Consider the following 57331-nt stretch of genomic DNA (forward strand, 5'->3'; position numbering starts at 1 on the left):
TTTAATATTGAGCGCAAATTTTATATGATGGTCTATAGGGTTCACGGTTTTCTCATATCCTTTTAAATGATACTGTTGTGGGTGGATTTTTTGGATGGGGGCTGTGGGCTCTTTTTTGCACAAAAAATCCTGTTAATAGCTTACCACTTTGTAAACGATCAACAGGAAAAAGTATAGAGCCTTTTTTTGTCGTGTGAGTACACGCAATTAGATTTAGAATATCGGGGCCGAAGCTAACAAACTAAAATATGGAAACCGGAAAATAACCAAATGGTGACTAAACAGCTTAGCCCACATTAAATGGTTATGTAAATATCGTATTGGTTTCACACCTGAGTATTAATCAAGTTTGTTACGGCAATACAAAGGTGTAGGAAAAAGTGTTTTGAAATATTGGCTGAACATAGCACTTTACAGCCGCAGAGCAAACCATCTGTTAAACGGATGGTTCTGATTTATACTGGTTAAGTAGCGTAAAGTTTCTGGGTGGTAATTGATTGGTCATAACAACAGATCATAATATGTAACTATTTTTTAGTGGGAAAGCTTCTGTATAAATGGTGAATTAGTTGTGTTATTTATCGTGAAAAAAACCAAATAAAAATTATTTTTAGCAGTTTTTTTTTTGCCCTATTGCTGGCGCTTACATTTTGTGATACTCTGAAATAGGAAAGTGTTTAGTGAAATTATATAGTGTAAAACTGAGCAATCTTTTCTGCTTTGTACAGCCACAAAATGGCGTCAAAACAGGCTTCTTGTTTTATGATTGTGAAAAAATAAGCTAACAAGCTTTAGAAAAAAGCTTGATGCATTACTTTTAAATAATCTTTAGCATAAGCCTAAGCTTACATCATAAGGAGGAATCTTCAATGAGTCAAATCGACTTTGAGGCAATTCTAGCTGCTGAGAATTCATTCTCAGAATTGCAAGTGTTAGATGAAAATGGTCAAGTTGTAAATAAAGATTTATTACCTGATCTGAGTGACGACCAATTAACTGAGTTAATGTCACAAATGGTTTGGTCACGGACACTGGATACCCAAGCAACTAAACTTAATCGGCAAGGGCGTTTAGGTTTCTATGCGCCGACTGCTGGTGAAGAGGCCAGTCAGTTAGCTAGTAATTACGCGATGAAGGCTGATGATTTTCTACTCCCAGGTTATCGGGATGTTCCGCAATTATTGCGCCATGGTTTAACTTTGACCCAATCATTTTTGTGGTCACGCGGGCATGCTGCTGGTAATCATTATCCGGCAGAATTGCAAGCGCTGCCACCACAGATCATCATTGGTGCGCAATATGTTCAAGCGGCTGGGATTGCATTAGGGATCAAGAAAAATAAAAGTGGACAAGTTGCTTACGTTTACACTGGTGATGGCGGTACATCACAAGGGGACTTTTATGAAGGTGTTAACTTTGCTGGTGCGTTTAAGGCGCCTGCAATCTTCGTTGTTCAAAATAACGGTTTTGCCATTTCTGTTCCACGTAAAAAACAAACAGCGGCGCCAACGTTGGCACAAAAAGCTGCTGCAGCCGGAATTCCAGGTGTTCAGGTCGACGGGATGGATGCCTTAGCTGTGTACAGTGTTATGAAAGCGGCACGTGAATATACGGCTGCTGGTAATGGTCCAGTCCTTATTGAAACTTTGACTTATCGTTATGGACCGCATACATTATCAGGTGATGATCCTAAACGTTATCGGACTAAGGAATTAGATGATCTGTGGAAGAAACGTGATCCGTTGACACGGATGCGGGCTTATTTAACTGCTAAAGACTTGTGGTCAGAAGATAAAGAAAATGCGGTCGTTGAGCAAGCTAAGGAAGAAATCAAGCAAGCAATTGCTGAAGCTGATGCAACACCAAAACAGAAGGTCTCTTCGTTCTTGGAAAACACCTTCGAAGTTCAACCACAAAACATTCAACAGCAAGTAGCAGATTTTAAGACGAAGGAGGCCGCAAACAATGGCTAAAAAAACAATGATCAAAGCCATCACAGATGCGTTAGATCAAGAATTGGCAAATGACGATAAAATGTTGATTTTTGGTGAAGACGTTGGTAAAAACGGTGGTGTTTTCCGGGCAACAGATGGGTTACAGGCTAAATATGGTGAAGATCGTGTATTCGATACACCTTTAGCTGAATCTGGTATCGGTGGTTTATCCATTGGCTTGGCTTTACAAGGCTGGCGGCCAGTTCCGGAAATTCAATTTTTCGGTTTTGTTTTTGAAGTTATGGATTCAATTGGTGGCCAAATGTCACGGACACGTTACCGGATGGACGGTAGCCGGAATTTGCCGATCACGATCCGGGCACCATTTGGCGGTGGCGTGCATACTCCTGAACTACATTCTGATAGTTTGGAAGGCTTAGTCGCTCAGTTTCCTGGTATCCGGGTGGTTGTGCCAAGCAACCCCTACGATGCTAAAGGTTTATTGATCTCTGCCATTCGTTCTAATGATCCAGTATTGTATCTGGAACACATGAAGCTTTACCGTTCTTTCCGTGAGGAAGTTCCGGATGAAAGCTATACGGTTCCATTAGATCAAGCTGCCGTTGCTCGCGAAGGTAATGATGTGACCATCGTTACTTATGGCGCAATGGTTCGCGAAAGCTTAACGGCTGCTGACGCTTTAGCTAAAGACAATATTTCCGCTGAAGTGATTGATCTACGGACAATTGCACCGTTAGATACTAAAACAATTTTGGCTTCGCTCAAGAAGACCGGCCGGGTTGTTTTAGTTCAAGAAGCCCAAAAACAGGCTGGCGTTGGTGGCCAGATTGCTGCTGAAATCGCTGAAAATGGTATTCTGTACTTGAAAGCACCAATCGCACGGGTAGCTGCACCTGATACACCATATCCATTTGGGGAAGCCGAACAGGACTGGTTACCTAATAGTGACGATATTGTTGCTGCAGTTAAGCAAGTCAGTGAATTTAATTAAGAGGGGATGACAATTAATGGCATATCAATTTAAATTGCCGGATATTGGTGAAGGAATCACTGAAGGCCAAATTACCCAATGGTACGTTAAGGCCGGTGACGACATCAAAGAAGACGATAATTTATTACAAGTTGAAAACGATAAGTCAGTCGAAGATATTACCTCACCAGTAACTGGTAAAGTAGGTAAGATCTTGGTTGAAGCTGATACCACTGCTACAGTTGGCCAGGTATTGGTCGAAATTGCAACTGCAGATGATCCAGCAACGCCACCAGAGGCACCTGAACATATTCAAACAACAACACCGCAACGGCCACCGGCAGCTGCACCAGTTGCCCCAACCCAAAATGTGCCCGTTTTGGCAATGCCTTCTGTTCGTAAATACGCGCGGGATAATGGCGTTGATTTAGCTGGTATTGGTGGAACCGGGAATCATGGTCAGATCACTAAGGTTGACGTTGATAGCTACTTGAATAATGATCAAGCTACTGCAGCACAGCCTGCTGCGGCCACTGCAACTGCGGCGGCACCTACTGCCCCAGCAGCAGCTGCAGAAGCGGCACCATTAGAAACTCGGGAAAAGATGTCACCTGTCCGTAAGGCAATTGCTAAAGCAATGGTCAACAGCAAGCATACGATTCCGCACGTTACCTTATTTGATCAAGCGGAAGTTTCCAAACTTTGGGATCACCGTAAGAAATTTAAGACCGTAGCTGCTGCACAAGACATTAAATTAACGTTCTTGCCTTATATTGCGAAGGCCTTAGTGGTTGTTTTACGTGAATTCCCAACTTTTAACGCAAAAGTTGACGATGAAGCTAAAGAAATCGTTTATCGCCATTATTACAATATTGGCATCGCGACGGATACTGATCACGGGTTATACGTGCCAGTGTTGAAGGACTCGGATACTAAGAGTGTCTTCAAGTTAGCCCAAGATATCAGTGAAAACACGCAAAAGGCCATTGATAATAAGTTAAAGGCTAATGAAATGAAAGATGCTTCAATTTCGATCACTAACATTGGTTCGATCGGTGGTGGGTGGTTTACACCAGTGATCAACTTCCCTGAAGTTGCTATTTTAGGGGTCGGTGTGATCAAGAAAGAACCTTATGTTGATGCTGACGATAACATTGTAGTTGGCCGGATGTTGAAATTATCCTTATCCTTCGATCATCGTTTGATCGATGGCGCTACTGCCCAAAAGGCAATGAACCGCTTGAAGGAATTATTAGAGGATCCAGAATTATTACTGATGGAGGGATAGAATATGGTTGTAGGAGATTTTGCAATTGATTTAGATACCATTGTGATCGGTGCTGGCCCTGGTGGGTACGTTGCGGCGATCCGTGCGGCTGAATTAGGTCAAAAAGTGACTGTAGTCGAACAAGAATATATTGGTGGTGTCTGCTTAAACGTCGGCTGTATTCCTTCTAAAGCCCTGATCTCCATTGGTCATCGTTACCAGGAAGCTTTAAGCTCACCAACTTTTGGGATTTCCAGTGAAAACACGAAATTAGACTTTGGTGTTGCCCAAGATTGGAAGCAGCATCAGGTTGTTGACAAATTAACTGGCGGTGTTTCCGGATTATTCCGTAAACATAAAATCGACGTCGTCATGGGACAAGCCTTTCTAAAGGATGACCACAGTTTGCGGGTCATTGGTAAGGAAAATGCCCAAACTTATACGTTTAAGAATTTGATTATTGCGACTGGTAGTCGGCCAATCGAAATTCCTGGTTTCAAATTTGAAGGCCGGGTATTGGATTCCACTGGTTGCTTGGCCTTAAAAGAGGTGCCTAAAGACTTTGTCATCATTGGTGGGGGCTACATTGGTTGTGAATTAGCCAGTGCTTACGCTAACCTTGGGTCGCATGTAACGATCATTGAAGGAACCGACACGATCTTACCAAACTATGAAAAAGACATGGTGGCCGTTGTTTTGAAGCGTTTCAAACAATTGCACATCGACGTCATTACTAATGGTTTGGCCAAAAAAGCGACCGAAGTCGATAATGGTGTTAAAGTTGAATTTGAATTGGGTAAAGAAACTAAATCCTTAGTTGCTGATTACGTGATGGTCACGGTTGGTCGGCGGCCAAACACTAACGATATGGGCTTAGAACAGGCCGGTATCGAAATGGCCCAAAAAGGGTTGATCAAAGTCGATCAACAAGGACGGACTAACAAACCCAATATTTATGCCATTGGTGATGTCGTTGCTGGGGCTGCTTTGGCTCATAAAGCTAGTTATGAAGGTAAAGTTGCGGCCGCTGCGATTTCTGGTAAAGCGGACACAGTTGATTATCACGCAATGCCAGCAGTTTGCTACACTGACGTTGAATTAGCGACTACGGGGATGACTTTGGCTGATGCTAAAGAAGCTGGTATCGACGCTAAAGCGGTTAAATTCCCGTTCATGGCTAATGGTCGTGCGTTATCCTTAGCCGCAACGGATGGTTTTGTTCGGTTGGTTGTGCGCAAAGAAGATCAAATGTTGCTCGGTGCGCAAATTGCCGGAACTGGGGCTAGCGATCTAGTTTCTGAATTGACCTTGGCCATTGAAAGTGGTGCTAATGCTGAAGATTTGGCATTGACGATTCATCCACATCCAACGTTAAGTGAAATGATCAGCGACGCAGCTGAATTAGCGCTTGATTTACCAATTAATATTTAGACAATAGGCTTGAAACGAGGCAGCTTGTTTCAAGCTTTATTGTTTTTATGCTGAAATTTATTATTGAAAAGGACGAGGTCTATGTATTATATTGCGATGAAATCACACGATATTCGGCAAAATTTAGCAACAGAACAGTATTTAATGAACGAAAAGGATTTTGACGCGCCGTTGTTGTTGTTTTACATTGAGGAACCTTCAATTATCGTGGGTCGGAATCAAAACACACTGGAAGAAATTGATCAGAAATATGTTCGTGAACATAACATCACAGTTACGCGGCGTTTATCTGGAGGCGGGGCGGTTTATCACGATCTCGGTAACTTGTGCTTCAGCTTTGTAGTTGATGCCAAAGACCAAGCATTCGGTAACTTTAAAGTCTTCACACAACCAATCGTTGATGCCTTACATGAACTTGGTGCAACGGCCGCCGAGGTTTCTGGCCGGAACGATATGTTGATCGATGGCAAGAAGTTCTCTGGTAGTGCCATGTACACTAAAAAAGGGAAAACATTCTCCCACGGGACTTTAATGTTGGACGTTGATCTTGATGTGGTTACCCATGCGCTTAATGTACCTGCAGATAAAATTAAATCTAAAGGTATCAAGTCGGTTCGCAGTCGGGTCACTAATTTACGTCCATATTTGTTGCCACAATATGCTGATTTAAATGCGGAGTCATTCCGTGATTTATTGATCCAGCGGTTACTTGGGGTTGATAGTATGGCTGCTGCACAACCGCATGAATATCAATTAACGGCGGCAGATGAAGCGGAAATTACTAAGATTCGTAAACAATATTACGATAACTGGGACTGGGTCTACGGCCATTCACCAGAATTTACGATCCAAAAACGGCACCATTTTGACATGGGAACTATTGACGCACGCTTCCTGATCAAGGCAGGTAAAGTAGCTAACGTAAAATTCTATGGTGATTTCTTTGGCGCCGGGGATGTGACCGAATTGGCCACCGCCTTACACGGTGTGATCTATGACCGGCAACACATTGCGGCAGTACTTGAACAAACAGATACCCAGCAGTATTTTAATGGTATTCCGGCAGCTGAGTTGCTGGATCTATTAGTTGACTAATGATTGAACAAACAAAAAGACGAGGTTATACCCAACTACTTTAGTGGGTTAGCTTCGTCTTTTTGTTTAGCTGATTTGTTGATCGGTGGTGATCCGCAAAGTTTTAGGGGCATACTTCCAGTATTCGCTACGGAGCGGATGGGGACGCACACCAAATTCCAGCCATGGCTTACTCCGACCAGAATAATGAATCAAAATCGGGTTCTGGCGTGCTTCTTCCGCCAAAATTTCTGCTGGTGGTAAAGGATGTTCCTGTTCGCGGCGAATCAAGCGGGACTGCATATTATATTTGGGATGCAAGTAATACCATTTATCGGCTAGAATGGCGTTAAGCGCATCTTGATCGTGATATTTTAATTTTTCTGGATGCTGATTGATAAAATTCATGACTTGGGCAGTGATTTTTTCTTCACGCCAGCGTTTTAAATCGATCAACATCACACCAGAATTGAAATAAAAAGGCTGTTGGGCTTTGATCTGCATTTCAGCTAGGCGAGGAACATAACCAGCGTCTTCCACTGCTGCGATCACTTTACCGTTTAGATCTGTCTGCCACAATGGTTCGATATTACCGGTGCAGATCAGATCACAGTCCAGGTAGAGTACCCGGTTAAGTTCAGGCAATAAATCGGCGGTATAGATCCGATAATAGGCTGACTTGACGATGCGTTCATCCGTGACGGCCTTTTGAAAAAGGGCTTCATCGACGCTCAGAAAATTAATTTGTTGGCAATTGGCGTGATCTACAGTAAGCCGTTTTAATCGAAATTGATCTTCTGCAATTAAATGATCGGCAAAAATATAAAAGGTAAATTTACTCGTCGGATTATTGAGCAGGATCGAACGGTAAAGGGCAATCAATGGTGTTACAAAGTTTGAATTAGTGGTTGAGACGATTGCAATGGTCGACATGCTACTTCCTCCATTCGTATTATGCTAAGGTTATAGATTGGATTAGCTAAAGCATACAAGAAGTTACATGTGATTGGCAAGTTATATGCAGACAGCGGCGTTATTAGCATGCATTTAAATTGAATCTACTGGGAATTTAATGCTACTGTGAAATTGTACCCAAATATGCAGAACAAGAAAGGACTGATCAACATGTTGCATCTACTTTGGGTTTTGATCATTGGCGCGGTGATCGGTGCTATTGCCGGTGTTATAACCAGTCGTGATCTACCGCTAGGCTGGATCGGTAATATTGTTGCTGGTTTAGTCGGCTCTTGGCTAGGTGAAATGGTTTTAGGTAGCTGGGGACCACTGGTTGCAGGGATGGCTATTGTGCCTTCGATCATTGGGGCGGTTGTATTGGTTTTGATCATGTCATTTGTTATCGGCGGCACACGCAAGAAAAAAAGCTAGTCGTTTGCTAGTGTTGTTGCAATTTTTAAAATTGAGCTGGATGATGAGCAAAATCAAGTTTTCTAAGAAATGGTGGCCGACTAAGACGGTCATACTATTAAAAAAAGGTGGGGCTATAACATAATTAATGTTATAGCCCCACCTTTTTTAAACGTAAGCACCATTTTCTATGAAATAACTGCTAAATGTTTTATGGCGCATCCGTCCTTGTGAATTTCTATAAGCCGCTTGCCGGATTTGAACCGGCGACCTCATCCTTACCATGGATGCGCTCTACCTGCTGAGCTAAAGCGGCATAAATATACAATTTAGTGGTCCATGAGAAGACCGCCTAAATAGTATATTATATATTTAAAATGATTGCAAGACCTTTACGGTAATTCATTGATCGGCAGTGCAGTCGCTGTTTCCAGCATGGCGGTAGGAATCTGCTTAATAAATGTGCAGGGCATTCCGGTGCTGACTAACACGAGTTCATGCATGGCGCGTGAAGCAATGGTATAAAGAATATCACGATCGCCGGTTGCATTAAAATTCGTTGCGGCAACATCATATGCAATAACTGCGTCAAACTCAAGTCCTTTGGCCAAATAGATCGGCAAGATCAGCACTCCTTTTGGTAGCGCTCGATCTGCATCGGAAAGTAGCGTGGTCGTCACATCCAGCTTTAAACGGGTAAAGAGTTGGGCGCTGGTGGCACGATCCTTGGTTAAAATCGCCACCGTTTCGTGGCGTAACAATAATTGCCGGCATTGGCGGGTGATCTGTTGTAAGCTGGCAGTTGCTGAATCAGTTGTGATCAACACTGGTTTACGGCCGTCCCGGGTAAACGGTTGAATGTCGTTGCCAGTTGGTAATAAAGCTGCTGCAAAAGCTGTGATCGGGTAGGTCGAGCGATAGCTTTTGTTAAGTGTGATCAGATTGATGCTGTGCGTGTGGAAAATAGTCGTTAATTCGTCAATGAAGTCGCGTTGGCGATAATGGGCCGTGAATAGATCCTGCGCGCGATCGCCTAGCAAAGTTAATTTAGCATTGGGAAAGGCATGCTTGATGTAGGCTAGCTGCGCCATGGTGTAGTCTTGCATTTCATCAATGAAGAGGTGTTGCATCGCGTGATTTTGCCCACTACCGGTTAAACGATCTCGCAAATATAATAGTGGGGCTGCGTCTTCTAACCGTAGATAGTGGCGTTCCAGTTGCTCACGAAAGCTGGCGATCATCGTTTGCCAAACAGCAGGGGCGACCTCTGGCGGTGCAGCTTGGCTCATGAAATCGGCGTACTGTTCATACAAATCAATAAAATAATCATTATACAAGGCATCATAGACAATGGTTAAACGTTCCCGAACAATTTTTTCAGCAATATAACGAAATTCATCGTCGCCGCTGGTAAACCGATGTGTTCCCACAATGCTGCGGTAGCGATCTTCGCTGAGCATATCGACCTCAGTGGCCACCCAATCGGCCTTTGCTTCTTTGCGAATTCGGTGTTTTAATCGTTTGATCAAGGTATTCTTAGTGGCTAAAAATTTATCTGCGGCCAGCATTTTAACTGGTTGCTGTGCGTAGATCGCCGCAATCTCCGCTTTAGTGAAAAAAGCGCGCCCTTCAAAATAGACGGCTGTAAAAGCTAATTGTTGCGGCTGTGTTTGTTTCAAATAGCGCTCGATTGCTTGAATATATTGGTGGCTTTCCTTATACCGCCGAATTTTCTGAGCGGGCACAGGAAAGCTGGCCTGATCTTGCTCGTACCGCTGAAATAAGGTTTCTACTTGCAAGCCAGCAAAACGTTGACCTAAGAATTCGGCCAATGTGACTTGGCGCATGTTCTTTTCACCTAAACTAGGTAAAACTTCAGAGATATAGTGACTGAATAGTCGGTTAGGCGAGAAAAGAATCATTTGCTCTGAATTTAAGGACTCGCGGCTATGATAAAGTAAAAAGGCGATTCGCTGTAAAATAGCTGAGGTTTTGCCGGAGCCGGCGACACCTTGAACGATCAAAATATCATGTTTAGTGTCGCGAATAATATCATTTTGTTCCTGTTGGATCGTTGCCACAATATTACGCATGTATTCATCGCTGTCAGCGCCGAGGACATGCTGCAGCATACTGTCGCCAACAGTTTCATTGGTATCAAACAGATTTTCGATGTGGCCGTGTTCAATCAAAAATTGCCGTTTCTTCAATAATTCGGCTTGCACTGGGCCATTTGGTGTTTCGTAACTGACGTTGCCTAAAGTGCCGTTGTAATAAATTCCGGAGATCGGTGCTCGCCAGTCATAAATAAGAAAATCCTGCTGCTGATCATCAATAAATGAAGCTGTACCGATATATAAAGTTTCGTGTTCGCCGTCTTCGGCAATATCGATCCGGCCAAAATATGGTGATTGCTGAAGATCCTTTAGCTGTTCAATTTGTTGTTTTAAGATGGCTTCGTTTTCGACTGTTCGTGCGACTAATTGTTTTTGTTGTTGCACGGCAGCGTTGGTTTCGATGCGGTCATCAACTTCGGTGATATTGACCCGCGTATTATCGCCATAGTTTTGCTCGATCGAAGTGGTCTCGTGCTGGGCTTGTTCCAACTGAGCATCTTTAACGGTTAACCGGTGTTGGATTTTACCGATCACCGCAGTGACCCGTGCCTGTTCTTGTTGTTTGGTTTTTTCGTCCAAAAAGTTGACCTCCTTAGCGATTACATTTAATGAATACCAGGCAATAATAAATCTAGTTGCGGTGAATTATTTTATCACATTTTACCATGAAGGTGAATGGAGAAGACTTTTTGTCTTTGACACAGCACAGTGAAATCGTTACAATAAAACTAATACGTTGAAGAGGAAGAGTAACCGTAAGCGGATCAACAGCGAGTCATTGGTTGGTGTAAAATGACGATCACTGGCGGTGAATGGCCCTTAGAGTGCTGGCGTGAATCTTTTAGTAGCGTTGGCGGTGTTTGCGCCTTAAGCAAGAGTGGTGTCGTATTTGCGGCACAATTTAGGTGGTACCACGACTTTGAGCGTCCTATTGATAATCATATCAATGGGACTTTTTTTATGGAAGAAGGAAAATAATATGACAAAAAAAGTAATTCTAACGGGTGATCGGCCAACAGGCAAGCTTCACATCGGGCATTATATTGGTTCATTGCGGACGCGAGTAGCTATGCAGAATTCTGGTGACTACGATCCTTACATTATGATCGCTGATATGCAGGCATTGACCGACAATGCGCGTGATCCGGAAAAGATTCGCCACAGCTTGTTACAAGTTGCCTTGGATTATTTGGCGGTTGGCATTGATCCCACTAAATCAACAATCTTAGTGCAGTCACAAATTCCGGCTTTAAATGAATTGACCATGCATTATTTAAATATTGTCAATGTTTCGCGATTGAATCGTAACCCAACTGTCAAAAGTGAAATTCAGCAAAAGGGCTTCGGCCAAAGTATCCCCGCCGGCTTTTTGATCTATCCGGTTAGTCAAGCTGCTGATATCACTGCCTTTAAGGCCGGCGTTGTTCCAGTTGGTGATGACCAAGAACCAATGTTGGAACAAACACGGGAAATCGTGCGTAGTTTTAACAGTATTTATAAGCGTGATGTTTTAGTGGAACCAGAGGGGGTTTTCCCGCCTAAAGGTGAGGGCCGTTTACCTGGCTTAGATGGCAACGCTAAAATGAGTAAATCATTGAATAATGCCATTTATTTAGCTGATTCCGCCGATGAGATCCAAAAAAAGGTAATGTCGATGTACACTGACCCTAAGCATATTCACGTGGCGGATCCAGGTCAAGTTGCCGGCAACGTTGTCTTCACTTACTTAGATGTTTTTGCTGAAGATCAAGCTCACGTTGCGGAATTAAAGGCGCAGTATCAAGCTGGCGGTTTAGGGGATGTTAAGCTGAAGCGCTATCTAAACGAGGTGTTACAAGCCGTTTTAACCCCAATTCGGCAGCGACGTGAAGAATACGCTAAGGATCCTGCTGCCGTGTATGATATCCTGGCTAAAGGCAGTGCTAAAGCTAACGAGGTTGCCAATCAGACGTTAGCCGAAGTTCGTGCAGCCATTGGCATTAATTATTTCGACTAGCGCTTTCAATTGTTTACGGCTAGGTCTGAGCTTAAAAGCCCATTAATCATGTAGCAAATTGCCAAGTTCAAAGTGCGGGTGGCTAGCTGCATAGCAACGAAATAGCGCAAAGCTGGCGGTGCTCACATGTAATTTTGCATTTGGTAGTCGGGATCTAGATTATTGTAAATGCGCACGCGCTAGTGACACTAGGTTGCTTTTAGATTAAATTTCTCGTAATCTAATACTGTTCAATGAATTTTAGAGCGAATTTGAGTGAATTTAGGTGATGAAATGGAATTAGAACAATTTATACAAGAGATAGCTTCTGCGGCGCCGTCTCCAGGTGGTGGCGGCGCCAGTGCCTTAAGTGGCGCAACAGCGGCGGCCTTGGCCAGCATGGTCGTTAACTTGACCCAAGGCAAGCAAAAGTACGCCGGGTATGCTGATGAATTGGCACAGATCTTGGTGGCGACACAACAATTGATCACCGATCTATTAGCGCAGATCCCTGCTGACGCCGCTGGTTTTGTTCCCCTGGCTAAAGCCTATCGTATCCCTAAAGACGATCCGCAGCGGGCAGAAATATTGGAGTCAGCGTTAGTTCAAGCAACAACGGTGCCATTAGCCATTTTAAAGCAATTAGACACGTTGGTACCATTGCTCGAAGGCTTACTGACTAAGGGGAGTAAATTACTTCAAAGCGATGTTGGGGTTGCTGCTGCTACTTGTCGTAGTGCTCTAGAAGGTACAGTGCTCAACGTTTACGTTAATACACGCTTAATGCAAGACCGGCAAGAAGCAGCAACGTTGAATGCAACTGCCGCAGCGTTAGTCAATGACAATGTGATCCGTTGTCAGCGAGTTTATCAACAAGTTGTGGCAAAGTTACAATAACTGCTGGCCATTAATATCGTACAAATTGGTTGATCCGACGCGCAGGCGCCGGATTTTTTGTTAGAATAAAGTAAACGCTTAAGCCGTTAAATTGAAAAGTTTGGTCATGGTATTTTGCGGAGGTGGGGCAATGGTGAAGACAAAATTTTTTGGCGGGATCGTGATCAGTGCACAAAGCTTGGATCTCAGTATTTTTAATTTGCGGACCTTAGAAGTTATTGAACGAGTCAGCGCACCGGTTGCATTAGGTGAGCGCTTATTTTCGGATGGTGGAATCGATGTGGATGCAGTTAACGCTGCGATCGACGCGCTACGTGGTTTTCAGCAGCTGATGCAAGACTATGGTGTGACCGAGCAGCGAGTTGTCGCAAGTCATACGATCACTTCAGCCGAAAATATTAATTTCGTGCGCGATCAGATCTATACTAAAACGGGGTTGACGGTTCATTTTATGACCGTCAGTGAAGAATTATTATTTCGCTATGAAGCAACGGCCATTTACTTACCGAATTTTCACACGCTGAGTCAGCAGAATACCGTGCTTTTGCAACTCGGAGCCAGCTCGATCACCTTAATGGTTTTCCAACGGGGTGAGTTAACGTTGACGCGCGAGCTACAACTAGGCCCTTTACAAGTGGCGCAGCGGATGGCGGAGTTAAAACGGCGTGCAACCGCATATGAGGTTATTTTAGCCGATTATATTCATTCTAAATTGTTGGATATTTTACGCTTTTTACCGCAAGAGGCGTTTGGCCAGGTGATTTTAATGGGATCCAAACTAACGCTATTGGAAAAAATGATCCCAATGGGTCAGCGTAGTTTAACGATCAGTCACCAGCAGTTTAATCAACGCTATCACCAAGTGATGACTTTATCACCGCAAGAATTACAAAATGACGAACAGTTACCAGAACTTGAAGCCACTGAAGTTGCCCCAACGTTTTTGTTATTAGACGAAATTTTAGATGCGTTGCAGACGAAAACAATTTGGTTGACCAATATTAAGTTGCTGGATGGCTTTATGGTGCATTTAGGTAGTCATAATGGAAAATATAAGCACTGGGATTTTGATGCTGCGGTGATCACCGCAACCCAGCACGTGGCAGCACGTTATAATATTGACACTGGTCACCAGAAACAAGTATTGAAATTTGCGGTGCAGTTGTTTGATCGGTTGCGTAAAATTCATGGGCTAGGTCGCCGTGAACGCTTGTTGCTGCAGCTGGCCGCTATTTTACAAGATACCGGTTTATATTTAGATGCCAATCAACACGCCTTTCATTCTGAATATATTATTCGTGCAAGCGAGATCTTAGGTTTGGATCATACCGAGCAATTAATTGTGGCGGCAGTTGCCCGTTACCATAGTTCAGCGGCACCTTCGGCAGATTTAAGTCACTTCAATCAACTTCCTTTAGTACAGCGTTTAGTGATCGCCAAATTAGCCGCCATTTTACGTTTAGCTGACGCTTTGGACGATAGTCATCAAGCCAAGATCAGTGCGATCAGCGTCAGTATCCGCCGGACAACGATTACCGTGACGGCTACTGCCAACGCCGATATTGAGTTAGAGAAATGGACTTTTGCGCAAAAGGCGGACTTTTTCACTAATGTTTACGGCTTACAGCCAATTTTACAGCGAAAGGGGAGTTTGCGATGAATTTTGCTAAATCAGAGTACTTTGTTAATCGGGAACTAAGCTGGGTCGATTTTGACGATCGGGTGTTAGAAGAAGCGCGGGACAAAACTAATCCTTTATTGGAGCGAGTGCGTTTTCTAGGTATTACCCAAAGTAATCTCGATGAATTTTTCATGGTTCGAGTAGCCTCGCTGCGGAAAATGCAGGCTGTGGCCTACGCAACACCAGATGTGGCGGGGCTGACGCCCACTGAACAATTAGCTGCCTTAAGCGCCAAGATTCATCCACTAGTTGAAAAACAATATTCGACTTGGACCCGCTCACTATTACCACAACTGGAAAAAGTGGGGATCAGCTTGTTGACCTATGATCGCTTATCGAAAAAGCAGCTTAGCTTTTGTAGCCAATATTTCCACCAAGTGTTGTATCCAGTGCTGACACCGTTAGCGGTTGATGCTTCACGGCCGTTTCCGTTTATTGGTAACAATACACTGAATTTAGCGCTCCGTTTATTGAAAAATGATGCTCATGGGGATGAAAAAAAAGCCCGCCGCTTTGCGATGGTACAAGTCCCTAATGTTTTTCCACGAGTGGTGACCTTACCAGGTGATAATCAATTTATTTTATTGGAAGATGTGATCAAACCGTTTATCGGTGAGTTGTTTACCGGGTTTAAGGTTAAAGAGGTTCAAACTTTTCGGGTGATCCGCGATATGGATTTTGACGTTGCCGAAGAGGATGCTTCGGATCTAATGAAAGAAATCGTGCATCAGCTGGCAATGCGTGAACATACCAAAGTGATGCGGTTGGAATTAGCGGCGGAAACTAGTAAAACGTTACGCAAACGGCTGATCAAAGCCTTAGCAGTTCACGAAGCCGATGTTTATGACATCAAAGGTCCGATTGATTTAACCGTGCTCAGTAAATTAGTTAAAGCAGTTAAAAATCACCCTGAATTATTGTATAAGCCGTTTAAAGCTTACACACCACCGGTTTTGCGGCAAGCCGATTTATTTGCTGCGATTCGCCAACGGGATCTGTTCCTCCACCATCCTTATGACAGTTTTGACCCGGTGATTCAGCTGATCAAACAGGCAGCCAATGATCGGAATACCTTAGCCATTAAAATGACACTTTACCGGGTGTCCAGTGATTCACCGATCATTCAGTATTTAAGTGCTGCTGCCCAAAATGGCAAGCAAGTGACGGTTCTAGTTGAACTAAAGGCGCGGTTTGATGAAAAAAATAATGTTCATTGGGCAACACAATTAGAGAAAAAAGGTTGCCACGTGATATATGGTTTGGTCGGTCTAAAGACACACTGTAAGTTACTATTGATCGTACGTCGTGAAGGTGATGGTATTCGCCGTTACATGCACATGGCGACTGGTAATTACAATGATGTTACGGCGCGTTTATATACAGATATGGGCCTGTTTACAGCCGATCCGAAAATGGGTGTGGATGCATCAAATATTTTCAATATGTTGTCGGGCTTTTCTGAACCGGAACATTTTGCGGAGCTGAATATTGCCCCGTTAACGTTGCGCCCGTTTTTAAATGCGCGGTTCGACGATGAGATTGCCAATGCTAAAGCGGGTAAAAAGGCATTGATCCGGATGAAAATGAATTCCCTATCCGATAAAAAAATGATCGAAAAAATTTATGCAGCGGCAGCGGCTGGTGTGAAAGTTGATTTGATCATCCGGGGAATCTGCTGTTTGAAGGTCGGTTTGCCTGGTATCAGCGAAAATATCACCGTTCATTCAATTGTTGGGCGCTTTTTAGAGCATAGCCGTATTTATTATTTCTATGCTGGCGGTGAAGAGAAATTGTACTTATCATCTGCTGACTTGATGAATCGCAATTTAAGTCGGCGGGTGGAATTACTTTTTCCTATTTTACAACCCGATATTAAGGCGCAGATCGTTCATATTTACCAGTTGATGTGGCAAGATAACCTGAAAACACGTGTGTTACAAGCCGATGGTAGCTACCAAAAAGTCGATCGGCGCGGGTTGACCCCACTAGATGTTCAGGCCAGTTTGTTGAAAGAAGCGGTTGCGGCGCAGCGGCGAACGGTTGAGCCAAAAACTGCACCGCCAACGCATTTTGTACCAATGCAAAAACCATGGTCGCCATTGGATGAAGATTAGGACTGTTTTAATCAGTTTATAAAGGGAGCACGTGAAATGGAAAACTTTGTGGTCATCGATCTGGGTTCTAACTCAGTTCGAATGTCGGTAACAGAAATTGATGAAGACGGTAGCTTTCGGGCTGCCCAGCAGCATAAGGAAATGGTGCGCTTATCAGAAGATATGGGAAAAGAGCAGCTATTACGAACCGCAGCAATTGACCGTACAATTGCCGCTTTGAAAAAATTTGCGGCTATTTATCAGCAATTACCGAACGTTACCTTGCGGGCAGTCGCTACAGCGGCAGTGCGCAGTGCTAAAAATCAGAAAAAGTTTATTAAACGGGTGGCAGATGAGGTGGCTGGTTTAAAAATTGAGGTTATTCCAGGTACGATGGAGGCTTATTATGATTACTTAGGGGTGATCAACACGTTACCAGTGACCAATTGTGTGATTATGGATACCGGTGGTGCCAGCTGTGAACTTGTTTTAGTGCAAAATGGTAAGGCGCAAAATTTGATCAGCTTGCCGATCGGCGCCGTTAATTTAACCGAAACTTTTTACAAGGACGGAGTTGATCACGTTAAGGCCGCTGATTTATTTTGGGAAACGACCTTTGTTAATCGGTTGTTTAATGGTGTTTGGTGGCTACACCGGGGCCAAAACTTACCGATTGTTGCTTTAGGTGGTAGTAACCGCACCTTAGCCAAAATTCGCCGTAAAGAAAAACACGTCCTGAATTTTGAAGATATTCATGGTTTTCGGATGACAGTTGGCGAGGTCAACGATGTCTACGCTAAAGTGATCAGTGAAGATCTGGCCGGTCGTAAAAAAATTCCTGGTCTGGCCAAGGACCGTGCAGATATTATTGCTGGAGGTATGACGCCGATCGTCACGATCCTTCGTTTCTTGGATTCTGATCGGGTAGTTTTCTCCCAAAATGGCGTTCGCGAAGGGATCTTATACGAACATCTTAACCAATTACAGGAACAGGGCGAAGTTCAAATAAGTTACTGATGATCAAAAAGCGCCAGCTGGCAAAATTTTACCAGCTGACGCTTTTACAATATTATGCTTTAACCATGAAATTCATTGCGGATAAGAATTCGTGGATCCGTTCCGTCGGTTCAGTGAAGAAGGTTTTAGGATCGCCACTATAGAGGATCTCGCCTTCTTCTAGGAAAATAATCTGATCAGCGACTCCCCGCGCAAACTCCATATTATGGGTCACAACGATCATTGAGTTGTGCTCTTGAGCTAATTTTAAAAGCACCCGGAGCACACCTGCTTCTAGCTCTGGATCCAAGGCTGAAGTAGGTTCATCGAAAAATAAGTATTTTGGTTTCATTGCTAAAGCACGAGCAATAGCGACGCGCTGTTGTTGACCACCGGATAGGGCGGTTGGAAATTGATCGGCCTTATCCGCTAAACCGACTTGAGCTAATAAATCTTTGGCCGTCGAAGTAGCCGCTGCAGTTGATTGTTTTAAAACGTGGATCGGTGCTTCCGTTACGTTTTTTAAGACGGATAGATGAGGAAACAAGTTAAAACTCTGGAAAACCATTCCAGTTTGCCGACGAATGCTCAGAATATTCTTTTCTGGAATTGATTTACTAAAGTCTAAGGTCAGATCATCAAAATGATAAAGACCATTTTCCGGCCGTTCCAATAGGTTTAACGAGCGCAATAAGGTTGATTTACCAGAACCAGATGGCCCAACGATAACCGTTGTTTTATGCTCAGGAAAGGCAATGTTAACGTCGTTTAATGCGTGGCGTTCGCCGTAAATTTTATTAACGTGTTCAAGTTTTAGCAAGATAAAGGCTCCTTCCTTATTTGATCAATGTTGTGTTGGCACGTAGCGTGAAGTCCATTTTTCGAGATAGCCTTGTAGAACTGTCAACACGGTACAGATCACTAAATAGACTAAGGCGACCAGCGAATACAGCAATAAGGGCTCATAAGTCTTAGCAGAGATCTGTTGGCCAACCGTAAACATTTCTACGATCGTGATGCTGGATGCCAAGGAAGTATCTTTGACCAAGCCGATAAATGAATTTGAAAGTGGCGGCAAAGAAACACGAACTGCCTGCGGTAAAATGATTCGGAATAAAACTTGGCGGCGGGTCATGCCTAACGTTAACGCAGCCTCCCATTGACCATTCGGAATGGAAAGAATAGCGGCCCGAATCGTTTCTGAGCTGTAAGCACCGACATTTAAAGTAAAAGTAATGATTGCTGCCGTCCAAGGACTAAACTGAACGCCAAGATTAGGTAGACCAAAGAAAACGATGAATAATTGTACTAGTAACGGTGTACTACGAAAAATCCAAACATAACCCCAGAAGATACCGCGGACTATTTGGAAGGGACCCCGCAATAAAGATAAACGAACCATGGCCGTAAGTAGTGCTAGCAAAAGGCCTAACACGAATGAGATCAAGGTCAAAGGGATCGTATATTTAGCTGCTGCCGTAAGAATTTGCGGCAAGGAAGAAGTAATAATTTCCCAAGTACTACTCGACATATAGAACATCCTTTCACGTGCTTATGTAAAAAAAGTGGGGTAGCTGGTACTCATCCGCGTCACTTAGATGATGCTTGAACCCGCTGCTCCACTCAAAAATTAACGTTATTTTTTGGTTACATCAGTACCAAAGTATTTCTGTGAGATTTTCTTTAACGTACCATCTTTACGCAAACTCTTCAAGGCCTTGTTGACTGATTTGGTTAAATGCTTGTCTTTTTTATTCAGCATACCGGCAATTTCTTGGGTTTCTAGCTTAGAACCGCCACTGATCAATTTAATTTTAGCATTAGGTTTCTGTTTCATATAAGCACCAAAGGCTTCAACGGAATTGATCGTTCCATCGGCGCGGCCTTGTTCGACGAGTTCGATCGACTGTTCAAAACCAGTGCTGGAGGTGATCGTTGCGCCTAGGCGGCGAGCATCGGTTGCATTGTTGCTTGATGTCGTCTGCGCCATTTTTTTACCTTTGATGTCCGTGATTTTTTTGATCGCTGTATTACCTTTTTTAACCGCTAATTCAGATTTGCTATAAATATAGGGTGTGGTGAACCGATACTTGGCCTTGCGCTGCTTGGTGATCGCCATGTCATTTAATACTAAATCGTACTTGTTAACGTTTAAGCCGGCAATCAATGAATCAAATTGGGTCTCCACGAAAACAGGTTTTAATTTCAATTTTTTGGCAACAGCACGGCCAACTTCAACTTCATAGCCGGTTAATTTACCATTTTCATGATAACCATAAGGCTGATACGTACCTTCTAACCCAATTTGCAAGGTGCCTTTTTTATTTAATTCAGCTGTAACGGCCTTACTAGCAGCATGTGTTGGTGTTGTTGCTGGTGCAACGGCCAATAAGAGTGCTGCCGCTGCAGCCCCGAAAATGCCCAAAAGTTTTTTCATTATTTGAATTCCACCTTATCAAGTATTGTATTAACTTACAAATCGTCAACAAGCATAAGTATATAACATTTTCAGTTATTTTTTAACTAAGTTGACAAATTTTCTTAATGCGCGACGTGCTAAAATAAATAATAAACCAGGCACTGCTATTAAGTCATTGCCTGATCTGTCGAAAAATATTTCCTTACCATAGAGGGAGCGTTTAAATTTGTCTAAAAAATTTTACCAGCTTAAACGGCTGCAGCGAATTGCTGCGTTGGTCAGTCACAAACTTTTAACACCGCGGGATGCCGCTTTTTTTGCCAATCACACCGGCTTGACCCAAGAACGTGCTGATCAACTAGTGGAAAATCAACTGACGACTTTTGCCTTACCTGAAGGCCTGGCACGTCATTTAATAGTCAACGGCAAAACCTATCAAGTTCCGATGGTCACCGAAGAACCTTCCGTGATCGCTGCCGCCAGTAATGGTGCGCGCTTGGCTGCATTAGGTGGCGGCTTTACGGCTAGTCAACCTCAACGCATATTGACAGGTCAGATTATTTTGGCGCAGGTAACCGATGTAGCGGCTTTAACGGCTAAAATTACTGCCCAAGAGAATGATTTATTGCAAATTGCCAATGCGGCACACCCATCATTACAACAACGAGGTGGCGGTGCACGCTGGCTACGATTGCGCCAATTAAGTGAGCATGATCTGTCAGTCGATCTCGGTGTGGATGTTCAACAAGCAATGGGAGCGAACATGCTGAACACCATGTTGGAGGCCGTGGCACAACAGCTACAAGATCGACTGGCAGCGCCGGTATTGATGAGTATTTTATCCAACTACGCTACCGCAAGCTTGGTTACGGTCACGGGTGCAATTCCAGTGGCCGGATTGGCTAGTGGTCAGTTTACTGGCGCCGAGGTGGCTCAAAGGATTGCTGCTGCTAGTCGGATCGCACAATTAGATCCATACCGGGCAGTAACTCACAATAAAGGAATCATGAATGGTGTGGATGCTGCCGTTTTAGCCTTTGGCAATGATTTTCGGGCTATTGAAAGTGGGGCCCATGCTTATGCAGCGCGTGATGGTCAATACCGGGGACTCAGTCAATGGCAAGTGGATGCTGCAACTTTACGGGGACAGTTAACGTTGCCGTTGCCAGTCGGCTTTGTCGGTGGGGCAACAAAGTTACTGCCAGCGGTTTTGCCGAATCAGCGCTTAGCGGCGATCTCGTCGGCCGAAGAATTGATGCAAGTGATCGCTGCCTTAGGATTGGCCCAAAATTTGGCGGCCTTGAAAGCGCTAGTGACAACCGGCATTCAGCAGGGGCATATGGCGCTGCAGGCAAAAAGCTTAGCGGTAACTGCTGGTGCCCAACCTGATGAGGTTGGACCACTGGTGGCGGCTTTAAAGCACGCGTCAACGTTAGATCTCGAAACTACTAAAAAATTATTAGCGGCTTTACGTCAAACCCGCTAGCATATTATTTGGCCCGGCAGGGAAGTTCCGGTATAGTTAAGTTACACTCCTGATAGGTTTATTATTAAGTGAAGGGATCGTGGTATAGATAATATACGTCACGATCCTTTCTTTATATTAGCGTGGCGAATTCATTTTAAAGTGTAGCCAGGCAGAGTTGCTGGCAACGCACGTTTATTGTGCAGGCGTCGATAGTGAGTTTTACTTTTTTGATTATTTTAAGAAAAAATTAGTTTTTATGATACCGGCTATTGATTTAAGCGCTTACTTTTTGCTATAATGATTATGAAGTTAATAAGAGGAGTGGTCAATCATGGGCTATCGAAATGGTGAACGTGATGAACTAACTTTAACCGTTGTTGAACCATGGCAACGCCAGTCAGGGCAGTATTACTTATTGTTTCAAGATCGAAAAGGTCAACAATATGAATGGTGGCAGGCTTACCCACACCGACTATTTGAGCATACAGGGTCAACGTTCCGGTTATACGCCGGCGATCAATTAGTGGTTAAATTTACGGTACGCGCGCTACTACAGAATCAGCACTTTAGCATTCAACATGTTTTTATCAAACAAATTCAGCAATTGGCACCGCGCGTTGACTTAACTCCGACTGAACAGCATGAATTCCAACGTTTACAAACGGAACTAGCCGATGGGAAATCTTTATACGAAACCTTTTAGCAAAAATAGATTGTGGCAAGTTAACCAGCTTTAAAAAAATAATTCTAGTACTTAATTTGATTAAATTTTTAATCTTGTGAACTGAGACCAGTTACCAACTAGTTTTAAGGGTGGTATCAATGCTGCCACTGATCAACTAGCTGCAGTGACTGGCTTTTTAGATATAATTTTTTAGTTAGGGTTTAATTTATTTACTTCATGCAAACATGGATGATAGAGTAAAAGGACTGGAGGTGAGCTGATGGAACATCGTTATCAATTTGGGGCAACCGTCGGTGTTGGCGTTGTTGCGCTAGGATTACAATTCATTTTTGATCAAGCTTTGGCAGCACAAAGCTTGGTCACTTTGTTGGGTATCGTGATGACGATCATTATGTTGATCGATATGTTGAAAACGTTACGTTCCGGTCAGTATGGGGTGGACTTGTTGGCTATTTTAGCCGTTGGGGCTACCTTAGCAGTGGGTGAGTACTGGGCTAGCCTATTGGTACTGGTCATGTTGACCGGTGGTGACTCCTTAGAAGATTATGCAGCGCAACGTGCTGGTATTGAGTTAAAAGCCTTGCTGGATCATTCACCGCAAGTGGCTCACCGGCTAGTTAATGGCCAATTAAACGATATTCCAGTCTCCGTGGTGGCTGTCGGCGATCATCTGATCGTTAAGCCAGGAGAAATGGTGCCGGTAGATGGTCGTGTACTCAGTGGAGTATCCAGTTTTAACGAAGCCTCCTTAACCGGTGAATCCCGGCCAGTTGAAAAATTAGTGGGTGCGGAATTACTATCTGGTGCAGTCAATGGTGATATTGCGGTAACAATGGTGGTTGATCAGGTTGCGGCTAACAGTCAATATCAAGCCATCGTTAAATTAGTGCAAACGTCTAAGGAGCAACCGGCCCATTTTGTTAGAATGGCCGATCGCTATGCCGTACCCTTTACATTAATTGCGTTACTGATCGCTGGCGTGGCCTGGGCACTTTCTGGCGACCCTGTTCGCTTTGCTGAAGTTTTGGTGGTAGCGTCACCTTGTCCGCTGATTCTTGCAGCACCGATCGCACTGGTAGCGGGCATGAGTCGTGCCAGTCGTAATGGTATTATTGTCAAAACAGGTACTACGATTGAAAAATTAGCTCAGGCGCGTACGATCGCTTTTGATAAAACGGGGACGATCACGCAAGGCCAGTTGACGGTGACGCAAGTTGTTACAGTGGCCCAATTAAGTGCTACAGAATTATGTCAATTGGCCGCTAGTGCTGAGCAACAATCAGGCCATATTTTAGCCCGTTCGTTGGTGAATTATGTTGGTCCGACCAAGTTATTGCCAATCAGTCATTTAAATGAGGTGACAGGCGCTGGAGTTGCGGCAATGGTAGGCACCCGGCAGGTTAAGGTCGGCAAACTAAATTACGTGGCGCCGGCAATTACGCGCTCACCAACGCAGCAAACAGCAATCCACGTGGCCGTGGCCGGTGAATACGTTGGGTATATTGAATTTAGCGACCAAGTACGGCCGGAAGCGGCAGCGACTATTCAAACTTTGCGGCAAGCCGGGCTGCAACAGGTGTTGATGTTAACCGGTGATCAAGCGGCTATTGCCACTAAGATCGCGCAACAAGTTGGTGTTGATGAAGTTCACGCCGGTTGCCTACCACAAGATAAAATTGATTTATTACAGGCGGTACCACCAACGCAACAACCCGTTATTATGGTAGGCGATGGCGTTAACGATGCGCCTTCACTGACCACCGCTGATGTGGGGATCGCGATGGGGGCTCATGGCGCAACTGCTGCCAGTGAATCCGCTGATGTGGTAATTTTAAAAGATGATCTTAACCGTGTGGCGCGGGCAGTGGCGATTGCTCAAGATACCATGCGAATCGCCAAAGGGGATGTTTTGATCGGTATTGGTATTTTAGTCATTTTAATGTTAGTTGCGGCAACCGGCGTGATCCCAGCACTAGTAGGCGCGTTATTTCAAGAGGCAGTGGATACGATCACAATTTTATTAGCCTTACAGGCACGACGTGATCCTAAAAAAACAAAAGGGCCGCTTCGTCAGGTCAAGCAACCGTGATTGATGGTATTTGCTGATAGTTGTTATTTAGCAAAAGCGCAGGTCAGCGCTTGATCGATCCACCAATATTTTATTGACCAGGTACTAATTGATCGTATGAAATAAGGTCGCGCCATCTATTATTGATGGCGCGACCTTTTAGTTATTTTTCCCAATGTATGATCAGTTAATCATAGCCGCCTTTTTGTACGCTGGTGACCATAATAAAGCGGTAAGCCGATTGCCGTCAAACCAATACCAGTTAGTGCCAGAACAGGTTGCGTGAATAGAGTTTCTAGCAAGATAAAGGCACCACCGGCTAAAGCGAATAGTGGCACTAGAGGATAACCCGGCACTTTATACGGTCGCGGCATGTCCGGTTCACGGCGACGTAAAATAAATACCGCCATAAAAATCAATAAGCTGAATAGCCAGATCACGAAAACTAACATATCAGTTAAAAGGTCAAAACTACCTAATAACATCATTATGATGGCAACACCTAGTTCAAATAACCCGGCTAGATAAGGGACCTTGGTATGTGGCGTTAACCGGCAAAAATACTGGCTAAATGGTAATTGATCTTCGTAGGCCAAAGCGAAAGGAACACGCATCCCCGTTAAGGTATAGCCGTTGATCGCACCATAAACAGAAATTAGAATGCCGATGGTGACTAGCTTACCGCCAAAAGCACCAAAAATTTGGCGGGCCGCGTCGGCTGCTGCATTAAGGTTGCCTTGTAAAGCAGTTAGAGGTAACGTGCGCAAAAAAACGAAATTAATAACAAAATAGATCAAAGTAATCAGTGCTAAACCTAATATAATGGCTAATGGTAGGTCCCGTTGTGGTCGGCGCAATTCACCTGCAAGGCTGCCTACATTCAACCACCCATCGTAAGCAAACATCGTGGCCAATAAGCCCCCACCTAAAGCCGTCCAGAAGTTCTGGTGCGGACCTGCGGATAACGGGAGTAAGGTGAAATGAACGGGGTCCCGGGTTAATAAACCAAAGATAATGATCAGGCTGATCGGGATCAATTTAAATATTAACGTCAAAACTTGTAGTGCACCACCGACCCGCGCACCTAAAAAGTTGATCAAAGTAATGCTGACGCCACAGATGATCGCCAACGGAATCAGAAGCTGAGGGTTAAGGTGAAATAGATTGAGCAGTTGGGTACTAAAAATAATAGATAGTGCGGCAACATTGGCGGGAAAATAGATCAGCATTTGTGCCCAGCCTAACAAAAAAGCCCAAGGTTTACCGTAAGTGTATTCGATGTATTTAATGGCACCGCCAGTTTGGGGAATTGCCGTCGCCAACTCCGCCACGGTTAAACCGGCACAGATAGTTAACAGGCCACCAAATAACCAAACGAATAAAGTTAAGTTAGCGGTACCGGTCGCGCTGGTGACGCTAGCCACTTTGAAAAAAACACCACCACCGATCACGGTGCCCATTACCGTTGCCAGTGCCGCGGCTAAACCCATTTCGCGTTTAAGTCCATTTTGTTCCATTATCAAAATTCCTCACTAAATAAAATAGAATAAGCGGATTATAGCATGGCTTTCTGAAAATTTAGTGAAAGGCGTTTATGCAAAAAAAGGAGTCACAACAGCCAAGTTGTGGCGCCTTTTTAAACCGACCAGCGGATTTTTTTATCTTGTAGTACGGTTGTTAAGTTTATTGTTTGGCTTGGATGGAATAAGTACGGTGGTCCGCTTCATCATAAATTTCGTAAGGTTGCTCGGCTACTGCAGTGATCTGTAGCTCATAGCCATATTGATCGAGAAAAAGTAACCGTTGTGCGGTTAATATGGTGACCGTTCCGGCTAAAGGGTGGCCGTCAATATGAATGGCCAATTGTGATGAAATCTGTAATTGATGGTGACGGGCTTGCTTAGCATCATAAAATAGCCACGTTCCCATATAAATGGCCGCTAAGTCATGCTGTGGCTCAGTTTTAGCCGGCCACTTTAGTTTTGGTAAGGATATTTTTTTTAGCCATCTTTGACCACGAACAACAAAGCCTTTCAACATACGCCTTAGCACCTTCTTCATTGGTTAACGTAACTTTAAAATTTGTCTATGTTAGTCCTAAATAATATAGCTACATGATACCACGTTTAACTCATCCATAGCGGTAAATACAGTGAATAATCTAACTGAATTTTGTTGTATTTAATTACACGCAGGATTATCGCTTTTTAAGGCCAACTAAGGTAAAATTAAGCCTAGAAAGAGCATGCGAAAGGAAAGGTGCGGTTATGTTAAAACTTGGGATCATCGGCACTAATTGGATCACTGAACAATTTGTTGAAGCAGCCTTGACCACTAAAAAATATCAGTTGACTAGTGTTTATTCGCGTAGTCAGGAAAAAGCACAAACATTAGCGGACAAATATCAGGCAACGGAAACTTTTACGGATTTAAATCGTTTCTTTGCGGAAGGTCAGTTTGAAGTAGTCTATATTGCCTCCCCAAATAGTTTACATTTTGAACAAACTAAATTGGCCTTAGCAGCGGATAAGCATGTGATCGTTGAGAAACCAGCTTTTTCTAATCCCAGCGAAATGGCCAATATTTTAGCGTTGTTGTCAAATAAGCCGAAATTATTCTTGTTTGAAGCGGCACGCCATATTCACGAGCCGAACTTTAAAGCCGTGACCAAAGCAATTGGACAGTTGGATCAATTGCAAGGGGCTGTGTTAGGTTATATGAAATATTCTTCCCGTTATGACCGCTTTTTAGCTGGCGAGGAGCCAAATATCTTTTCACCGCGCTTTTCCGGCGGTGCACTCCAAGATTTAGGTGTTTACGTGGTTTACGATGCGGTCACTTGGTTTGGTGTTCCTAAGGCGCTGCATTATTACGCTAATTTATTGCCTAATGGCATTGATGGGCGCGGTACTGCTGTCCTCCGTTATCCAGATTTTGATGTTACGTTGATTATTGGTAAAAACGCAACTTCATATTTACCATCGGAGATTTATGGGTTACACGAAACGTTGGCATTAGGACCTAATGCTGCCGACTTAGCCACAGTTACCTTGCATAAGGATGATACGACCGTTGCGCTAGGGACAACACCGGCGACTAATCCAATGATCCATGAAGCAGCTGATTTTTACCGGATTATTACGGAGAATGATCGTAAAGCGGCGATCAATGCTTTAAAATTAAGCCGTCAGGTCAATCAGGTCTTGTATGATTTACGCCGTTCAGCAGGAATCGTCTTTGCTGCGGATATAGAGGAGCAGAAAAATAATGGTCAGTAAGATTTTTGAACCGGTTTGGCAAACGCTAGGTTTTGAAGCACCAACTGCGATTCAAACCGCAGTATATCAACCCTTGAAGTCTGAGGATTCAGTGTTAGGTTTAGCACCTACTGGATCGGGGAAGACTTTGGCCTTTGCGCTACCGTTGCTGGAAAAAGTAGTTCCAGGTGACGGTTTACAATTATTGATCTTAGCACCGGCTCAAGAACTAGCCATGCAGGAACGAACCGCGATCCAACCCTTTGCTAAGGCGGCTGGCGTTAACATTCAGGCGGTGGTCGGCGGTGCTAATGTTCGGCGGCAGATCGAGCGTTTAAAGAAAAAGCCTGAAGTGATCGTCGCTACACCAGGCCGACTTTTAGAGTTAGTTGAGCTTCGTAAGGTTAAAATGCACACTTTACAGACCATTGTTATTGATGAGGCCGATAAATTGTTGACTGATGAAAGTCGGGAAATGATTCGGGATATTGTCCGCAAAGCACCAGGAGAAACTCAGTTAGCCTTTTTCTCGGCTACTAAAATTCCGGTTCTGGATGAGCTACCGAAATGGTTTGGCGTAGCCGTCAAAACTTTTGACGTTCGGGCTGAAGATACTAGTGCTGGTGAAGTTCAACAGCTTTTTTTAGAGGCGCCGATTCGCAAGCGCAGTGATTTATTGCGGCGACTAAGCAATTTGGAAGATTTTTATGGGTTGGTTTTCTTTGCTACCTTAGCTGAACTTGAAAAAGTGGCCCAAGTGTTGCGTCATCAGCATGTGCCCCTGGCAATTTTAGATGGTAATTTACGACAAACCGAACGAGAACAAGCTTTAAATGCGTTGCGCAAACGGCAGATCAAGTTACTATTGACCACCGATGTTTCTGGTCGTGGTTTGGATATTGCGGCTTTGCCAGCGGTGGTCAACTATGATCTACCACCGGATCTGATCACCTATATTCATCGTGCTGGTCGGACAGGCCGCATGGGCCATGCTGGCTGGGTGATCACCTTAGGTAATGAACGTCAATATCGTGATTTGAAACAGTTGGTGCGTAGCCGTTACCAAGTAGCACGCGGTTATTTGTTTCAAGGGACATTGACCACTACTAAGCCAGAACATGAATTGCGGCAACCAAGGAGAAAACCGGCAGTGACCAAACCAGCTGCAGTGCCGCTTAAACCAAAGAAGAAAAAACAGCGGCAGCGTAATCGCTTGAATAAAGGCAAACGGAGAAAGACGAACGAAGGCGACCAGCATGATTGAACATAATGTGGCCGAGGTCATGACAATTATGACCAGCAGTACGCAAGCGCATAGTTTATTGGAGGGAGCACTTGCAGCGGCTAGAATTGATAATTTTGTGTTGGCTCGCCAGCGCTTGCAAGCGGCAGGCACGGCATTAAATGATGCGCGTAATGCGCAAACCACATTATTGACGCGGGAGGCACAGGGGCAAACGGTACCGATGACACTATTGTTGATCCACGCCCAAGATCATTTGATGAGTACGATCACCTATCGCGATGCAGTTAGTGAGCTGATCACGCTATACCAAAAAATTGCCGGATTGGTAGCAAAAAAAACGCCGGAATGATTTAAATTTTGCTAAGGATAGCGTATACTAACAACCAATCAGAACATTGCTTATGGAGGTGACCGTAAATGAAAATTGAACAGCTACTCAATGTTCCCGCAGCGTTTCTCTACCATCAGATCATCGACGCAGAACTTTTTGAAATTCATGCGCATACTGGTCGACGACTTACGGCAACGCAGTTAGAAGGTTTTACTTATCAAAAACAGTTAGATGATGCGACCCGTGCACAAGTGACGATCACTAAAAATATTCTTAATCGGAGCTATCATTATCAAACGGTCACTGAGTTTAATCGTTATGAAGTCAAGTATGATATGCTACCGGTTGAAACTGATAAAAGTAAAATTATTTATGAAGAAAAAGTTATTGCACGTGCTTGGCGCCAGCGCTTATTGGACTTTGTCAGCGATACTTTGTTAGGTGGTTTACGCCGACATAACTTTAAAAAAATGTTTTTACAAATCGAAAAATCGTATTAACCATTATTGTGTTCAATTTAATGAGCTGAATATTAAAAAAATCGCCTTAAAAAAGGCGATTTTTTTAGTTAAAGCTTAATTAGCGGGTGCTCACCACGATGGTTACAAATTTTTGCGGGTTCATCAATGTGTGTGCGATTATACCCGGTAATATATAAAACAAGCAGTACAATGGTTAATAGGGCGACCATAAATTCACTTCCCTTAATATATGGCGCTACGGACTGAATATTCTTATTAGGATACTATAAAACCCTATTTTTGCAACCTTTTAACTCGATTTTACTAAAATCGTCAGGTAACAGTATTTACAAGATTCTAAAAGCATGAAATAATAGATGTTATGGCCCCTTAGCTCAGCAGGATAGAGCAATCGCCTCCTAAGCGATAGGTCACCGGTTCGATTCCAGTAGGGGTCATAGCACTGTTTTATATCGTTTCATAGCGTTTGAAATTAGCGCTATGAATACCGTAACAAAGGCGTTTATATCAAAATAAAGTTTCATATGATTTGATATAGTTTGAAGTGGAACGTAGGTAAAAACGTAGGTAGTAAATTGAACTAAGTTGCGGGCGGGAAAGTCGTTACTCTTAAGTGAGTGGCGGCTATTTTTATACTGTCGAGTAGCAACTAGTAAAATCGAGTAGCACTAAGTAGCCAAAGGTAGTAATAAGTAGTAATAACAAGTAGATAAAATGCCATAGGGATGCCGTATAGCGCCACTATCTGCAGATAAGTGTGGAGATACTCAAACAATATTGCCATTAGTGGCAACGCCCTATATACTTAGTTCATGGTCAATTTAGGGAGTAGCTACCCTATTGCGGCTTAGTGATATAGCACAAAAGCCATATCATTACACTTTTTCTATAACAACGGGTGGTGATGCTGATGTGCCACTTAGTAACGTGTGAGGTGCCCAAACAGTTTACGCCGTGATACTTTTTATTCTCTCAAGGGCGGCAATCAACTTTGCCAAAGCTTACGAGATAATAAAAAAAGCTAACCACAAAAAGGGTTAGCCACCAATTACCACGTGCTATAACTCACGCTAGGCGAACACCCCGCAACGGTGTTCGCTTTTTATATACTCATAATAGCAAAATTAGCAATAATTGCAAGTGATCACACCTTAAATTATTTGGCTTGATTCCTACTTAGAAAGTGAACATAAATGAACATGCCAGGGGGTCGTGATTCACCACCTGTGCTTTTGCTTGATTCTTTTTTAGGGTGTCTGAAATGTCAGAATACAGCTTTAGGAGCTTAAAAAATTAGCCGAGCGCAATTGTTCTCTCGGCCGTGGGAAATTTTCCCTTGGACTTACTTTAATCCTAACAATTCACCACTCATAAATGCTTCGGCAAATTGTAACAGGGCTTCTTTTTTACGTTGATTAAATTGTGTATAACCGTAACCAATTTCAAAGGCTAGGGATGTGCCAGTGGGTGGATAAGTAGTTAGGTATAAGCGAGTAAGAATATTCTGGCTAAGTTCATCACAGCAAGCAACAGCATTTTTTGCTGCGGCAACAATTTGTTGAGCGTTGGCAACACCAATTATATGATATAGATTTCTTTTCATCAATTTCAGGGAATGTAATTTGAATTGCCATAGGATCGATTCCAGTAGGGGTCATTTCAATCCAATTAAGTGTAGACAGCAAAAGCCGTTGCTCAGGAGAGTAGCGGCTATTTTTGTGCAATGAATTTTTGCTATTTCGTTACTTTTTATTGATTCCAGTTAAAAAGCCTAGCGCGACTAGGCTAATTACGAAAAATATATGGTGCTAATCAAAGGTGTACAGCGGGCCGCGATTAAGTTTACGCGCGTTGACTTGTTCAAGTGCTAAGGGCAACGGTGCAGGTTCAGAACGCTGAATATGCTCGGCAAAGGTTTTAGCTTTTATCAAAAGACGCTGGCCTAACTTAAGCTTAGATTCTGGTTTAGTCATGGATGACACACTCCTTAAATATTAATAATCAGGGGGGCGTTAACATGTGTTCAAAACAGGCCTTTTGCAATCGTTCAAGCTACATAGGAGCGTGCACCAAACGACTGACATTTACTTATTGTTAGTATAACGAATGATCCTGCTTTGAAGCAAAATAAATGCAGCACCGGTCAATAAATTTGTCATCAATGATTAATCAGGAGGAAGGAATTTTCGTGGAAGTTACTTGTTGCCGGTATGTGATGGAGAAAATTTCAAATTGTGTTCGTTAAAAATTCACAGGCTTCTGTTATTTTTAAGCCAATGACTAAATCAGATTAGGGGCGCAGATAATGGTTAGAAAAAAAGAAATCACGCGGGAAAGAATTTTGACGGTTGCGTATGAGTTAGTTGTGACGCAAGGCTTTGCCAATTTTACTGCTCGCAAAGTTGCTCATGCCATTGATTGTTCAACGCAACCGCTATATCAAGAATTTGGTTCAATGGCTGACTTGAAGCAAGCAATTTTGGTGAAGTTGCAGCATTATTTAGTTAGTCAAGTTTTTAACCAAGAAGTCACTGGTGATCGGATACTAGATCTTGCCTTAGATTATATTCAATTTGCCGAAAACAATCCAAAATTATACCGGGCAATTTTTATTGAGGATCATTTTGGAGCCAATGCGATGCAGGACTTCACTTATCATTACGGACGCCGAGTGCTGGCTGCTTATAAGCCAGCACAACAGCTAGCGGCGGCAAATCGTGAAAATGTAATCACGGGAATGTGGATCATTGCCCAGGGAGTTGCTTCGTTGGTTTCGGCTGGTTTTATTACGATCAGCCAGAAACAAGTGATCAATTTATTACAGGCCGCGTTGTATGATTTCATCCATAATGATCGGCTTGAAGATGGTGCCATTACCGTTAATTCGTTACAAAGCTTAAATCAATTGACTAAAATATAGTAAAAAGACGTCCCGTCTAAAAATCAATTCGATTTTAGACGGGACGTCTTTTTATGGGTTCAATTTGTGCTATAAACTTGCTGTCTTTTCAACTAAACTTTTAGCGAAAGCTTCTAAATGTTCAATATCTTCTTCTTCGGCCTCTAAATCGACTTTGACGATATCAGCCCCCTTGATGGCACCAGTTTTTTCAAAGGCAGCGGCGAAATCATCGACGGATTTGCCAAAGCTATCATCATAGAAGGTATCGCCGGAGCCGCAGACACCATAAACCTTGCCGCTTAGGTCTTCTTCTTGTAGATCAGCGTAGAAATCAACGGCTTCATCAGGTAGTTCGCCATCACCATAGGTATAGGTTGCGACAATACAAATGTCAACGTCGGCGAAATCCTCAGTGTCGGCCTGCGAAATTTCGCTAACATCAACATCAACTCCTAAATTTTCCAAGGCTTCAGAAACAATATCGGCAATTTCTTCATTATTACCGGTCATACTTGCATAAATTATTTTTGCACTAGCCATCTAATCGCTCCTTTAACGCATTAATTTACTTAATAAAATGTGAATCTAGATCGTTTTAGCGATCATCGGATGTCTAAATTAGTTGTTTCGATCCAGATTGATTATAGCAAAGATTCTGACTGATGAAAATATTCATGGTAAATTAGTTGTGTTAGGTACCGCTGTATTTTCGTGCTAAAATAAGAAGGACGCTTTTTAAGCGCGATTTTTTAAGTGAAGGCAGGGCTAATATTTGGCTAAAAGTAAGGCGCGGCAACTGCTACCTATGAACCGACGTCAGCGTAGATGGCGTTTTGTCTATCTGCTGATCGCCCAATTAAAAACTTCAGGTATCAATGATGCAGCGGTGGTCGTCGCATTTTGGGAACTACTTTCGTTGTTTCCCTTGATCATCTTTGCCGGCAACGTGGTGCCACTGTTACATATTGATGGACAGAACATACTTGATTACGCGGTTACTGCAATCCCGCCTACGATCGCTAAACAAATTCTACCGATTGCGGAACATTTTATGCCTAAAGGCAATAGCAATAGTAGTCTGCTATCAATTGGTGCGATCGGGACTTGGTGGGCCGGCAGCCGAGGTGTTAACGCGTTAAAACGGATGATGGATCGTACTTACGGCGTGCTTGGTCAACAGAATCCAATTTTATTGCGGGCGATTTCCTTATTAATGACTGTTTTATTGGCAATCGCGTTGGTGATGATCGTGGTCATTTTCAGTTTCGGTCAGCAAGTTTTGGATTGGGTTACGCCATTATTAAATATTCCAGTTAGTTTACCGCATTTATTTAGTACTTTGAAATGGCCGGTAACCTCAACGGTGGTTTTTTTAATGCTGGTTTTGATTTATTATTTATTGCCTAACGTAAAATTACGGCTGCGCAGTGTGCTGCCGGGGGCGCTTTTGACCACGATCGGCTGGTTGTTGTTATCCCAATTGTTTTCATTGTACGTCCGTTATTTTGCACAAACCGTATTGAGTTATGGAACCATTGGTTTTTTTATTGTATTATTATTATGGCTGGATTTTTCTGCTTGGATCATGATGTTTGGTGCGATGATCAATGTGGTATTTCAGTACACTTTTTTTGGTGAAGTAGAGCGTAATAATGGTCGTATGCAACATTTACATTCACGAAAAAAGACGGAAACTGCCAATGAAAGCAAAAATACGGTATAATGAATTTAATTTGACGACGCTTTCGCTAACCGCGAGGCTATTTTTGTTCCGTTAAATCATTAGGCGTAATCGCCAAGTTGAAATTCGCAAGGAGGAGTAGTTACATAATGAAGGTTCGTAAAGCAATTATCCCGGCTGCTGGGCTGGGTACGCGTTTATTACCGGCAACTAAAGCAATGGCTAAGGAAATGTTGCCGATCGTGGATGTGCCCACGATTCAATTTCTAGTTGAGGAAGCTAAAGCTGCCGGGATCGAAGATATTTTGATCATTACTGGTAAAGGCAAGCGGCCGATCGAGGATCATTTTGATTCGGTGCCGGAGCTAGAAATGGTTTTGAAAAAGCGGCATAAAGATAAGTTGCTAAAATTAGTTGAAAGCACAACTGATATTGGGGTCCGTTTGTTTTTCATTCGACAATCTTATCCTAAAGGCTTAGGCGATGCCGTTCGGTTGGCCCAGGACTTTGTGGCTGACGAACCTTTTGTTGTCATGTTAGGTGACGACATCACGCAATCCAAGATTCCGTTAACTAAGCAGTTAATGAACGATTACGATAAAACTCACGCTTCGACTTTAGCCGTTGTAAAGGTTCCCCATGATGAAGTTTCTAAATATGGTGTGATCAAGCCAGTTGCGGAAACTGAAAAGGGTTTGTACAACGTGCAAAGTTTTGTCGAGAAACCAAAACCAGATCAAGCACCAAGTGATTTGGCTATTATTGGGCGCTATTTATTTACACCCGAAATTTTTGATAGTTTGAATATTCAAAAACCAGATGCCGGTGGCGAAATTCAATTAACCGACGCTATCGACCACATGAATAAAACGCAGCGGGTCTTTGCTCGTGAGTTTACTGGTAAACGTTACGATACAGGGAATAAACTTGGTTATTTAACGACTAATATTGAATTTGGTCTGCAACATCCAGAAATCAAGGATGAGTTACGCGACTACATTATTAAATTAGGCCATAAATTAAGTCAGAACTAATAGGCATAATCCAAATAGGCGTTCAGAATCGGCAACGATTCTGAACGCCTATTTACTTGATCTATTTAAATTTTACCGCAGTTCCGTACGCCGCAATGGTTTCCATTCCGTCAGTGATCGAATCGGAATCGAAGCGCATCATGACGACGGCATCAGCGCCTAAGGCAACGGCGTTTTCGCGTAAACGCGTGATGGCGACATCCCGGGCCTCGGTTAACAGCTCTGTATAGGCGTGAATTTCGCCACCAGCTAAACTTTTTAGACCGGCACCAATATTGCGGGCAATATTTTTAGACTGCGTGGTCAGGCCAAATACTGCGCTGATAATTTCATATTCTTTTCCAGGAATCCGTTCCGTTGTGGTCACTAAAATTTTGTTGTCCATAAGCATTGCAGCCTCCTTCTAATGATAAAAATCATGAAGTGCCAAAATTGTTTTCCACCATAAACACGTTTAGTTTACCATATGAAAACGATTTAACGGTAAAGATTTCGTTTTTCTAGGCGCACAATTGCTTCCACCCGTGCAGTTTGTGGGAACATATCGATCGATTGAATATAGTCAACATTATAGACCGCAGTGAGTTTGACTAAATCACGAGCCAAGGTTGAAGGGTTGCAACTGATGTAAACGAATTTTTGGGGGCGGCTATCAATAATTGCCTGCAATAGTGCCGGATCGAGACCTGTTCGTGGTGGATCGACAACCAATGCATCAGGAGCAAAACCAGCGGCTAACCATTGGGGAAGTAATTCTTCAGCTTTACCAACCTCATATTTGGCGTTGGTGATTTGATTCAAGGCAGCATTGGCCTGTGCATCGGCAATGGCGGCCGGGACAATATCCATTCCCCGAACTTCACTGGCGGTGTCCGCTAATGATAGGCCAATCGTGCCGACACCACAGTAGGCATCGACTAAACTTTCATGAGCTGCTAATTGTAGCGCTTCTCGAGCTAAGGCATACATTTTGGCCGTCTGTGCTGGGTTTAGCTGAAAGAATGCACGGGCTGATAATTTAAAGGTCAACCCAGCTAACGTTTCAGTAATATAGTCGTCCCCAGCAAGATTAAAGGTTTCAGCTCCCCAAACCAGCGAAGTACGGCCCTGATTAATGTTTTGCATAATTGAAGTGACCTGCGGCAGTTCTTCTTGAATGCGACTGAGCAGCGCCCGTTTGTGCGGTAATTTACGTGAATTAGTTACAAAAGTAAGCTGCAGGTGCCCAGTGCTGAAAGATTCGCGAACCACTAAAGTTTTAACGATCCCAGAATTCTGTTCTTCATCGTAAATGGGGATGGCTAATTCTTCCAATAAAGCAGCAACATGACGAATCACATGGATCGTCATTGGCCGTTGGGTACTAAATGTTTTCAGATCCACTAATTGATGACTGTGTTCTTGGTATAAACCAGCGGCAACATGCCCTGCAATTGTCCGCACTTGGAATTGCGCCTTATTGCGATATTCATAGGGGGTGGTCATACCAATTGTTGGCCGCAGGGTGTAATGTTGGTAGCCACGGGGTTTAAATTTTTCCAATGCTTGTCGGATCACATCGACTTTAAATTCGAGCTGGGCCGGGTAACTTAAATGTTCGAGTTCAATTCCCCCAACGTGACCATAATAAGTGGCATCCCGAGGACTAACGCGCTGTGCACTAGTTTGCCGCAGCTTATGAATTTTAGCGGTCACAAACTTTGGCGCGATAGCCGTCACTTCGGCGACGATCACTTCTGTAGGTAGGGCACCTTTAACGAAAACAATTGTCCGTTTATAATAGCCGATCCCCTCGCCATTGATGCCAAGTCGTTTGATCGTTAAGGGAAAATGCTGACCAACTTGAATGTTGTGAAAATAAGTAACTTTAGGCATGATTTCCTCCATCATTTCAATTTAAATAAAAAACTTCTGCTTAAATTTGCTGTTCCAGTATAACATAGCGCCGCGAACTGTGGCGAAAAAGCGAACAGACATTTGCATCTGCAGTGGTGCTTGTTATAATTAAAGCAAAACGATTTATAGAGCAAGGAGGGCACAACCACGATGCCGACGATCACGAAAATTACAACCCAAAAACGTAAGGGTCGCTATAATATTTATCTCGATGAGGTGTATGCTTTTCCCGTTAGTGAAAGTGTGCTGATTCAATTTCGTTTGGCCAAGGGAATGGAGATCACGCCAGAGTTGCGCAAGGAGCTCGACACCGCTGAAGCTCATGCGCAGGCCTATCAGTTAGCACTGAATTATTTATCGTACCAATTGCGTACGGAAATGGAAATGCGAATTTATTTGAAACAACATGATATTCCGTTGGCAGTGCGCCAGCAAGTTGTGGCCCGTTTATATGAGCTTAACTTATTGGATGATGCTGGTTATGCGGCTAGTTATGTCCGTACCGCAATGCGAACTAGCGATAAAGGTCCCCAGGTGATCCGGACCAAATTACGTGAAAAAGGCGTTAAGTCTGAGTTGATCACCATTGCCTTAGAAGAATTTAAACCCGCTACTTTGTTGACTAATGGTTTAAAACTAGCCGAAAAATTAGCCAAGCGGTATCGTCAGCAAAGTTTTAACACCCGCAAGCAAAAGATTCGGCTAGGTTTACGGCAAAAGGGATTTGATAGTGACACAACGAATCAAATTATTGGGCAGTTGGACTTAGTTAAAGACGAAGACAGCGAATGGGCGGCCTTAGTTGAACAAGGTGAAAAAACTTGGCGTAAAACCGCGCGCTACAGCGGCTATGAGCGTCAGCAAAAGGCTAAACAGCAGCTTTATCGGAAAGGCTTTGCTTTAGATCAAATTGAACGATTTTTAACGGAAAAAAAAGTGAAGTTGACTAAGCATTAACGTTTGCCTAAGTCTGGTAATAAAATTTCGTCATTTGGTGTAAACTTTGATATAATGTTCATGATAATTCGGTGTTATCACTTCAACGTAATGAACGTCAGAAAGTAGGTCAGCGCATGCGTATTCCGAAAGAAGGGGAATCGGTCGCGATCCAAAGTTATAAACATGACGGAAGTTTACACCGGACGTGGCGTGACACGATGATTTTAAAAACATCGGAGAACGAGATAATCGGAGTCAATGATCATACTTTAGTAACGGAGTCAGATGGCCGGCGCTGGTTAACGCGGGAGCCAGCAATTATATTTTTCCACCGGCATTATTGGTTTAATGTGATTGCTATGATTCGTGATAACGGCGTTTCGTATTACTGTAACTTAGCTTCACCGTTTGTATTAGATCGTGAAGCACTAAAGTATATTGATTATGACTTGGATGTCAAAATTTTTCCGGATGGCGAACGAAAATTATTGGATGTCGATGAATATGAAGCCAATAGCAAACGTTGGCATTACTCCAATGCGACAGACAAGATTTTGAAAGCTAATGTCAATATTCTGGTTGATTGGTCTGATCACCATAAGGGACCTTTCTCGCAAGAATATATTGATATCTGGTATCAACGTTACCTGGAACTTGCCCACCGGTAAGCGGAAGTCAATTGGATCGATGCATAATAAAAACGACTAAGACATTTGTCTTGGTCGTTTTTTAGCTCAGAGTGGCTAAACCAGCTTTTTTTGCATTTCATGATGCGGGATCCCTGCGTCTAGAAATCCTGGGCGGGCCGTTTGTGTGAAACCTAAACGTTGATAAAAACCTAGCGCCTGATCCTGGCCACCTAGAGTTAACGTCAAGCGTTTTTGCTGCCGAGCATATGTTTCTAAAGCAGCAAATAATTCCCGTCCGTATTCATGACCACGGTGGGCTTTTAAAATGGCGACGCGCTGAACATGGTAGCCGCCGTTTTCTGGTAGTAAACGAGCGGTGGCCACTGGTTGGTGATCAACGTAACCGACAAAATGAATCGTCTTGTCCTCATTTTCAATTTCTATACTTAACGGTACTTGTTGTTCTTGAACAAAAACAGTTTTGCGAATAGCTAAGGCAGCCTGATAGATCGGGCTACTTAAGTCAGTTGTGTGACGAACTTCCATGCGTATTTCCTCCTGCTATAGTGCTAAATATTATATTCAGTTGATGATCCGATCCGCGGTTTACGCTGTTGGTCGGGTATTAAGTTTGGTAGAATGATTATAACATTATCTAGGCGCTGTTTAAAAAAAGGGTTTGCTTGTTGGCGGTTAGTCGCTGATTTTGCACTGGCGACTGGGTATCATTAAGCTGGTTTCAGCTGCCGTTTGGGAATAGAATGAGCACTCATTGCTGTACTTAAATTTAAGAAGGAGTCCTGCTGATGTTTGAACAGATCCGTCGTTCGCGTTTAATGTTCTGGTCATTAGAATTGTTGATCGTAGCCACCTTGATCTATATGTGCACAAAAATCGGGTTTATTTTTTCCCCGATTGGGACTTTTATTGCCACTTTATTTGTCCCAATTTTAATTTCTGGGTTTTTATTTTATCTATTTAATCCACTGATCAAATTATTGGGGCGTATCAAAATATCTCGTAATTGGGCGATCTTAATTGTTTTTTTGATTTTTTTTGGTGGTTTGGCATTGATCATTTGGGCGGTGATCCCCAATTTGATCAGTCAAATTACTCAATTACTGGGTAACTTACCAAGTGTTGCTAAGGATACTGAGCGCTTAGCTAAAAGTTTAATGAAAAATCCAGTATTACAACGTGCCGATGTACAGAAGGCGATTGCCGATATGAACTTATCTTTTAGTGATGTGATGCAATCGTTATTGAAATACTTCACTAGTAGTATTGGTTCCGTGGTTGGTACGGTGACTAGTGTTGCGGTGACCGCGATCACGATTCCGGTGATGCTTTTCTACATGTTAAAGGACGGTCAGCGTCTGATACCTAATGTGCAGCGGCTTTTACCACAAAGATACCGTGCGGAGGCTACTGATTTGCTGGTTAAAATGGGGAATACAATCTCTTCCTATATTGCTGGTCAATTAATTGAATGTTTATTTGTAGGTACTTTTACATTTCTCGGCTATATTCTGATCGGCATGCCTTACGCATTTTTATTAGGATTTATTGCCGGTTTGTGCAATATCATGCCTTATGTTGGACCTTATATTGGGATCGCACCAGCTTTGATCATTGCGATTACCGTTTCACCAATGATGGTGGCTTTGGTGGTGGTCGTGGTTGTTGTAGTGCAACAGATTGATGGCAACTTTGTTTATCCGAATGTTATCGGGCGCACGTTATCGATCCATCCGCTGACGATCATTATCCTATTACTGGTAGCCGGAAATATTGCCGGTTTATTGGGAATGATATTAGCAATTCCTTTCTACGCCATCGTTAAAACAGTGGTTCAGTATTTCTGGGGGATCTATCAATTACGCGAACAAAATAAAGTGACTGAAATTGCTGCTAAGGAACATGGCCCAGTGAAGTGAGGCGGTACCGGCGTATTTTAATGGCTTAAACTAAGTGCTTGCAGCAAGCAAAAATTGAAAAATGCTGGTTTTCATGCTAAGATTTGACAGTAAATGAAGTGAACGGAGTGGATGTGTCGATGAGTTCTGACCCGGATAGTCATATATGGGGACAGTTGATCGTATTAGTCGTTTGTTTGTTATTAAGTTTATTTTATGCCACGTTGGCGTTTTTGATGACTAACGTGTCGACTCAGCGTTTAGATGAAGAGGCCAAGGCGGGTGATCATAAAGCAACCCGTGTGTTGAAATTACTACAACGCCAGGCGACTGTTTTAGTGGCTTTGCGTAGTGTTAGTTTTAGTGCCGAGTTGATTGCCGGGTTAATGGTCTTAGATTTAGCACGCGCGGGATTACCAGTAGTTGGTTTCGGGGCGATCAGTGCTTGGATCGCTGTGTTTGTGGTGACGCTATTAGTATTGTTATTAATGGCCAATTTATTACCGCAACAATTAGCAATGAATCATCCCGAACGGGTGGCTAAACGTTTCAGCGGAGTCGTACTCAGCACACAGCGCTTTTTACAGCCGTGGGCATGGTTTTTAATGACCGTGACCCGCGGACTGGCGCATGTTTTGGGGCTGCCCTTTCATAACGAAGTTAAACGTGAATTAAGCCGTGAAGAAATGATCGAAATGATCGAACACGGGCAAAAGTCCGGTGCCATTGAGGCCGATGAATTTCAAATGTTCGAAGGTATTATTGACATGCAGGACAAAATGGCTCGTGAGGTCATGGTGCCGCGAACAGATGCTTTTATGCTAAATATTGAAGATGATGATGCGGCCAATATTAAGTTGATCTTGGAACAAAATTATTCACGGATCCCCATTTATCGCAGCGATAAGGATAAAGTGATCGGGGTCGTTCACATCAAGAACTTACTGCAACGCGCACATCAAGTTGGTTTTGCTAACGTTAAAATTGCTGACGTCATGCAGGAACCATTGTTTGTTCCAGAAACGATCATGATCGACCGCTTACTTTATGAATTTAAAAAAACGCAAAATCAATTAAGTATTTTATTGGATGAATATGGTGGTTTAGTTGGTCTGGTGTCGATCGAAGATTTATTGGAAGAGATTGTCGGCGAAATTGATGACGAATCGGATGAAGCAGAGATCCTATATCGTCAGCTTGATCCACATCACTATATCGTCAAGGGGAATATGCCGTTAGATGATTTTAATGAATTATTTGCAACAGATATTGATAGCCCTGATGTCGATACGATTGCTGGATATACTTTGGCGGAATTAGGCACGATTCCAGAATTAGGGCAACAGTTAACCCTGACCCTGACTGATGGCATCGAATTACAAACAGGCGCAATGGAAGGATCACGCTTATTGGAAGTCAAAGTGACTTTACCAGAAGATAAGTCAGTGGCTTCAGCGCCAGTAGAAGATTGAAGCAACTAAAATTCGAGTCGCTGACTCGAATTTTTTACGGAAGGAAACGATTATGGAAAAAAAAGAATTGGCAACAGCAGTCAAGCGGCGGCGGACCTTTGCCATTATTTCCCATCCTGACGCTGGTAAAACGACGATCACCGAGCAATTATTGCTGTTTGGTGGCGTGATTCGGAAAGCCGGCACAGTCAAAGGTAAGAAATCTGGGCAGTTTGCTAAATCGGACTGGATGGAAATTGAAAAGCAACGGGGAATTTCAGTCACTAGCTCGGTGATGCAATTTGATTATCAGGGTAAACGGATCAATATTTTGGATACTCCGGGCCATGAGGATTTTTCTGAAGATACTTATCGTACTTTGATGGCGGTTGATTCCGCGGTTATGGTGATCGATGCTGCTAAAGGGATCGAACCTCAAACCAAAAAATTATTCAAGGTTTGTCGGATGCGCGGCATTCCGATCTTTACGTTCATGAATAAATTAGATCGTGATGGGCGGGAACCGTTGGACTTGATCGCTGAATTGGAAGATCTACTAGATATTGAAGCTTACCCAATGAATTGGCCGATCGGAATGGGCAAAGGTTTGGAAGGTCTATATGATATCCATAACCAGCGGGTCGAATTGTACCATGAAGATGCTGCTGGTCAGCGCTACTTACCGGTTGACGAAACTGGCCAGATCATCGGTGAGCACCCTTTAAAAAAAGAATCGATCTATCAACAAGCCTTGGAAAACGTTCAATTATTGCTTGAAGCTGGTAACGAATTTGATGCTACTAAAGTCGCTAAAGGTGAACAAACACCGGTGTTCTTCGGTTCAGCGCTGACTAATTTTGGGGTTAAAACATTTTTAGAAAGTTATCTGGAATACGCACCGGCTCCTGCGGCGCATAAAACACAGGCCGAACAGGTCGTTAACCCAACGGATGAAAACTTTTCCGGTTTTGTTTTTAAGATCCAAGCGAACATGAACCCTAATCATCGGGATCGGATCGCTTTTATTCGAATTTGTTCTGGTGAATTTGACCGGGGCATGGATGTCACTTTACAGCGCACGCAACGTAAATTACGGCTAGCTAATTCGACTGAATTTATGGCCGACAGTCGCGAAGTCGTGGAAACAGCAGTTGCTGGGGATATTGTTGGTTTGTACGATACCGGTAACTTCCAAATTGGTGATACGATCTATACCGGCAAGCATAATATTCAGTTCGAAAATTTACCACAATTTACACCGGAATTATTTGTGAAAGTTACTGCTAAAAACGTGATGAAGCAAAAGTCATTTCATAAAGGAATGGAACAATTGGTCCAAGAAGGTGCCGTTCAGCTTTATCGGACTTACTTGACTAATGATTACGTTTTAGGTGCAGTAGGGCAATTGCAGTTTGAAGTCTTCCAATTCCGAATGAAAAACGAATATAATTCTGACGTGGTCATGGAACCAATGGGCGAGAAAATTGCGCGTTGGATCGATCCGGCGCAATTAGATGAGAAGATGTCATCATCACGTAATTTATTGGTTCGTGATCGGGCTGGGGCACCATTGTTCTTATTTGAAAATCAGTTTGCCGAACGCTGGTTTAAACAAAAATATCCCGAGATTAAGCTGACTGAAAAATTATCAACGGATGCGATCGGTGAATAACCTGATTTCAGAATAAGTGCTGTACGGACAGCAACTCATATCAATGTAAATTAAAAGCGGATTGCTATTATAAAAGATAGCAGTCCGCTTTTTAGCCCGCATTATAACTGAAAATTGGGCGATGATCAAAAACAGTTGAATCCGTTTTTTACTTTACACGTTTGATCGGGGTTGGAAAATTTTGTCCGGCTGAAAGTAAGCGTAAGTAGTGTTCTTCCAGCCAAGTATGATCTTCTAACTCATACCAAACACTATTGTTGGCTAAAATAACCCCGTGAATAATGTTAACGATCTGGCCGTGTTGTAAATAATTAGCTGGATCACCATAGGGTTGGGTCCAAGTTCGTAGTGCGCGTCTAGGAATAAAATCAACAACCGCGCGTCGGGAGCCTGGAATTACCGCGGCTTGTTGGAAGGTTGGCGCCGCAATGGTCCGCACTTGTGGTTGTTGGTAACGGTCGATCCGCTCAGTGTTAGCGGTGGGCACCCACTGGCTACCCAGATCGTACCACGTTTTTCGATCAGTTGTTTGTACTTTTTGATAAACTCGCCAAATTGTATTGACCGGCAATTTGTCTGCCAATGGTTCGCCATTTGGTGTGCGGTAGCTGACCACGTCCGTAGTTAGGCGAACGAAGCCAGTTAAATACCGATTAGCCCAGCGAATGTGACGTAAACGATATGAATAGGTGACGATCTTCGTGTGGGCACCGAAGCGGCCTACTTGATTAGTTGTCACGTGTTGGACGCGATAACGGCGTGATTCTAAGAAATGCGTCTCATAATGTTGCCCCAATAGACCAACTAAATATTCCGGTGACGTCAATAAGTGATGGTTTTCATCAAAATGAAAAACGATTACGGGAGCAGCCGGCTGATGGGCGTAGATCAATTGAATAATGGCTTGCGGGTAAACAAAATAACCATGATAATTTTCAATTCGACTCAGATAGTAATCAGCAAATTGATGTTCCGTAATGTTAAAGGCCTGCCCGCGGACACCGCTGACGATTTGAGGCCGCGCCAATGTTTCACCAGTTTCTGTATAATAAAAAACCAATACAAACGAATCTGGCTGTACATGGGTACTCGGCTGCAATTGGGTGCTGGTGATCGGTAAATAAGCATTCTGGGTCGCTGAAGGTAAAAGAACTGGTCGCCGCCGAGCGATCGGTTGATAATTTTCGCCTAGTGGTAATTGTACGGTAGCCACCTGCTGCGGATTAAAAAACGTTTTGAGTCGCTTTAAAAAATTCATTTGGTCTACACCTCCTTTCGGACTGGACACGACAATGCAATCAATTAGTTAATGAAATCTCGGCTAACTTTTCAGAAGTGATCACATTAACATCAGCACGTGTACAATTAGCAAGGTGCTCCAATGCGTAGTCGATTTCTGTGGGAGCAATATTGCGTTTCCGATTAGTTAACAAGATCTCATTATGCTCTGGAGCCTGTGTGAAGATCACTAAAGTATCATCTAAGGCAAAAATTTGGATGGTGGTTGCATCAGTATTGTTCAATTGACTAGTAACTAAGGTTTGATAATCTGCAGTAACTTCTTTTAGTTGCATGGATGCGCACTCCCTTTATTTTAATTGTGCGACGCTTAAAAACAAACGAATGATGACACTTACATTATAGTGGAAATTGGGGTAAAACAAAATAAAATTCACGATAAAAGCATAATTAGGTAACTTTTACTAAATCGTTTAGGTGTTTTGTGTTAAGCAGCTTTGAGCGCAAAAAAAAACCGCTAAATTTAGCGGTTTTTTGTAACTTTAAGTCATAGCGCGATTAATCGTCCGTTTTCTCAGCCTTAGTTGAGGTATCTGGCTCAGTTGGTTGTTGATAAGGGCCGATCACGATCTGGTCATCTTTAACGCCGGCGGATAAGTTTTTAGTTTCTGCGTGATCCAGGTAGTAATCTGCGATGCGATCTTCGATTTGTTCTTGGATAACTCGCCGTAGTGGCCGGGCACCCATTGCCGGATTGTAACCAAGATCAACTAATTTTTCTTTAGCTGGTTGAGTGACATGGATCGTTAAGCCTTGATCAGCGGTCATCTTATTAACATCGTTTAACATTAAATCAACGATTTGAACTAAGTCTTGTTTCTTCAAGGAATTGAATTCAATGATATCGTCGAAACGATTCAAGAATTCAGGTTTGAAGTAGTTTGACAATTGATTCAAAATGGAGTGGGTATTGCCAGAGGCGGCGGCACTAAAGCCAACGTTAGCCTCAGCATCACCTTGACCTGCATTCGAAGTCATGATGATGATCGTATCCTTAAAGCTGACCGTCCGGCCTTGAGCGTCAGTTAAACGTCCGTCATCCAAGATCTGCAAGAACATATGCATAACATCGGGATGTGCTTTCTCGATTTCATCAAGTAAAACTAGACTATACGGATTCCGCCGTACTTGCTCAGTTAATTGGCCTGCTTCTTCATAGCCAACATAGCCAGGAGGTGACCCGATCAGCTTGGACACCGAGAATTTCTCCATATACTCACTCATATCAAAACGGATCATCGAATCTTCAGAACCAAATAGTTCAAGGGCTAATTGTTTAGCTAGTTCGGTTTTACCGACCCCAGTTGGACCGACAAATAGGAAGGACCCAATTGGGCGACCAGATTTATTAAAGCCGATCCGGTTCCGCCGAATTGCACGAGCCACTTTGTCCACTGCCTCGGTTTGACCGATAACGTGATTGTCCAGATCGGTTGCTAAGGTTTTAAGTTGCTGATGTTCTTTACTGCGCAACTCGCCAACAGGAATGTTGGTTTTCTCTTCAACGATCTGTTCCATATCCTTAACGTTAACCGCTGGCGTTTCTTCAGTGGTCGTATCATCTTTTTGCATCTTTTCAAGCTTATTAACTTGATCACGGTAGTAAGCCGCTTTTTCATAATCTTCTTGTTTCAAAGCCTGTTGTTTTTGTTGTTCCGCTTGATCCATCTTTTCCTTGACTACTTTGGGATCAACGGTATCAATGGTCAAGTTCTTCCGGGAACCAGCTTCATCTAATAAGTCGATGGCTTTATCCGGTAAGAACCGATCCTGAATATAGCGGTTAGATAAATTAGCGGCAGCCTCGATGGCATCAGCCGTATATTTAACGTGATGGTAGTCTTCGTATTTCTTTTGTAGACCCTTTAAGATCTGAATCGTTTCTTCAACAGTTGGTTCATCGACCCGAACTGGTTGGAAACGGCGTTCAAGTGCCGAGTCTTTTTCGATTTTACGATATTCACTTAAAGTAGTGGCACCCATTAATTGAAAATCACCGCGTGCCAATGCTGGTTTCAAAACGTTACCGGCATCCATACCACCCTCGGCGTTACCAGCACCCATGATTTCATGGATTTCGTCAATGAAGAGGATCACATTAGTATTCTTGCGCACTTCATCCATTAACTGTTGCATCCGTTGTTCAAATTGCCCCCGAATCCCAGTTCCTTGAACTAAAGAAACAACATCTAAGCGAATAACTTCTTTGCTTTGTAATTTTTGAGGAACTTGTCCAGCCACGATCTTTTGGGCTAAGCCTTCAACCACGGCAGTTTTACCGACCCCAGCTTCACCGATCAAAACAGGGTTGTTTTTAGTCCGCCGATTAAGGATCTCAATGACCCGAGAAATTTCTTTATCCCGACCAATAACTGGATCAACCTTACCTTGGCGAGCGAGATTAGTTAAATTGACCCCAAATTGGGCTAATAAACCTTGACCGCCATTACCGTTAGGTCCACGACCGCCGCCGTTGCGCCCAGCTTGGGTTTGGGGACCTTGTTCGTAACCCATTTGCTGATTAGCATCCATGCCACCTTGACCCATGGCACGGAAAATATCGTCTAAGTTACTGAAACCAAATGGATCACTTGGACCGGCGTTGCGCGGTTGTCCACCTTGCTGTTGCTGCTTTAATTGTTGATAGCAGTTTTGGCAGAGATCGATTTGCTTACGTGCGCCGTTTACATTGGTGTACAAGTGAATCGTTGCTTCATTTTTGCGACAATTTTGACACAGCATAGATTGCTTCACAACCTTTCGTACGAGTTTTTGTAACGTAGCTCATTTCTAAAAGATCAAAATTTGTTTGACTAACTTTGACCTTCAAACAGTATTATACATCCAGTTAAATGGAATACAAGTGTTTGAACCTATTTTTTAGCAGAAAAATTTTCGAGTGCTAATTTGCAATTCTAGAAAATTTTGCTTACAATGCCAGTTTAGTATAGGTAAGGAAATGAGGCAAAAATTATGACCGATTATTTAACTCAGATTAAAGAATTAGCCGCTGGCAAACGTGAAGAAATCGCGGTAGCCCAAGCTGATTTTTATGCTTTTCGAACGGCTTGGCTGCAATTCCCACAACGGAAAAGTATTGTCGGTGAGGCACAACGGGGAGGCAATGTTGTCTATCATTTTGAAAAAGGGACAAAACAGTAGCCACAAGTAAACTTTCTTGAAAATTCACGGCAAGATGGCATATATCTAACTGGTTTAGGCGATAAAAAAGGTTGTCGCGCCGTTTGAAAAATGGTAGTCTTAAATGTTGAAAGGGCGACCCTAATTTGGATTCAATTAAAAGGAAAACCCTAACATAAACTTTTTAAACGCTAAAGGAGAATGATTAATCATGGAAAAACGCGATTTTCATATTATTGCTGAAACAGGTATTCATGCCCGTCCCGCAACATTGTTAGTACAAGCAGCAAGTAAATTCAATTCGGATATTAACTTAGAATATAAAGGTAAGTCCGTTAACTTGAAATCAATTATGGGCGTCATGTCCCTTGGCGTTGGTAAAGACGCTGATGTCACGATCTCAGCTGAAGGTGCTGACGAGGCTGACGCTGTTGCTGCAATTGCCGATACTATGACAAAAGAAGGTTTATCAGACTAATGACGGAAATGTTAAAAGGGATTGCTGCTAGTGACGGCATTGCACGCGCAAAAGCCTACTTACTTGTTCAACCTGATTTATCATTTTCAAAGAAGTCGATCGACTTGGTTGATGACGAAGTTGCCCGTCTACAGGCGGCAGTGACAGCTTCAACTGAAGAATTACAAAAGATTCGTGATATTGCCGCCAAAAGCTTAGGTGAAGAAGAAGCCCAAGTATTTGATGCGCACATGATGATTTTAGCTGACCCAGAATTTGTTGGTGCAGTGGAGACCGGCATCAAGAATGATAAAACCAATGCAGAACAAGTTTTGCAGGATGTTTCGACGCAGTTTGTCGGTATGTTTGAAGCAATGACTGACAATCCATATATGCAGGAACGTGCCGCTGATGTTCGTGATGTCACTAAACGGGTAATGAGCCACTTATTAGGTGTTACTTTACCTAATCCGGCTTTGATCGATCAAGAAGTCGTGATCATTGCTCATGATTTGACACCTAGTGATACGGCACAATTAAATCGTAAATACGTTAAAGGGTTCATCACTGATTTAGGTGGTCGGACCAGCCATTCAGCAATTATGGCGCGTTCGCTTGAGATCCCAGCAATTGTTGGGACGGAAAAGGCAACAACGACTATTAGCGAAGACCAAATGGTGATCGTTGACGGTAATACTGGCGATGCTATTTTAGATCCAACTGATGCAGATGTTGCTAAGTACGATCAAGCTGCTAAAGATTTTGCAGCCCAAAAAGCTGAATGGGAAAAGTTGAAAAACGAACAGACTGTTACTAAAGATGGTAAGAACTTTATCACCGCAGCTAATATCGGTACTCCTGACGACGTTATTGGTGCAACTGATAACGGTGCTGAGGCTGTTGGTTTGTTCCGTTCTGAATTCTTATACATGGATTCAGCAGAATTACCGACCGAAGATGAACAGTTTGCGGCTTATAAAAAGGCACTCGAAGGTATGAACGGCAATCAAGTTGTTGTCCGGACAATGGATATCGGTGGCGACAAACATTTACCATACCTACCTTTACCAGAAGAAATGAACCCATTCTTAGGTTACCGGGCGATTCGGATCAGTCTTGATCGGCAAGATATTTTCCGGACGCAATTGCGGGCTTTGCTACGGGCTTCTAACTACGGTAATTTAGCGATCATGTTCCCAATGATTGCTACCGTTAATGAGTTTAAGCAGGCGCGTGCAATCTATGATGAGGAACGGGCTAAATTAGTTACTGCCGGTGTTGCTGTTGCTGATAAGATCGAAGTTGGTATGATGATGGAGATCCCTGCAGCGGCAGTTATTGCTGACAAATTGGCTAAATATGCTGATTTCTTTAGTATTGGTACCAATGACTTGATTCAATATTCAATGGCTGCCGATCGTGGTAATGAACACGTTTCTTACCTTTACCAACCTTACAACCCATCAATCTTACGCTTAGTTAAGCGGATCATTGATACAGCACATGCTGAAGGTAAATGGGCTGGTATGTGTGGTGAGGCCGCTGGTGATTCGGTTATGGTTCCATTGCTAGTCGGCATGGGCTTAGACGAATATTCGATGAGCGCGACTTCGATCTTGAAGATCCGTAGCTTAATGAAGCAGTTAGATACTAAGGAAATGAAGACTTTAGCGGATAAAGCATTAGCTGATGCTGAAACCAATGAAGACGTTATTGCCTTGGTCAAGGCTGCAACCCAACAAGCTTAATTAAATCAGAAACGTCGAGTGATCGGCGTTTTTTTTATGCCATTTTCTAAATGGAAGCCGGATTGCCGAGAGAAAACTCAGACTTTCGTGTGATTATTTTTGCCAAGGGTTCAGTTATAATAGGTGACAATGATTAAAGTCTGCTTCAAAAGGACAGTTATTTGCGCTTTGGGGGGATTCCCACTATAATTAATTCATCAAACTGGTTTGGAAAGAAGGCAAATTGCGCGTGAACATTGGTATATTTACAGATACATACTTTCCACAAGTGAGCGGGGTGGCAACTTCGATCAAAACACTGCGGGATGAGCTGGAACGTGAAGGCCATTCTGTTTATATTTTCACGACCACTGATCCACATGTGGATAAGGACGAATTTGAACCGAATATTTTCCGCTTTGCCAGCGTTCCTTTTGTCTCCTTTACGGATCGGCGTATTGCGGTGCGTGGATTATTTCATGCTTATCAGGTAGCACGAGATCTTGATTTGGATATTGTGCATAATCAGACTGAGTTTTCTATGGGCTACATCGGCAAGTTTGTGGCCAAGAATTTGAAGATTCCTTGTATTCATACGTACCATACAATGTATCAGGATTACCTGCACTATATTTTAAATGGCAAATTGTTGCGGCCCTATCATGTTAAGCAAGCGATGCGTGCTTATATGCACCATATAGATGGGGTGATCGCCCCTAGTGAGCGGGTGGTGGCCACATTACAAAGTTATGAAGTTAAGGCACCGATGCGGATCATTCCTACGGGTATCGACATTTCTCAATATGAACGTCCGGTACCCGCCGACTGTCGCCAGAAGTTAGGTATTGCGCCAACAACGCCGGTATTATTGTCGCTTAGTCGGGTTGCTTATGAAAAAAATATTCATGAGATCATTGCTGCCTTACCGCAGATTCTAGCCAAACAACCCACGGTTCAATTGGTGATCGTCGGTGATGGCCCAGCGCGGGCAGACTTAGCCCAGCAGGCCGAGCAATTAGGTATCAGTGATCACGTCACTTTTACCGGTGAAGTTCCCAATGATCATGTTTCCGCCTATTACCATATGGCCGATTTATTTGTGTCTGCGTCACATTCAGAATCTCAAGGCCTGACCTATGTTGAGGCGATGGCCAGTGGGTTAAAATCAGTAGCCGCGGCCAGTCCGTATACTGATGATCTTTTAGACGATCCGGCTATTGGTACAACTTTCACCAGTGAGGGGGAAATGATCCACCAGATTTTGAACTATTTAGCTCACCCGCATAGTTACTCTGATCCTGCACCACGGCAGCAGAAGCTATATTCGATTTCTGCTGAGCATTTTGCGGAACAGGTGGTTCGTTTCTATCGGGATACGCAGGTTTATTACGCCGAACAACATCGCGACTCAGCCGATGTCAGCGAGTAACAGTAATCTTTAGTAATTGGAGATATAAATAACATGCTAGACATACACATGTTTTCTAGCGCCACCAAGGTCAAGGGCCAAGGGGTCGGCAGTGCCTATATGGAGTTGGTACGCCTGCTGGAGAGCCATTTTCAAAATGAGTTTAAGGTGAGCATCAATCAATATGGTCGTGCAGATATCAGTCACTACCACACTATTGACCCCCGTTTCTTTATTTCGACTTTTTCTCGGCGGCGTGGTCGTAAAATTGGGTATGTTCATTTTTTGCCGGAAACCTTAGAGGGCAGTTTAACTATTCCCCAACCGTTTAAAGGCCTTTTTTATCACTATGTGATTGCTTTTTATAGACGGATGGATCATTTAGTGGTGGTCAATCCAAGTTTCATTCCTAAATTAGTTGCTTACCAAATTCCGGCCAGCAAAATTACGTATATTCCTAATTTTGTTGCGCGCCAGGAATTTTTTCCGCAAAAGGCAGAACAAATTGCTGCTTTTCGCAAACAATTAGGGATTCCGGCTACGAAATTTGTTGTTTTAGGTGCGGGACAGATCCAGGAACGTAAAGGTGTCGATGATTTTGTTGAATTGGCCCGGCGCAATCCAGATATTCAATTTATTTGGGCCGGTGGCTTTTCTTTTGGCAAAATGACGGATGGCTATCAACGGTATAAAAAAATTGTTGATGCACCACCGGCTAATTTACGTTTTACTGGCATTATTGAGCGAACGGAACTGGTCAATTATTATAATATCAGCGACTTATTTCTGTTACCTTCCTATAATGAATTATTTCCCATGTCGGTATTGGAAAGTTTTGCTTGCGGGACACCCGTTTTACTACGCGATTTATCGCTGTACCGTTCGATCATTGCTGGGTATTACGTGGCAGCGGCTAATGTTGATGCCATGAATCAGCAGATCGCGGATTTGCGCCAAAAACCGGCCGCCTTGGCTTATATGCAACAACAGGCCCGTGCTGCCGCAGCTTACTACTCAGAAGAACGCTTGGCTAAAATCTGGCAGCAGTTTTACCTAGAGCAAGCCAAAGAGGGTTGACGTATGAGTCGAAAAAATATTGTTGTTTTGATTGGCATGCTATTACTGGGTGGCGGGATCTTTGCATACGAACTTCGCTCAGTTCGCTTAAGTCAGTTGATCCGTGAGATTTATCATTTAAATCTGTGGTGGCTAGCTGCTGCAGCTGGCTGTATGGTTCTTTACTGGGTGATGGAGGCTTTCGTGGTCAAGCTGTTACTAAAAGGCCGGGTAGAACATTTTTCGTTTAAGAATGCGTTACGAATTCCCTTGGTTGAGCAATTATTTAATTCACTGACGCCATTTTCTTCTGGCGGTCAGCCCGCACAATTAGTTGCACTGATGCAATCGGGCGTTGATGGTGGTCGGGCCAGTTCGTTATTATTGATGAAGTTTATCGTTTTTCAAGCGATGGTGCTATTGAATTTTATTTTGACCTTGGTTTTTGGCTTTAAACTGGTGGCGGCCAAATTTACTTATCTAGCCTGGTTAGTGGTTTTTGGCTTTATTATCCATTTAACTGTGATCACTGCATTGTTGCTGATCATGTATTGGTATAACTTTACCAAAGGCTTAGTACGGTTGCTGATGCGACCGTTGGGCTGGTTTATGTCGACTGCACGGGTGACTAAATTAGAAACAACGTTGAATCAAAAAATCGACAACTTTTACCGAGAAAGTTTGCGGATCAAAAATCAGACCGGTATGCTGATCAAAGCCAGTATTCTGACTTTGATTCAGCTTTTATTTTATTACAGCGTGCCGTATTTTGTATTGTTGGCTTTAGGACTGCAACCTAACTTTGTTGAGGTCCTGGTGATGCACATTATGATCGTCATGATCATTTCATTATTTCCGATCCCTGGTGGTTCAGGCGGTGCTGAGATCAGTTTTCGGGCTTTATTTGCAACTTTTGTGGCCGTTAATAGTAAATTGGTGTTAGCGATGATCTTGTGGCGAATCATGACTTATTATTTAGGCATGTTTATCGGGATCTTTGCTTTAGTGGTCAAGCCGGATAAGGTTAAAGAAATTCAGCATTAATATTAGAATTTCATGAAAAAAGCTAGCTGTGAAGTTGATCTGGCAGTTAATTGCGTAAGAAAAAGTGTTATTTTTGAAATAACTAGCCTTGAAACGCTCACTTAGCTCGATTTTCTGGTATCATTATTGGGTAAAGATCGAATGAAGGGAGTCACGTCATGAAAAGCTCACAGCTAGTTGCGATCATCAGTCGTTTGGAGGCCATGCAGCAAGGTTCTGCGGATGACGAAGTCCGGACGCGCCGTTTTGAAAAAAACGGTGACGAACGTGGTCTGGTCAGTTTTGACCCACAAACAGAAACTTACGAGTTAGAAGAATTAACTAACCATCAGAAATTTGAATTCGATGATATTGATTTAATTGCGATGGAAATCTATGATCTGCTTGATGACTAATCAGTCTTCAACTGAATAAAATCAATCGACAGTCGTTGGCAAACTTACTTAGCTTGGGTTTGTTAACGATTGTTTAGTATTAATAATATTAAATATTTCATGAAGCTTGTGACCAGCAATTGTTTTTCACAAGTAAATCCAGTATGATTTAAGAGACTTTGAATCGTATTTTATGTGACGGAGGTAAGTATCATTATGGGGCAAGCTTTAAAGAAAGTGCGGTCGGGGCTTAATACGCGACTTGGCTTCTTTATCCTCGCAGTCTTATTGTTTAGTATCAAATCGTATTTTGCGTACAAAACAAAATTCAGTTTAGGGGTCAGCGGTGGTATGCAGCAATTGTTGCTTGCTTTTAATCCGGTCCCCTTCGCTGTATTACTACTAGGATTAGCGTTATACATGCGTGGTCGTAAATCATATTGGTTTATGCTGTTGATCGATGCCATTATGGCAACTTGGTTATTTGCTAATATTTTGTATTATCGGGAATTTTCTGATTTTTTAACCTTCAATTTGATGAAGGGCTCTAGCGCGGTTTCTAACAATTTAAATCAAAGTATTGCCGGAATTATCCATCCAACTGATTTCCTAGTTTTTGCAGACGTGATCGTTTTGATCATTGTACTGGCTTTTAAATGGATCAAAATGGATACCAGAGCGTTCAAATTTCGCTATGCAGCTATTGTTTCTGGGTTAGCGGTCTTATTGTTTGGTGCTAACTTAAGCTTGGCTGAATCTGATCGCTCTGGTTTACTGACCCGAACATTTGACAACAACTATATTGTTAAATACCTGGGGTTAGAGGCTTATACTGTTTATGATGGGGTTAAAACTACTCAAAATAATGCCACTAAAGCTAACGCCGATAGTTCTGATTTAACAAGTGTTCAGAAATTTCTATCTAAGAATCGGGTTGCGCCTAACGTTGAATATTCTGGTGTGGCTAAAGGCAAAAACGTTTTTATCATTCATTTAGAAAGTCTGCAGCAATTCATGATCGACTATAAGTGGGATGGTCAAGAAGTCATGCCGAATATTGATAAGCTTTATCATTCTTCGGATACCTTGAGTTTTGATAATTTCTATAATCAGGTAGGTCAAGGGAAAACTGCTGATGCTGAAATGATGCTAGAAAATAGTTTGTATGGATTGCCGGAGGGTTCAGCGATGGTTATGGACGGCACCACTAACACCTTCCAGGCCGCGCCAGCAATTCTTGATCAACAAGGCTATACAACGGCCGCTTTTCACGGTGACGTACCTAGCTTCTGGAATCGGGATAATACTTATAAATCCTGGGGCTATGATTATTTCTTTAGTAAGTCTTACTTTGCAAATGGTAATAAGGCCAGTTATAATCTCGGTTACGGGATGAAGGATAAGATTTTCTTGAAGGATGCTGCACAGTATGTTCAGCAATTACCACAGCCATTTTATGCGAAGCTGATCACGGTTACCAACCACTATCCTTATATTATTGATTCACAAAATGAATCGATCAAGCCATTTAATACAGGTGATTCAACAGTCGATCCCTACGTGCAAACTGCTCGTTATCTTGATCAATCTGTTGGCGAATTTATGAGCTGGTTGAAGAAGAGTGGTTTAGAAAAGAACAGTATGGTTGTTTTATATGGCGATCACTACGGAATCTCGAATAATCACAAACCGGCGATAGCCAAATTGTTAGGTAAGAAGAAAGTAACCAATTATGATTTGGCTAATTTCCAGAAGGTACCGTTTATGATCCACATGCCAGGCTTAAAGGGTGGCATCAAACATACCTACGGCGGTGAGATTGACGTTCTACCAACGTTACTCAATTTATTAGGTGTCAAAAATACTGATACGATTCAATTTGGTAGTGATCTGCTTGCTACTAATCGCAAGCAAACTGTTGCTTTCCGTGATGGTGATTTTGTTTCACCAACGTATACTAAATATGGTGGTGACTATTACGACAGCACTACCGGTAAGCAATTGAAAAAGTTGACGGCAACGCAAAAGCGAACCGTTAATGACATGCAAAATTACGTTACTAATAGTTTAGCAGCCTCTGATAAGGTTATTAATGGCGATTTGTTACGCTTTTATCAACCAAGTGGCTTCAAAAAAGTAATCAAAGGCGCTTATAATTATAAAAAGTCAGCGGCTTTGAAACAATTAAAGAAGGCCAATAAGAAACAAAAGACAAGTGTGGTTTCAAAAAACAATGGCAAGTCGACTATGTCTGAATATCAGACGGACGCACCAGAATTAAAAAAATAAATTTTAGCCGATAGATTTCGTTGAATCTATCGGTTTTTTAGTGTTCAATACGGTGAATAATACAAAGTGAATTGGTGACCAACGTAATATACCGATTTTTATTTAAAAATCATTTGATAAAGTTCGGAAATCACCTACAGAAAAGTACTGGAGGCAATCTTGACGCTGCGGCGAAATCTTGATATAGTATTTGTTGTTGTCAGTTACCGTCCTTGGCGCTGATGAAAAGTTTTAAAACTTTTTATTGACAAGCATTGCGGCGCCTGATAAACTAATAAAGTTGTCATTTGTTGCGTTATTCATTCCTGATTGCATGTTTATACAAGCAGAAAGCCTAATGCAGCAAGACGTAGCTTGATTTGTTTTTAACTAATTGAATATTTATTCAAAAAGTTCTTGACAAGCTTTGCTGGTCATGGTAAACTAATTAAGTTGCGTTAAGCAACGCAGTAGACCTTTGAAAACTGAACAAATTTTCGACAAATCAAATGTGTAGGGTCTTTATTTTTGATTAGTCTTCGGACCGGTTTTAGATAAAGCAAACATTTGCGAAGTCAATTCAATTTGAATTATAACTCGCTAGCAACAAAATCAATTGAGCAATCAATTTTCATCTTATATGAGAGTTTGATCCTGGCT

50 protein-coding genes, 2 tRNA genes and 1 other annotated feature are annotated in these 57331 nt (G+C 42.9%); of the genes, 35 read left to right on the plus strand and 17 right to left on the minus strand.

Annotated features, from left to right (window positions below; translation table 11 throughout):
* The first annotated feature begins 869 nt into the window (after positions 1–869).
* The 5 genes from pdhA (at position 870) to lplA (ending at position 6718) form a co-directional block, all read left to right on the plus strand.
* On the plus strand, positions 870–1973 hold the full coding sequence (pdhA, locus tag FFM78_RS08865; protein WP_137638084.1) for a pyruvate dehydrogenase (acetyl-transferring) E1 component subunit alpha: 1104 nt from the start codon (positions 870–872) through the stop codon (positions 1971–1973).
* Positions 1966–2946 carry an alpha-ketoacid dehydrogenase subunit beta gene (locus FFM78_RS08870; protein ID WP_137638085.1) on the plus strand — a complete coding sequence of 327 codons (981 nt, stop codon included), beginning with the start codon at positions 1966–1968 and terminating at the stop codon, positions 2944–2946. Before pdhA ends, FFM78_RS08870 begins: the two co-directional genes overlap by 8 nt.
* Positions 2947–2962: 16 nt before the next feature.
* Complete coding sequence (locus tag FFM78_RS08875) at positions 2963–4213, plus strand: 2-oxo acid dehydrogenase subunit E2 (RefSeq protein ID WP_137638086.1); 1251 nt, start codon at positions 2963–2965, stop codon at positions 4211–4213.
* A 3-nt stretch (positions 4214–4216) separates the two neighbouring features.
* Complete coding sequence (gene lpdA / locus FFM78_RS08880) at positions 4217–5623, plus strand: dihydrolipoyl dehydrogenase (RefSeq protein WP_137638087.1); 1407 nt, start codon at positions 4217–4219, stop codon at positions 5621–5623.
* An 81-nt stretch (positions 5624–5704) separates the two neighbouring features.
* Positions 5705–6718, plus strand: coding sequence for a lipoate--protein ligase (lplA, locus tag FFM78_RS08885; protein WP_137638088.1), 1014 nt, complete (start codon positions 5705–5707; stop codon positions 6716–6718).
* 66 nt (positions 6719–6784) lie between these two features.
* On the opposite strand, the gene FFM78_RS08890 is transcribed toward lplA, so the two are convergent.
* Positions 6785–7630 (minus strand): glycosyltransferase family 8 protein, encoded by an 846-nt coding sequence (locus FFM78_RS08890; RefSeq protein ID WP_137638089.1) that lies wholly within the window; start codon positions 7628–7630, stop codon positions 6785–6787.
* A 192-nt stretch (positions 7631–7822) separates the two neighbouring features.
* Here FFM78_RS08890 and FFM78_RS08895 point away from each other — a divergent pair, with 192 nt between their 5' ends.
* Complete coding sequence (locus FFM78_RS08895; protein ID WP_137638132.1) at positions 7823–8083, plus strand: GlsB/YeaQ/YmgE family stress response membrane protein; 261 nt, start codon at positions 7823–7825, stop codon at positions 8081–8083.
* A gap of 222 nt (positions 8084–8305) precedes the next feature.
* Here the strand turns inward: FFM78_RS08895 and FFM78_RS08900 are convergent.
* Both FFM78_RS08900 and helD read right to left on the minus strand, forming a co-directional pair.
* A tRNA-Thr gene (locus tag FFM78_RS08900) sits at positions 8306–8378 on the minus strand.
* A gap of 76 nt (positions 8379–8454) precedes the next feature.
* Entirely contained in the window at positions 8455–10758 is a 2304-nt protein-coding gene (gene helD / locus FFM78_RS08905) for an RNA polymerase recycling motor HelD (protein ID WP_137638090.1), read from the minus strand.
* 148 nt (positions 10759–10906) lie between these two features.
* Positions 10907–11113 (plus strand) — a binding site (T-box leader).
* Positions 11114–11158: 45 nt separating this feature from the next.
* Here helD and trpS point away from each other — a divergent pair.
* The 5 genes from trpS (at position 11159) to FFM78_RS08935 (ending at position 17842) form a co-directional block, all read left to right on the plus strand.
* Positions 11159–12175 carry a tryptophan--tRNA ligase gene (gene trpS, locus FFM78_RS08915; RefSeq protein ID WP_137638092.1) on the plus strand — a complete coding sequence of 339 codons (1017 nt, stop codon included), beginning with the start codon at positions 11159–11161 and terminating at the stop codon, positions 12173–12175.
* Positions 12176–12448: 273 nt separating this feature from the next.
* Complete coding sequence (locus tag FFM78_RS08920) at positions 12449–13051, plus strand: cyclodeaminase/cyclohydrolase family protein (protein WP_137638093.1); 603 nt, start codon at positions 12449–12451, stop codon at positions 13049–13051.
* A gap of 130 nt (positions 13052–13181) precedes the next feature.
* A complete protein-coding gene (locus tag FFM78_RS08925) occupies positions 13182–14711 on the plus strand; it encodes a Ppx/GppA phosphatase family protein (protein ID WP_137638094.1) in 1530 nt (509 codons plus the stop codon).
* Positions 14708–16846: an RNA degradosome polyphosphate kinase gene (locus tag FFM78_RS08930; protein ID WP_137638095.1), complete on the plus strand. Its 2139-nt coding sequence runs from the start codon at positions 14708–14710 to the stop codon at positions 16844–16846. Before FFM78_RS08925 ends, FFM78_RS08930 begins: the two co-directional genes overlap by 4 nt.
* Positions 16847–16882: 36 nt before the next feature.
* Positions 16883–17842, plus strand: coding sequence for a Ppx/GppA family phosphatase (locus FFM78_RS08935; RefSeq protein ID WP_137638096.1), 960 nt, complete (start codon positions 16883–16885; stop codon positions 17840–17842).
* 52 nt (positions 17843–17894) lie between these two features.
* Here the strand turns inward: FFM78_RS08935 and FFM78_RS08940 are convergent, their stop codons facing one another.
* From FFM78_RS08940 to FFM78_RS08950, 3 genes are all read right to left on the minus strand, one after another.
* Positions 17895–18641: an amino acid ABC transporter ATP-binding protein gene (locus FFM78_RS08940; protein ID WP_137638097.1), complete on the minus strand. Its 747-nt coding sequence runs from the start codon at positions 18639–18641 to the stop codon at positions 17895–17897.
* Positions 18642–18665: 24 nt separating this feature from the next.
* On the minus strand, positions 18666–19352 hold the full coding sequence (locus FFM78_RS08945) for an amino acid ABC transporter permease (protein ID WP_137638098.1): 687 nt from the start codon (positions 19350–19352) through the stop codon (positions 18666–18668).
* A gap of 105 nt (positions 19353–19457) precedes the next feature.
* Complete coding sequence (locus FFM78_RS08950) at positions 19458–20258, minus strand: transporter substrate-binding domain-containing protein (protein WP_137638099.1); 801 nt, start codon at positions 20256–20258, stop codon at positions 19458–19460.
* 208 nt (positions 20259–20466) lie between these two features.
* Here FFM78_RS08950 and FFM78_RS08955 point away from each other — a divergent pair, with 208 nt between their 5' ends.
* From FFM78_RS08955 to FFM78_RS08965, 3 genes are all read left to right on the plus strand, one after another.
* The gene (locus FFM78_RS08955; protein WP_137638100.1) at positions 20467–21726 is read left to right on the plus strand and encodes a hydroxymethylglutaryl-CoA reductase, degradative; all 1260 of its coding nucleotides are present in this window, start codon (positions 20467–20469) and stop codon (positions 21724–21726) included.
* Between the two features lie 313 nt (positions 21727–22039).
* Positions 22040–22411 (plus strand): hypothetical protein, encoded by a 372-nt coding sequence (locus FFM78_RS14230; RefSeq protein ID WP_137638101.1) that lies wholly within the window; start codon positions 22040–22042, stop codon positions 22409–22411.
* A gap of 241 nt (positions 22412–22652) precedes the next feature.
* Positions 22653–24482, plus strand: a complete 1830-nt coding sequence (locus FFM78_RS08965; protein ID WP_137638102.1) for a heavy metal translocating P-type ATPase — start codon at positions 22653–22655, stop codon at positions 24480–24482.
* A 170-nt stretch (positions 24483–24652) separates the two neighbouring features.
* On the opposite strand, the gene FFM78_RS08970 is transcribed toward FFM78_RS08965, so the two are convergent.
* Entirely contained in the window at positions 24653–25978 is a 1326-nt protein-coding gene (locus FFM78_RS08970) for an APC family permease (protein WP_137638103.1), read from the minus strand.
* Between the two features lie 166 nt (positions 25979–26144).
* Complete coding sequence (locus tag FFM78_RS08975) at positions 26145–26501, minus strand: DUF4828 domain-containing protein (RefSeq protein ID WP_137638104.1); 357 nt, start codon at positions 26499–26501, stop codon at positions 26145–26147.
* Between the two features lie 227 nt (positions 26502–26728).
* On the opposite strand from FFM78_RS08975, the gene FFM78_RS08980 reads away from it, so the two are divergent.
* The 5 genes from FFM78_RS08980 (at position 26729) to FFM78_RS09000 (ending at position 30214) form a co-directional block, all read left to right on the plus strand.
* Positions 26729–27739, plus strand: coding sequence for a Gfo/Idh/MocA family protein (locus tag FFM78_RS08980; protein ID WP_137638105.1), 1011 nt, complete (start codon positions 26729–26731; stop codon positions 27737–27739).
* Positions 27729–28982: a DEAD/DEAH box helicase gene (locus tag FFM78_RS08985; protein ID WP_137638106.1), complete on the plus strand. Its 1254-nt coding sequence runs from the start codon at positions 27729–27731 to the stop codon at positions 28980–28982. Before FFM78_RS08980 ends, FFM78_RS08985 begins: the two co-directional genes overlap by 11 nt.
* The gene (locus FFM78_RS08990) at positions 28975–29313 is read left to right on the plus strand and encodes a PTS lactose/cellobiose transporter subunit IIA (protein ID WP_137638107.1); all 339 of its coding nucleotides are present in this window, start codon (positions 28975–28977) and stop codon (positions 29311–29313) included. The genes FFM78_RS08985 and FFM78_RS08990 overlap by 8 nt, the downstream gene beginning before the upstream one ends.
* A 68-nt stretch (positions 29314–29381) precedes the next feature.
* Complete coding sequence (locus FFM78_RS08995) at positions 29382–29795, plus strand: DUF3284 domain-containing protein (protein WP_137638108.1); 414 nt, start codon at positions 29382–29384, stop codon at positions 29793–29795.
* A gap of 345 nt (positions 29796–30140) precedes the next feature.
* Positions 30141–30214: transfer RNA gene (locus tag FFM78_RS09000), tRNA-Arg, on the plus strand.
* 905 nt (positions 30215–31119) lie between these two features.
* Here FFM78_RS09000 and FFM78_RS09005 read toward each other — a convergent pair.
* Together FFM78_RS09005 and FFM78_RS13870 are read right to left on the minus strand one after the other, a co-directional pair.
* Positions 31120–31383: an ArpU family phage packaging/lysis transcriptional regulator gene (locus FFM78_RS09005; RefSeq protein ID WP_137638109.1), complete on the minus strand. Its 264-nt coding sequence runs from the start codon at positions 31381–31383 to the stop codon at positions 31120–31122.
* Between the two features lie 202 nt (positions 31384–31585).
* Positions 31586–31750 (minus strand): hypothetical protein, encoded by a 165-nt coding sequence (locus tag FFM78_RS13870; RefSeq protein ID WP_171001867.1) that lies wholly within the window; start codon positions 31748–31750, stop codon positions 31586–31588.
* Positions 31751–32082: 332 nt separating this feature from the next.
* Here FFM78_RS13870 and FFM78_RS09010 point away from each other — a divergent pair, with 332 nt between their 5' ends.
* Positions 32083–32697 carry a TetR/AcrR family transcriptional regulator gene (locus FFM78_RS09010; protein WP_137638110.1) on the plus strand — a complete coding sequence of 205 codons (615 nt, stop codon included), beginning with the start codon at positions 32083–32085 and terminating at the stop codon, positions 32695–32697.
* 69 nt (positions 32698–32766) lie between these two features.
* Here FFM78_RS09010 and FFM78_RS09015 read toward each other — a convergent pair whose 3' ends face one another.
* On the minus strand, positions 32767–33219 hold the full coding sequence (locus FFM78_RS09015) for a flavodoxin (protein ID WP_137638111.1): 453 nt from the start codon (positions 33217–33219) through the stop codon (positions 32767–32769).
* Between the two features lie 232 nt (positions 33220–33451).
* On the opposite strand from FFM78_RS09015, the gene FFM78_RS09020 reads away from it, so the two are divergent.
* Positions 33452–34402 carry a YihY/virulence factor BrkB family protein gene (locus FFM78_RS09020; RefSeq protein ID WP_223877048.1) on the plus strand — a complete coding sequence of 317 codons (951 nt, stop codon included), beginning with the start codon at positions 33452–33454 and terminating at the stop codon, positions 34400–34402.
* Between the two features lie 107 nt (positions 34403–34509).
* Complete coding sequence (galU, locus tag FFM78_RS09025; RefSeq protein ID WP_137638112.1) at positions 34510–35394, plus strand: UTP--glucose-1-phosphate uridylyltransferase GalU; 885 nt, start codon at positions 34510–34512, stop codon at positions 35392–35394.
* 61 nt (positions 35395–35455) lie between these two features.
* Here the strand turns inward: galU and FFM78_RS09030 are convergent, their stop codons facing one another.
* Positions 35456–35779 (minus strand): heavy metal-binding domain-containing protein, encoded by a 324-nt coding sequence (locus FFM78_RS09030; protein WP_137638113.1) that lies wholly within the window; start codon positions 35777–35779, stop codon positions 35456–35458.
* A 92-nt stretch (positions 35780–35871) separates the two neighbouring features.
* On the minus strand, positions 35872–37269 hold the full coding sequence (gene rlmD / locus FFM78_RS09035; RefSeq protein WP_137638114.1) for a 23S rRNA (uracil(1939)-C(5))-methyltransferase RlmD: 1398 nt from the start codon (positions 37267–37269) through the stop codon (positions 35872–35874).
* Positions 37270–37440: 171 nt separating this feature from the next.
* On the opposite strand from rlmD, the gene recX reads away from it, so the two are divergent.
* On the plus strand, positions 37441–38247 hold the full coding sequence (gene recX, locus FFM78_RS09040; RefSeq protein ID WP_137638115.1) for a recombination regulator RecX: 807 nt from the start codon (positions 37441–37443) through the stop codon (positions 38245–38247).
* A 116-nt stretch (positions 38248–38363) separates the two neighbouring features.
* Positions 38364–38897 carry a nucleoside tri-diphosphate phosphatase gene (ntdP, locus tag FFM78_RS09045; protein WP_137638116.1) on the plus strand — a complete coding sequence of 178 codons (534 nt, stop codon included), beginning with the start codon at positions 38364–38366 and terminating at the stop codon, positions 38895–38897.
* A gap of 75 nt (positions 38898–38972) precedes the next feature.
* Here ntdP and FFM78_RS09050 read toward each other — a convergent pair whose 3' ends face one another.
* Entirely contained in the window at positions 38973–39404 is a 432-nt protein-coding gene (locus tag FFM78_RS09050; RefSeq protein WP_137638117.1) for a GNAT family N-acetyltransferase, read from the minus strand.
* 260 nt (positions 39405–39664) lie between these two features.
* On the opposite strand from FFM78_RS09050, the gene FFM78_RS09055 reads away from it, so the two are divergent.
* From FFM78_RS09055 to FFM78_RS09065, 3 genes are all read left to right on the plus strand, one after another.
* Positions 39665–40795 (plus strand): AI-2E family transporter, encoded by a 1131-nt coding sequence (locus FFM78_RS09055; RefSeq protein ID WP_137638118.1) that lies wholly within the window; start codon positions 39665–39667, stop codon positions 40793–40795.
* 119 nt (positions 40796–40914) lie between these two features.
* On the plus strand, positions 40915–42246 hold the full coding sequence (locus tag FFM78_RS09060) for a hemolysin family protein (protein ID WP_137638119.1): 1332 nt from the start codon (positions 40915–40917) through the stop codon (positions 42244–42246).
* A 52-nt stretch (positions 42247–42298) separates the two neighbouring features.
* Complete coding sequence (locus FFM78_RS09065) at positions 42299–43897, plus strand: peptide chain release factor 3 (RefSeq protein ID WP_137638120.1); 1599 nt, start codon at positions 42299–42301, stop codon at positions 43895–43897.
* 148 nt (positions 43898–44045) lie between these two features.
* Here FFM78_RS09065 and FFM78_RS09070 read toward each other — a convergent pair whose 3' ends face one another.
* The 3 genes from FFM78_RS09070 to FFM78_RS09080 form a co-directional block, all read right to left on the minus strand.
* A complete protein-coding gene (locus FFM78_RS09070) occupies positions 44046–45155 on the minus strand; it encodes a MucBP domain-containing protein (RefSeq protein WP_137638121.1) in 1110 nt (369 codons plus the stop codon).
* Positions 45156–45195: 40 nt separating this feature from the next.
* Positions 45196–45471, minus strand: coding sequence for a DUF1827 family protein (locus tag FFM78_RS09075; RefSeq protein ID WP_137638122.1), 276 nt, complete (start codon positions 45469–45471; stop codon positions 45196–45198).
* A 223-nt stretch (positions 45472–45694) separates the two neighbouring features.
* Positions 45695–47938 carry an ATP-dependent Clp protease ATP-binding subunit gene (locus FFM78_RS09080; protein WP_137638123.1) on the minus strand — a complete coding sequence of 748 codons (2244 nt, stop codon included), beginning with the start codon at positions 47936–47938 and terminating at the stop codon, positions 45695–45697.
* A gap of 231 nt (positions 47939–48169) precedes the next feature.
* Here FFM78_RS09080 and ykzS point away from each other — a divergent pair, with 231 nt between their 5' ends.
* The 8 genes from ykzS to FFM78_RS09120 all read left to right on the plus strand — a co-directional run bounded on the left by ykzS (position 48170) and on the right by FFM78_RS09120 (position 56692).
* Entirely contained in the window at positions 48170–48358 is a 189-nt protein-coding gene (gene ykzS, locus FFM78_RS09085) for a protein YkzS (protein WP_137638124.1), read from the plus strand.
* A 190-nt stretch (positions 48359–48548) separates the two neighbouring features.
* Positions 48549–48815 (plus strand): phosphocarrier protein HPr, encoded by a 267-nt coding sequence (locus FFM78_RS09090; protein ID WP_137638125.1) that lies wholly within the window; start codon positions 48549–48551, stop codon positions 48813–48815.
* Positions 48815–50542: a phosphoenolpyruvate--protein phosphotransferase gene (ptsP, locus tag FFM78_RS09095; RefSeq protein WP_137638126.1), complete on the plus strand. Its 1728-nt coding sequence runs from the start codon at positions 48815–48817 to the stop codon at positions 50540–50542. The genes FFM78_RS09090 and ptsP overlap by 1 nt, the downstream gene beginning before the upstream one ends.
* Before the next feature lie 229 nt (positions 50543–50771).
* On the plus strand, positions 50772–51950 hold the full coding sequence (locus FFM78_RS09100; RefSeq protein ID WP_137638127.1) for a glycosyltransferase family 4 protein: 1179 nt from the start codon (positions 50772–50774) through the stop codon (positions 51948–51950).
* Positions 51951–51983: 33 nt separating this feature from the next.
* The gene (locus FFM78_RS09105) at positions 51984–53006 is read left to right on the plus strand and encodes a glycosyltransferase family 4 protein (protein WP_137638128.1); all 1023 of its coding nucleotides are present in this window, start codon (positions 51984–51986) and stop codon (positions 53004–53006) included.
* 3 nt (positions 53007–53009) lie between these two features.
* Positions 53010–54029 (plus strand): lysylphosphatidylglycerol synthase transmembrane domain-containing protein, encoded by a 1020-nt coding sequence (locus FFM78_RS09110; protein WP_137638129.1) that lies wholly within the window; start codon positions 53010–53012, stop codon positions 54027–54029.
* 158 nt (positions 54030–54187) lie between these two features.
* Positions 54188–54424: a YkuJ family protein gene (locus FFM78_RS09115; protein ID WP_137638130.1), complete on the plus strand. Its 237-nt coding sequence runs from the start codon at positions 54188–54190 to the stop codon at positions 54422–54424.
* Between the two features lie 195 nt (positions 54425–54619).
* Positions 54620–56692 carry an LTA synthase family protein gene (locus FFM78_RS09120; protein WP_137638131.1) on the plus strand — a complete coding sequence of 691 codons (2073 nt, stop codon included), beginning with the start codon at positions 54620–54622 and terminating at the stop codon, positions 56690–56692.
* Positions 56693–57331: the final 639 nt, after the last annotated feature.

It is taken from the genome of Loigolactobacillus binensis (assembly GCF_005405165.1).
In the GTDB taxonomy this organism is placed as follows: domain Bacteria; phylum Bacillota; class Bacilli; order Lactobacillales; family Lactobacillaceae; genus Loigolactobacillus; species Loigolactobacillus binensis.

Coding starts and splice junctions, on each gene's coding strand:
- FFM78_RS08935 (WP_137638096.1), top strand. CDS start 16,883: ATGGAAAACTTTGTGGTCATCGATCTGGGTTCTAACTCAGTTCGAATG.
- FFM78_RS08965 (WP_137638102.1), top strand. CDS start 22,653: ATGGAACATCGTTATCAATTTGGGGCAACCGTCGGTGTTGGCGTTGTT.
- FFM78_RS09105 (WP_137638128.1), top strand. CDS start 51,984: ATGCTAGACATACACATGTTTTCTAGCGCCACCAAGGTCAAGGGCCAA.
- FFM78_RS08950 (WP_137638099.1), bottom strand. CDS start 20,258: ATGAAAAAACTTTTGGGCATTTTCGGGGCTGCAGCGGCAGCACTCTTA.
- FFM78_RS09065 (WP_137638120.1), top strand. CDS start 42,299: ATGGAAAAAAAAGAATTGGCAACAGCAGTCAAGCGGCGGCGGACCTTT.
- FFM78_RS08930 (WP_137638095.1), top strand. CDS start 14,708: ATGAATTTTGCTAAATCAGAGTACTTTGTTAATCGGGAACTAAGCTGG.
- FFM78_RS08975 (WP_137638104.1), bottom strand. CDS start 26,501: ATGTTGAAAGGCTTTGTTGTTCGTGGTCAAAGATGGCTAAAAAAAATA.
- FFM78_RS08875 (WP_137638086.1), top strand. CDS start 2,963: ATGGCATATCAATTTAAATTGCCGGATATTGGTGAAGGAATCACTGAA.
- FFM78_RS08970 (WP_137638103.1), bottom strand. CDS start 25,978: ATGGAACAAAATGGACTTAAACGCGAAATGGGTTTAGCCGCGGCACTG.
- FFM78_RS08870 (WP_137638085.1), top strand. CDS start 1,966: ATGGCTAAAAAAACAATGATCAAAGCCATCACAGATGCGTTAGATCAA.
- FFM78_RS09090 (WP_137638125.1), top strand. CDS start 48,549: ATGGAAAAACGCGATTTTCATATTATTGCTGAAACAGGTATTCATGCC.
- FFM78_RS14230 (WP_137638101.1), top strand. CDS start 22,040: ATGGGCTATCGAAATGGTGAACGTGATGAACTAACTTTAACCGTTGTT.
- FFM78_RS08890 (WP_137638089.1), bottom strand. CDS start 7,630: ATGTCGACCATTGCAATCGTCTCAACCACTAATTCAAACTTTGTAACA.
- FFM78_RS09010 (WP_137638110.1), top strand. CDS start 32,083: ATGGTTAGAAAAAAAGAAATCACGCGGGAAAGAATTTTGACGGTTGCG.
- ykzS (WP_137638124.1), top strand. CDS start 48,170: ATGACCGATTATTTAACTCAGATTAAAGAATTAGCCGCTGGCAAACGT.
- lpdA (WP_137638087.1), top strand. CDS start 4,217: ATGGTTGTAGGAGATTTTGCAATTGATTTAGATACCATTGTGATCGGT.
- FFM78_RS09070 (WP_137638121.1), bottom strand. CDS start 45,155: ATGAATTTTTTAAAGCGACTCAAAACGTTTTTTAATCCGCAGCAGGTG.
- FFM78_RS08995 (WP_137638108.1), top strand. CDS start 29,382: ATGAAAATTGAACAGCTACTCAATGTTCCCGCAGCGTTTCTCTACCAT.
- FFM78_RS08945 (WP_137638098.1), bottom strand. CDS start 19,352: ATGTCGAGTAGTACTTGGGAAATTATTACTTCTTCCTTGCCGCAAATT.
- FFM78_RS09060 (WP_137638119.1), top strand. CDS start 40,915: ATGAGTTCTGACCCGGATAGTCATATATGGGGACAGTTGATCGTATTA.
- FFM78_RS09120 (WP_137638131.1), top strand. CDS start 54,620: ATGGGGCAAGCTTTAAAGAAAGTGCGGTCGGGGCTTAATACGCGACTT.
- FFM78_RS08920 (WP_137638093.1), top strand. CDS start 12,449: ATGGAATTAGAACAATTTATACAAGAGATAGCTTCTGCGGCGCCGTCT.
- FFM78_RS08985 (WP_137638106.1), top strand. CDS start 27,729: ATGGTCAGTAAGATTTTTGAACCGGTTTGGCAAACGCTAGGTTTTGAA.
- FFM78_RS09110 (WP_137638129.1), top strand. CDS start 53,010: ATGAGTCGAAAAAATATTGTTGTTTTGATTGGCATGCTATTACTGGGT.
- recX (WP_137638115.1), top strand. CDS start 37,441: ATGCCGACGATCACGAAAATTACAACCCAAAAACGTAAGGGTCGCTAT.
- FFM78_RS09115 (WP_137638130.1), top strand. CDS start 54,188: ATGAAAAGCTCACAGCTAGTTGCGATCATCAGTCGTTTGGAGGCCATG.
- galU (WP_137638112.1), top strand. CDS start 34,510: ATGAAGGTTCGTAAAGCAATTATCCCGGCTGCTGGGCTGGGTACGCGT.
- FFM78_RS08895 (WP_137638132.1), top strand. CDS start 7,823: ATGTTGCATCTACTTTGGGTTTTGATCATTGGCGCGGTGATCGGTGCT.
- ptsP (WP_137638126.1), top strand. CDS start 48,815: ATGACGGAAATGTTAAAAGGGATTGCTGCTAGTGACGGCATTGCACGC.
- FFM78_RS09055 (WP_137638118.1), top strand. CDS start 39,665: ATGTTTGAACAGATCCGTCGTTCGCGTTTAATGTTCTGGTCATTAGAA.
- FFM78_RS08990 (WP_137638107.1), top strand. CDS start 28,975: ATGATTGAACATAATGTGGCCGAGGTCATGACAATTATGACCAGCAGT.
- pdhA (WP_137638084.1), top strand. CDS start 870: ATGAGTCAAATCGACTTTGAGGCAATTCTAGCTGCTGAGAATTCATTC.
- FFM78_RS13870 (WP_171001867.1), bottom strand. CDS start 31,750: ATGACTAAACCAGAATCTAAGCTTAAGTTAGGCCAGCGTCTTTTGATA.
- FFM78_RS09075 (WP_137638122.1), bottom strand. CDS start 45,471: ATGCAACTAAAAGAAGTTACTGCAGATTATCAAACCTTAGTTACTAGT.
- FFM78_RS09080 (WP_137638123.1), bottom strand. CDS start 47,938: ATGCTGTGTCAAAATTGTCGCAAAAATGAAGCAACGATTCACTTGTAC.
- FFM78_RS09030 (WP_137638113.1), bottom strand. CDS start 35,779: ATGGACAACAAAATTTTAGTGACCACAACGGAACGGATTCCTGGAAAA.
- rlmD (WP_137638114.1), bottom strand. CDS start 37,269: ATGCCTAAAGTTACTTATTTTCACAACATTCAAGTTGGTCAGCATTTT.
- FFM78_RS09015 (WP_137638111.1), bottom strand. CDS start 33,219: ATGGCTAGTGCAAAAATAATTTATGCAAGTATGACCGGTAATAATGAA.
- FFM78_RS08925 (WP_137638094.1), top strand. CDS start 13,182: ATGGTGAAGACAAAATTTTTTGGCGGGATCGTGATCAGTGCACAAAGC.
- FFM78_RS09050 (WP_137638117.1), bottom strand. CDS start 39,404: ATGGAAGTTCGTCACACAACTGACTTAAGTAGCCCGATCTATCAGGCT.
- ntdP (WP_137638116.1), top strand. CDS start 38,364: ATGCGTATTCCGAAAGAAGGGGAATCGGTCGCGATCCAAAGTTATAAA.
- FFM78_RS08980 (WP_137638105.1), top strand. CDS start 26,729: ATGTTAAAACTTGGGATCATCGGCACTAATTGGATCACTGAACAATTT.
- trpS (WP_137638092.1), top strand. CDS start 11,159: ATGACAAAAAAAGTAATTCTAACGGGTGATCGGCCAACAGGCAAGCTT.
- lplA (WP_137638088.1), top strand. CDS start 5,705: ATGTATTATATTGCGATGAAATCACACGATATTCGGCAAAATTTAGCA.